General features: G+C 63.6%; 54 protein-coding genes (2 of these 54 running past the window's edge). 32 read left to right on the forward strand and 22 right to left on the reverse strand.

Features of this window, described 5'->3' with window-relative positions:
• Positions 1-917, forward strand: the 3' portion of a protein-coding gene (locus tag ACYG9R_RS04175; protein ID WP_023684378.1) for a PA0069 family radical SAM protein. 238 nt of this gene lie to the left of the window's left edge; the window shows 917 of its 1,155 coding nt (coding positions 239-1,155); its start codon lies off the left edge, out of view; its stop codon occupies positions 915-917.
• A 154-nt stretch (positions 918-1,071) separates the two neighbouring features.
• Positions 1,072-1,767, forward strand: coding sequence for a ribonuclease HII (locus ACYG9R_RS04180; protein ID WP_023823458.1), 696 nt, complete (start codon positions 1,072-1,074; stop codon positions 1,765-1,767).
• 250 nt (positions 1,768-2,017) lie between these two features.
• Here ACYG9R_RS04180 and ACYG9R_RS04185 read toward each other — a convergent pair whose 3' ends face one another.
• The 7 genes from ACYG9R_RS04185 to ACYG9R_RS04215 form a co-directional block, all read right to left on the reverse strand.
• Positions 2,018-2,509: a F0F1 ATP synthase subunit B gene (locus ACYG9R_RS04185; protein WP_023668483.1), complete on the reverse strand. Its 492-nt coding sequence runs from the start codon at positions 2,507-2,509 to the stop codon at positions 2,018-2,020.
• A gap of 10 nt (positions 2,510-2,519) precedes the next feature.
• Positions 2,520-3,119 carry a F0F1 ATP synthase subunit B gene (locus ACYG9R_RS04190; RefSeq protein ID WP_023668484.1) on the reverse strand — a complete coding sequence of 200 codons (600 nt, stop codon included), beginning with the start codon at positions 3,117-3,119 and terminating at the stop codon, positions 2,520-2,522.
• Positions 3,120-3,211: 92 nt separating this feature from the next.
• Positions 3,212-3,436 (reverse strand): F0F1 ATP synthase subunit C, encoded by a 225-nt coding sequence (locus ACYG9R_RS04195; RefSeq protein WP_006206606.1) that lies wholly within the window; start codon positions 3,434-3,436, stop codon positions 3,212-3,214.
• 66 nt (positions 3,437-3,502) lie between these two features.
• On the reverse strand, positions 3,503-4,261 hold the full coding sequence (locus ACYG9R_RS04200; protein ID WP_023668485.1) for a F0F1 ATP synthase subunit A: 759 nt from the start codon (positions 4,259-4,261) through the stop codon (positions 3,503-3,505).
• Positions 4,262-4,324: 63 nt separating this feature from the next.
• Positions 4,325-4,717: an AtpZ/AtpI family protein gene (locus ACYG9R_RS04205; protein ID WP_023668486.1), complete on the reverse strand. Its 393-nt coding sequence runs from the start codon at positions 4,715-4,717 to the stop codon at positions 4,325-4,327.
• A gap of 266 nt (positions 4,718-4,983) precedes the next feature.
• Positions 4,984-6,168, reverse strand: a complete 1,185-nt coding sequence (locus ACYG9R_RS04210) for a cell wall hydrolase (RefSeq protein ID WP_023668487.1) — start codon at positions 6,166-6,168, stop codon at positions 4,984-4,986.
• A gap of 137 nt (positions 6,169-6,305) precedes the next feature.
• Positions 6,306-7,601 (reverse strand): MFS transporter, encoded by a 1,296-nt coding sequence (locus tag ACYG9R_RS04215; RefSeq protein WP_023823459.1) that lies wholly within the window; start codon positions 7,599-7,601, stop codon positions 6,306-6,308.
• Between the two features lie 117 nt (positions 7,602-7,718).
• Between ACYG9R_RS04215 and ACYG9R_RS04220 the strand changes: the two genes are divergently transcribed.
• Positions 7,719-8,627: a LysR substrate-binding domain-containing protein gene (locus tag ACYG9R_RS04220; protein WP_023823460.1), complete on the forward strand. Its 909-nt coding sequence runs from the start codon at positions 7,719-7,721 to the stop codon at positions 8,625-8,627.
• Positions 8,628-8,849: 222 nt separating this feature from the next.
• On the opposite strand, the gene der is transcribed toward ACYG9R_RS04220, so the two are convergent.
• A complete protein-coding gene (gene der, locus ACYG9R_RS04225) occupies positions 8,850-10,280 on the reverse strand; it encodes a ribosome biogenesis GTPase Der (protein ID WP_023823461.1) in 1,431 nt (476 codons plus the stop codon).
• Between the two features lie 76 nt (positions 10,281-10,356).
• Positions 10,357-11,019, reverse strand: a complete 663-nt coding sequence (locus ACYG9R_RS04230; protein ID WP_023823462.1) for a tetratricopeptide repeat protein — start codon at positions 11,017-11,019, stop codon at positions 10,357-10,359.
• A 192-nt stretch (positions 11,020-11,211) separates the two neighbouring features.
• Here ACYG9R_RS04230 and ACYG9R_RS04235 point away from each other — a divergent pair, with 192 nt between their 5' ends.
• A complete protein-coding gene (locus tag ACYG9R_RS04235; protein WP_023823463.1) occupies positions 11,212-12,216 on the forward strand; it encodes a polysaccharide deacetylase family protein in 1,005 nt (334 codons plus the stop codon).
• Positions 12,217-12,249: 33 nt separating this feature from the next.
• Here the strand turns inward: ACYG9R_RS04235 and sbmA are convergent, their stop codons facing one another.
• From sbmA to ACYG9R_RS04250, 3 genes are all read right to left on the reverse strand, one after another.
• On the reverse strand, positions 12,250-13,509 hold the full coding sequence (gene sbmA / locus ACYG9R_RS04240; protein WP_023684385.1) for a peptide antibiotic transporter SbmA: 1,260 nt from the start codon (positions 13,507-13,509) through the stop codon (positions 12,250-12,252).
• Between the two features lie 120 nt (positions 13,510-13,629).
• Positions 13,630-14,787, reverse strand: coding sequence for a YbfB/YjiJ family MFS transporter (locus ACYG9R_RS04245; RefSeq protein WP_023823464.1), 1,158 nt, complete (start codon positions 14,785-14,787; stop codon positions 13,630-13,632).
• A gap of 334 nt (positions 14,788-15,121) precedes the next feature.
• Positions 15,122-15,325 carry a hypothetical protein gene (locus ACYG9R_RS04250; protein WP_023687097.1) on the reverse strand — a complete coding sequence of 68 codons (204 nt, stop codon included), beginning with the start codon at positions 15,323-15,325 and terminating at the stop codon, positions 15,122-15,124.
• A 95-nt stretch (positions 15,326-15,420) separates the two neighbouring features.
• Here ACYG9R_RS04250 and ACYG9R_RS04255 point away from each other — a divergent pair, with 95 nt between their 5' ends.
• From ACYG9R_RS04255 to ACYG9R_RS04265, 3 genes are all read left to right on the forward strand, one after another.
• Positions 15,421-16,335, forward strand: a complete 915-nt coding sequence (locus ACYG9R_RS04255; protein WP_023823465.1) for a LysR substrate-binding domain-containing protein — start codon at positions 15,421-15,423, stop codon at positions 16,333-16,335.
• Positions 16,336-16,421: 86 nt separating this feature from the next.
• On the forward strand, positions 16,422-17,678 hold the full coding sequence (locus tag ACYG9R_RS04260) for an aminopeptidase (protein WP_023823466.1): 1,257 nt from the start codon (positions 16,422-16,424) through the stop codon (positions 17,676-17,678).
• 15 nt (positions 17,679-17,693) lie between these two features.
• Positions 17,694-18,050 (forward strand): DUF488 domain-containing protein, encoded by a 357-nt coding sequence (locus ACYG9R_RS04265; protein WP_023823467.1) that lies wholly within the window; start codon positions 17,694-17,696, stop codon positions 18,048-18,050.
• Positions 18,051-18,188: 138 nt separating this feature from the next.
• Here the strand turns inward: ACYG9R_RS04265 and ACYG9R_RS04270 are convergent, their stop codons facing one another.
• Positions 18,189-18,536, reverse strand: a complete 348-nt coding sequence (locus ACYG9R_RS04270) for an ArsC family reductase (RefSeq protein ID WP_023709906.1) — start codon at positions 18,534-18,536, stop codon at positions 18,189-18,191.
• 162 nt (positions 18,537-18,698) lie between these two features.
• Here ACYG9R_RS04270 and ACYG9R_RS04275 point away from each other — a divergent pair, with 162 nt between their 5' ends.
• Together ACYG9R_RS04275 and ACYG9R_RS04280 are read left to right on the forward strand one after the other, a co-directional pair.
• On the forward strand, positions 18,699-19,055 hold the full coding sequence (locus ACYG9R_RS04275; RefSeq protein WP_050590509.1) for an ArsR/SmtB family transcription factor: 357 nt from the start codon (positions 18,699-18,701) through the stop codon (positions 19,053-19,055).
• Positions 19,052-19,531, forward strand: coding sequence for an SRPBCC family protein (locus ACYG9R_RS04280; protein ID WP_023726386.1), 480 nt, complete (start codon positions 19,052-19,054; stop codon positions 19,529-19,531). The genes ACYG9R_RS04275 and ACYG9R_RS04280 overlap by 4 nt, the downstream gene beginning before the upstream one ends.
• Before the next feature lie 89 nt (positions 19,532-19,620).
• Here the strand turns inward: ACYG9R_RS04280 and ACYG9R_RS04285 are convergent, their stop codons facing one another.
• Positions 19,621-19,974, reverse strand: coding sequence for a nuclear transport factor 2 family protein (locus ACYG9R_RS04285; protein ID WP_023684393.1), 354 nt, complete (start codon positions 19,972-19,974; stop codon positions 19,621-19,623).
• Positions 19,975-20,160: 186 nt separating this feature from the next.
• Here ACYG9R_RS04285 and ACYG9R_RS04290 point away from each other — a divergent pair, with 186 nt between their 5' ends.
• Positions 20,161-20,865, forward strand: coding sequence for an SOS response-associated peptidase (locus tag ACYG9R_RS04290; protein ID WP_023684394.1), 705 nt, complete (start codon positions 20,161-20,163; stop codon positions 20,863-20,865).
• Positions 20,866-21,305: 440 nt separating this feature from the next.
• Here ACYG9R_RS04290 and ACYG9R_RS04295 read toward each other — a convergent pair whose 3' ends face one another.
• The 6 genes from ACYG9R_RS04295 to ACYG9R_RS04320 form a co-directional block, all read right to left on the reverse strand.
• Entirely contained in the window at positions 21,306-22,391 is a 1,086-nt protein-coding gene (locus ACYG9R_RS04295) for an ABC transporter ATP-binding protein (protein WP_023696595.1), read from the reverse strand.
• Positions 22,381-22,989 (reverse strand): helix-turn-helix domain-containing protein, encoded by a 609-nt coding sequence (locus tag ACYG9R_RS04300; RefSeq protein ID WP_023823469.1) that lies wholly within the window; start codon positions 22,987-22,989, stop codon positions 22,381-22,383. The genes ACYG9R_RS04295 and ACYG9R_RS04300 overlap by 11 nt, the downstream gene beginning before the upstream one ends.
• 212 nt (positions 22,990-23,201) lie before the next feature.
• A complete protein-coding gene (locus tag ACYG9R_RS04305) occupies positions 23,202-24,308 on the reverse strand; it encodes an ABC transporter substrate-binding protein (protein ID WP_023668506.1) in 1,107 nt (368 codons plus the stop codon).
• 25 nt (positions 24,309-24,333) lie between these two features.
• Entirely contained in the window at positions 24,334-25,161 is an 828-nt protein-coding gene (locus ACYG9R_RS04310) for an ABC transporter permease (protein ID WP_023709184.1), read from the reverse strand.
• Positions 25,158-26,039 carry an ABC transporter permease gene (locus ACYG9R_RS04315; protein ID WP_023668508.1) on the reverse strand — a complete coding sequence of 294 codons (882 nt, stop codon included), beginning with the start codon at positions 26,037-26,039 and terminating at the stop codon, positions 25,158-25,160. Before ACYG9R_RS04315 ends, ACYG9R_RS04310 begins: the two co-directional genes overlap by 4 nt.
• Before the next feature lie 96 nt (positions 26,040-26,135).
• The gene (locus ACYG9R_RS04320) at positions 26,136-27,413 is read right to left on the reverse strand and encodes an NAD(P)/FAD-dependent oxidoreductase (RefSeq protein WP_023823470.1); all 1,278 of its coding nucleotides are present in this window, start codon (positions 27,411-27,413) and stop codon (positions 26,136-26,138) included.
• Between the two features lie 176 nt (positions 27,414-27,589).
• Between ACYG9R_RS04320 and ACYG9R_RS04325 the strand changes: the two genes are divergently transcribed.
• The 7 genes from ACYG9R_RS04325 to ACYG9R_RS04355 all read left to right on the forward strand — a co-directional run bounded on the left by ACYG9R_RS04325 (position 27,590) and on the right by ACYG9R_RS04355 (position 35,735).
• On the forward strand, positions 27,590-28,747 hold the full coding sequence (locus ACYG9R_RS04325) for a fumarylacetoacetate hydrolase family protein (RefSeq protein WP_023823471.1): 1,158 nt from the start codon (positions 27,590-27,592) through the stop codon (positions 28,745-28,747).
• A gap of 137 nt (positions 28,748-28,884) precedes the next feature.
• Entirely contained in the window at positions 28,885-30,429 is a 1,545-nt protein-coding gene (locus ACYG9R_RS04330) for a sugar ABC transporter ATP-binding protein (RefSeq protein ID WP_050590510.1), read from the forward strand.
• On the forward strand, positions 30,426-31,454 hold the full coding sequence (locus tag ACYG9R_RS04335) for an ABC transporter permease (RefSeq protein WP_196813574.1): 1,029 nt from the start codon (positions 30,426-30,428) through the stop codon (positions 31,452-31,454). The genes ACYG9R_RS04330 and ACYG9R_RS04335 overlap by 4 nt, the downstream gene beginning before the upstream one ends.
• A 295-nt stretch (positions 31,455-31,749) precedes the next feature.
• Complete coding sequence (locus ACYG9R_RS04340) at positions 31,750-32,682, forward strand: substrate-binding domain-containing protein (protein ID WP_023687083.1); 933 nt, start codon at positions 31,750-31,752, stop codon at positions 32,680-32,682.
• A gap of 108 nt (positions 32,683-32,790) precedes the next feature.
• The gene (locus tag ACYG9R_RS04345; RefSeq protein ID WP_023823474.1) at positions 32,791-33,777 is read left to right on the forward strand and encodes an ABC transporter permease; all 987 of its coding nucleotides are present in this window, start codon (positions 32,791-32,793) and stop codon (positions 33,775-33,777) included.
• 4 nt (positions 33,778-33,781) lie between these two features.
• On the forward strand, positions 33,782-34,576 hold the full coding sequence (locus ACYG9R_RS04350; protein ID WP_023668515.1) for an ATP-binding cassette domain-containing protein: 795 nt from the start codon (positions 33,782-33,784) through the stop codon (positions 34,574-34,576).
• A gap of 136 nt (positions 34,577-34,712) precedes the next feature.
• On the forward strand, positions 34,713-35,735 hold the full coding sequence (locus ACYG9R_RS04355; RefSeq protein WP_023668516.1) for a LacI family DNA-binding transcriptional regulator: 1,023 nt from the start codon (positions 34,713-34,715) through the stop codon (positions 35,733-35,735).
• Between the two features lie 440 nt (positions 35,736-36,175).
• Here ACYG9R_RS04355 and ACYG9R_RS04360 read toward each other — a convergent pair whose 3' ends face one another.
• The gene (locus tag ACYG9R_RS04360; protein ID WP_023668517.1) at positions 36,176-36,757 is read right to left on the reverse strand and encodes a TetR/AcrR family transcriptional regulator; all 582 of its coding nucleotides are present in this window, start codon (positions 36,755-36,757) and stop codon (positions 36,176-36,178) included.
• A 243-nt stretch (positions 36,758-37,000) separates the two neighbouring features.
• Here ACYG9R_RS04360 and ACYG9R_RS04365 point away from each other — a divergent pair, with 243 nt between their 5' ends.
• From ACYG9R_RS04365 to ACYG9R_RS04400, 8 genes are all read left to right on the forward strand, one after another.
• Positions 37,001-37,261, forward strand: a complete 261-nt coding sequence (locus tag ACYG9R_RS04365; protein WP_023668519.1) for a hypothetical protein — start codon at positions 37,001-37,003, stop codon at positions 37,259-37,261.
• Positions 37,255-40,443 (forward strand): efflux RND transporter permease subunit, encoded by a 3,189-nt coding sequence (locus ACYG9R_RS04370; protein ID WP_023823475.1) that lies wholly within the window; start codon positions 37,255-37,257, stop codon positions 40,441-40,443. The genes ACYG9R_RS04365 and ACYG9R_RS04370 overlap by 7 nt, the downstream gene beginning before the upstream one ends.
• 14 nt (positions 40,444-40,457) lie before the next feature.
• Entirely contained in the window at positions 40,458-41,612 is a 1,155-nt protein-coding gene (locus tag ACYG9R_RS04375) for an efflux RND transporter periplasmic adaptor subunit (RefSeq protein ID WP_023823476.1), read from the forward strand.
• A 180-nt stretch (positions 41,613-41,792) separates the two neighbouring features.
• Complete coding sequence (locus tag ACYG9R_RS04380; protein WP_023823477.1) at positions 41,793-42,482, forward strand: GntR family transcriptional regulator; 690 nt, start codon at positions 41,793-41,795, stop codon at positions 42,480-42,482.
• A 34-nt stretch (positions 42,483-42,516) separates the two neighbouring features.
• On the forward strand, positions 42,517-43,620 hold the full coding sequence (locus ACYG9R_RS04385; RefSeq protein ID WP_023823478.1) for a mandelate racemase/muconate lactonizing enzyme family protein: 1,104 nt from the start codon (positions 42,517-42,519) through the stop codon (positions 43,618-43,620).
• A gap of 161 nt (positions 43,621-43,781) precedes the next feature.
• Positions 43,782-45,104, forward strand: a complete 1,323-nt coding sequence (locus ACYG9R_RS04390; RefSeq protein ID WP_023668524.1) for an NAD(P)H-dependent oxidoreductase — start codon at positions 43,782-43,784, stop codon at positions 45,102-45,104.
• Between the two features lie 20 nt (positions 45,105-45,124).
• Positions 45,125-46,612, forward strand: coding sequence for a xylulokinase (locus tag ACYG9R_RS04395; RefSeq protein WP_023823479.1), 1,488 nt, complete (start codon positions 45,125-45,127; stop codon positions 46,610-46,612).
• A 97-nt stretch (positions 46,613-46,709) separates the two neighbouring features.
• Positions 46,710-47,303 carry a hypothetical protein gene (locus ACYG9R_RS04400; protein ID WP_155923221.1) on the forward strand — a complete coding sequence of 198 codons (594 nt, stop codon included), beginning with the start codon at positions 46,710-46,712 and terminating at the stop codon, positions 47,301-47,303.
• A 16-nt stretch (positions 47,304-47,319) separates the two neighbouring features.
• Here ACYG9R_RS04400 and ACYG9R_RS04405 read toward each other — a convergent pair whose 3' ends face one another.
• A complete protein-coding gene (locus tag ACYG9R_RS04405; RefSeq protein WP_023823481.1) occupies positions 47,320-48,282 on the reverse strand; it encodes a sugar-binding transcriptional regulator in 963 nt (320 codons plus the stop codon).
• Between the two features lie 284 nt (positions 48,283-48,566).
• Between ACYG9R_RS04405 and ACYG9R_RS04410 the strand changes: the two genes are divergently transcribed.
• From ACYG9R_RS04410 to ACYG9R_RS04440, 7 genes are all read left to right on the forward strand, one after another.
• Positions 48,567-49,550: an ABC transporter permease gene (locus ACYG9R_RS04410; protein WP_050588086.1), complete on the forward strand. Its 984-nt coding sequence runs from the start codon at positions 48,567-48,569 to the stop codon at positions 49,548-49,550.
• Between the two features lie 129 nt (positions 49,551-49,679).
• Positions 49,680-50,618, forward strand: coding sequence for a sugar ABC transporter substrate-binding protein (locus ACYG9R_RS04415; protein WP_023823482.1), 939 nt, complete (start codon positions 49,680-49,682; stop codon positions 50,616-50,618).
• Between the two features lie 29 nt (positions 50,619-50,647).
• Positions 50,648-52,156: a sugar ABC transporter ATP-binding protein gene (locus ACYG9R_RS04420; protein ID WP_023823483.1), complete on the forward strand. Its 1,509-nt coding sequence runs from the start codon at positions 50,648-50,650 to the stop codon at positions 52,154-52,156.
• A 106-nt stretch (positions 52,157-52,262) separates the two neighbouring features.
• The gene (locus ACYG9R_RS04425; protein ID WP_023823484.1) at positions 52,263-53,027 is read left to right on the forward strand and encodes an SDR family oxidoreductase; all 765 of its coding nucleotides are present in this window, start codon (positions 52,263-52,265) and stop codon (positions 53,025-53,027) included.
• Positions 53,028-53,036: 9 nt separating this feature from the next.
• Complete coding sequence (locus tag ACYG9R_RS04430; RefSeq protein WP_023709923.1) at positions 53,037-53,822, forward strand: glucose 1-dehydrogenase; 786 nt, start codon at positions 53,037-53,039, stop codon at positions 53,820-53,822.
• Positions 53,823-54,247: 425 nt separating this feature from the next.
• Positions 54,248-55,222 (forward strand): ABC transporter substrate-binding protein, encoded by a 975-nt coding sequence (locus tag ACYG9R_RS04435; protein WP_023823485.1) that lies wholly within the window; start codon positions 54,248-54,250, stop codon positions 55,220-55,222.
• Positions 55,223-55,291: 69 nt separating this feature from the next.
• Positions 55,292-56,167, forward strand: the 5' portion of a protein-coding gene (locus tag ACYG9R_RS04440) for a quaternary amine ABC transporter ATP-binding protein (protein ID WP_023823486.1). 204 nt of this gene lie beyond the right edge of the window; 876 of the gene's 1,080 nt are visible here — the first part of the coding sequence; the start codon lies at positions 55,292-55,294; its stop codon lies beyond the right edge, outside the window.

Consider the following 56,167-nt stretch of genomic DNA (forward strand, 5'->3'; position numbering starts at 1 on the left):
GCACCATCATCACCCGCAACGAATCGCCCGACATTTCCTTCGACCGCTCGATCAACCCCTATCGCGGCTGCGAGCATGGCTGCGTCTATTGTTTCGCCCGGCCGACGCATTCCTTCATGGGCCTGTCGCCGGGGCTGGATTTCGAAGCGAAGCTGTTTGCCAAGCCGGATGCGGCGCGGCTGCTCGACAAGGAACTGTCGAAGGATGGCTATCAGCCGCGCACCATCGCCATCGGCACCAACACCGATCCCTACCAGCCGATCGAGAAACAATACCGGATTATGCGCGAGATCCTCGAAGTGCTGGAGGCGCGCGGCCATCCGGTCGGCATCGTCACCAAATCCCATCTGGTGACGCGCGACATCGACATCTTGTCGCGCATGGCCGAACGCGGGCTGGCCAAGGTGGCGCTGTCGGTGACGACGATGGACCGCATGCTGGCGCGCACCATGGAGCCACGCGCGTCGACGCCGACCAAGCGCCTCGAGGCGATCCGGCAGCTTTCCGATGCCGGCATCCCGGCCTCTGTCATGGTGGCGCCGATCATCCCCGGCCTGACCGACCAGGAGATGGAGCGTATCCTCGATTCGGCACGCGCCGCAGGCGCCCGCGAGGCCGGCTATGTGATCCTGCGCCTGCCGCTCGAGGTGGCGCCGATCTTCAAGGACTGGCTGCTGCGCCATTATCCCGACCGCTACCGGCACGTGATGTCGCTGATCCGTTCGATGCGCGACGGCAAGGACTATGATTCGGAATGGGGCAAGCGGATGAAAGGCGCCGGCCCCTATGCCTGGCAGATCGGCCGGCGCTTCGAGATCACGGCCAAGCGGCTCGGCCTCAACGCCGAGCGGCGCACGCTCCGAACCGACCAGTTTGTAGCCGCCGCCAAGGCGACCGAGCAGCTGATGCTGCTCTGAAAGTAGCGCCTGCCCTGCCCTCGTGGTTGGCAGGCGACCCAAGAATCCCGTCCGGCCTGTCCCCCGGCCTGCAGACGGTGCCCTCCCGGTCTTGCCCCACTCGACCCTGGAGGGACTTGCGGAGAATCGGAGCCGATGCGAACCTCGCCGCAACATGGCTCGCGCGCGTTCCGATTCTCCGCTTCTTTTAGAAATCGTCGAAAAGCCCGACTTCTCCTTCGAGACGAAGGCGATGGCTGAAGGCCTTTGGCCGGTGGCAGGCATGGACGAGGCCGGCCGCGGTCCGCTGGCGGGGCCGGTGGTGGCGGCGGCGGTGATCCTCGATCCCGCCAACATTCCCGACGGGCTAGACGATTCCAAACGGCTCAACCATTTGCAGCGCGAGGCGCTGTTCCTGAAAATCCTGGGGTCAGCGCTCGGCGTGTCGATGGCCTCGGTCAGCGCCGAAGGCATTGACGGCAGCAATATCCTCAAGGCCAGCCTGGAAGCCATGCGCCGCGCCCTTGCCGGCCTGCCGATCCAGGCAAAGCTGGCGCTGGCCGATGGCCGCGATGTGCCGCCGGGTCTCCTCTGCGAAGGCCGCGCGCTGATCAAGGGCGACCAGCGCTCGCAATCGATCGCCGCCGCCTCGATCGTCGCCAAGGTGATGCGCGACCGCATGATGTGCGGCTGCGGCAGCCATCACGAGCGCTACGGGTTCGAGGTCCATATGGGCTACGCCACCGTGCGGCACCGCACCGCGATCGAAGCGCATGGGCCGGTGGCAAGGCTGCACCGGGCATCATTCGCGCCGTTCAGGCTGGGTGGAGTTGAGGTGGTTGAGGAAGAGAGCTTCGCCGGGTTGGAGTAATGGTAATCTCCCCCCTTGAGGGGGAGATGGCCGGCAGGCCAGAGGGGGTCGCCGCGCGTGAAGCGCTAGCCCTTCTTCGCAGCAGAATGCGTCGCGCCCGGTCGAACGGACCCCCTCTGTCGCCTTTGGCGACATCTCCCCCTCGAGGGGGGAGATCAGGCGCACCACCGCCTTCGCCAATCTCCGTCGCCGCTCAACAAAAAAGCCGCCAGGTTGCCCGGGCGGCTTGATGTCAGCGAGTTAACCCCGCTCAGTTCAGCCTGGCCTTCACGTCCTGCAGCGCGGACTTGAAAAGATCCGCGCCGGCCTTGGCGTCGATCTTGCCGGCGAGCAGCGTGCGGGCCGCCTCGACGGCGATGTCGACGGCGCTGGCGCGCACTTCGGCGACGGCTTCGCGCTCTGCCTGGCCGATCTTCTGCTCGGCAAGCGCAGTGCGACGGGTGACATAGTCTTCGGTCTTCTTGTGCGCCTCGGCGGCAAGCATGTCGGCCTCGCGCTTGGCGGCAGCGACGATGGCTGCGGCCTCCTGCTCGGCTTCCTTGCGCTTCTTCTGGTATTGGCCGAGCAGTTGCTGGGCCTCTTCGCGCAACCGGCGGGCTTCCGCAAGCTCGTCGCTGATCTTGGTCGCACGGGCGTCGAGCGACTTGGCGATCAGGCCTGGCACCTTGATGTAAACGGCAACGCCGAGGAAAATGACGAGGGCAACTGTTGCCCAAAGCGTTGCGAGAGATGTGGCGTCCATGATGTGCTCCTCACCGGGCCACGGATTTGACCGCAGCCGAGATCTCGGCCTTGCTCGTCTTGCCGCCGACAAGCGCATCGACGATGGCTGAAGCGGTGTCCTCGGCAATCGTGCCGACTTCCTTCATGGCGTTGGCCTTGATGGAAGCAATGCTGGCCTCGGCCTCGCCGAGCTTCTTGTCGAGGGCGGCCTCGACCTTCTTGCGGGCAGCCTCGGCTTCAGCCTTGGCAGCGTCGTTGGCCTGCTGGCCTATCGCGTTGGCCTTGGCCTTGGCTTCCGCAAGTTCCTGCTCGTAAGCGGCAACGGCGGCGTCGGCCTCGCCCTTCAGCCTGGCGGCCTGGTCGAGGTCCTGCGTGATGCGATCGCTGCGGACGTCGATGATGCCGCCAAGGCGCGGCATCACCACCTTCTTCAGGAACAGATAGAACAGCCCGAACGTGATCGCCAGCCACAGAAGCTGGGACGGAAACGTCGCCGGATCGAATGGCGGGAACGTGCCGTGCGCCTCGGCAGGCACGCCGGCGCCGGAATGCGTGCCGCCTTCCGTACCGGTATGGGCGCCTTCAGCGGCGGGTGCGGACTCTTGCGCAAACGCAGATGTCACGAACATGGACTATCCCCTGATATCAGGCATGGCCGCAGGAATGCGGCCAGCCAATTCTTCCCAATGCTCGTCCGACCAATAATTGGCCGAACAGGGGCTCAGCCGAACAGGGCGAGAAGCGCGATGAGAAGCGAGAAAATGCCCAGAGCTTCGGTCACGGCGAAGCCGAAAATGAGGCGGCCGAACTGGCCATCGGCGGCCGACGGATTGCGCAGGGCGCCCGCCAGGTAGCTGCCGAAGATGTTGCCGAGGCCAATGCCCGCGCCGCCCATGCCCAGGCAAGCGATACCGGCGCCGATGTACTTTGCTGCTTCTGCGTCCATTTTAAACTCCTTTGGATCTGTAATTCGTTGCAATTCCATCCGGCGAAAGATGCCGGAAATTCTAGGTCAGTGCCCGGGATGCAGGGCGTCGTTCAGATACATGCAGGTCAGCACCGCAAAGACGTAGGCCTGCAGGAAAGCGACCAGCAATTCCAGCGCGGTCAGCGCGACTGCCATGGCCAGCGGCAACACCGAACCGGCAACGCCGACGGCGCCGAGCGCGCTCAGGCTGACGACGAAGCCCGAAAACACCTTCAGTGTGATGTGGCCGGCCAGCATGTTGGCGAACAGACGAACCGAGAGGCTGACCGGGCGCGACACGAAGGAGATCACTTCGATCAGCACCACCAGTGGCAGCAGGAACACCGGAACGCCATGCGGCACGAAGAGCTTGAGGAAACCCAGACCGTGCTTCGTGAAGCCGTAGACAACGACGGTTCCGATCACCAGGGCTGCGAGGCCGAAGGTGACGATGATGTGGCTGGTGACGGTGAAGAAGTACGGGAAAAGGCCAAGCAGGTTGGCGACCAGTACGAACATGAACAACGAGAACACGAAGGGGAAGAACTTCATGCCCTGCGTTCCGGCGGCGTCGCGCAGCATGTTGGAGACGAACTCGTAGCCCATTTCCGAAACCGACTGCAGGCGCCCGGGAACAAGGCTGCGGCTCGAGGTCGAGAGGTACAGAAACGCCGATGCGACGAGCACGGTCGCGACCATGAACAGGGACGAATTGGTGAAGGACAGGTCATAGCCTCCGATGTTGATCGGAATCAGCTTGACGATATGGAACTGGTGGATCGGATCGACCTTGTCAGCAGCCATTTACATCCCCGTCAAAGCCGCGAACGGCCTTAAGTGTCCTTGTGCGCCGTTGGCGGCGCCATTTCATTCTTTCGGATCGTGCGACTTCTCGCTTTTTCCGAATTCCGCCACAACACCTGACGAACGCAGGACATTGAGCACGCCGGCGCCAAAGCCCAGCAACAAGCCGACGACCAGACCCCATGGCGAGGTTCCCGCCACGCGATCCAGAAACCAGCCAAGGCCCACACCCACCACTATCCCGGCGATGAACTCGCTGGACAGCTTGAGCGCCTGGCCATATCCGGCCGTCGCTTTCGCGCCGTCATTCCCCTCGAGCTGATCCGGCCGTCTTGTCGCAAGCGATGCTCCAAGCTCACGCCGGCGGCGTTCGAGATCTTCGTCGCGGATGTCGGCCTCGTGCTTGCTGCCGCGGCCGGTTTCTCCGGTTCCGTCTGGCCCGTTCTTGTCGGCCATCGTAACCCCCCTGCCCGGTCAGACCGTCACCGTCCGTCCGCTTCTAAAGTCGCCGGCAACATAGTTAGAGGGTTTGCGCCCGTCAAGCCACGGGCGGGACTTCAAAGCCATGTATTTTTTCTATTGGAATCAATCACTTGGCGAGGTGCGACATCGTGCCCGCCACTATCGGGTCGGCACATGCCCCGAATCCGTCCGGCGACCGCTGTCCGATTTCGGGTTCCGGGACCTTTTGCGGTCCGTTTGGGACAGGCAAGCCGAAGGACTCAGCTCCAGCCGCCGCCATAGGTGCGGTAGAAGATATGCAGGCCGATCTTGGTCATCTTCTGCATCGTGCGCGCCCAGCCCGGATGGACGTAGTTGGCGTAGTAGTGGGTCGATGAGCCGACTTCGGGAATGAAGATCTTGCCGGCGGTGACCGCCATCGCGACGTCCTGCGCGGTCTTGTAGTGGGCGGGGCTCTCGATGCGCTTCTTGCGGCCGTCGCAGGCGAAGGAGAACTGGCAGCGGTTCAGCCAGTTGTCGTTCTGGTAGACGACGCCGCAAATCGAGTTCGGATAGGCCGGATTGCGGACGCGGTTGAGAATGACCTGCGCGACGGCGGCCTGGCCGCGCACGGATTCGCCGCGCGCCTCGAAATAGATGCCGTTGGCGAGGCAGGCCTGCTCCTTCGTGGAGAAGACGCTGGCCGGCAGCGGGTTCTGGATCCACGAGTGGTCACCCTTGGCCATCGGCGGAATGAAGCGCCCGCTGCTCGGCTCCTCGTCCTGCAGCAGCGCTTCGAAGGGTGAGGCCTTGGCGTAATCGGGTTCGGCCTGGGCATAGGCGGTGGCCAGCACGTCCGGTCTGTCATTGTTGACCAACGCGGCAAGCATGGCCGGCACGCCGGGATCGGGCTTCTTGTCCACGTTGGTGTGGAAGGCCTGGGCGATCTGGATTTCCTTGCCCTTGATGCCGGGCTTGGCGAAGGCGAGCTTCAGGCCGCTGTCCATGCTCGGCCGCAGCAGCGAGGACGTGCGCTGAAAGATCGAGCCGGCATTGAAGTTCTTCGGCGGCGCCACCGGCGAGACCTGGATGATGCGGCCCTTCTTGTCGGCGCGCATGATGCGGTCCTCGTCGGGCGTGATGCCGGCGACATTGCCCTTGCCGCGAAACGAGACCTTGCCGACGCCGGGCAGGCGCACGCCCGAGCCCGAGAGCGAACCGGTGGTGACGGAATCGATGAAAGGCATTTCGGCGGCATGAACCGAGCCGGCGACGGAGCGCTCGACATAAGAGTTCCAGCGGGTGCCCGAGGCTTCGAGGCCGGAAATCAAGCTGCCCATGTCCTGGTAGGCGACGACAGTTGGAAAGCCGATCCAGATGCCGAGCCCGATGACCAATGGCGATACGAAGGAACGTTTTTTCTCACCGGCGGCGGCGGCCAGCCGCTTCAGGACACGTCGATGCACGGGGAACTCTCCAGAAACGCCACTGAGCCACTGGAGAGCCAAAGTGAAGCATTAACCTTGATGCGGGGTTAACGCGGTTGATCGTGTTTTTCCGAAGCGGCCCGAAATGGGACGCCGCTTGCAGGCCGGCCAACCCGTCAGTTCGGCCGCAGGAAAATTGGCCATGCAATCATGGCGCAGAGCGCGCCCACCAGCCAGACGCCAGGCCACGACCAGATGAGCAGCAAAGCCGGAATGGCGGTCGGCACCACGAAGAAGGCGATGAAGACGAAGCTGTTGGCAAGACCGAGCGCGGTTCCGGCGCGGCTGGCGCCGGCAAGCGTGGCGAGTTCGGTGTAGGCGACGCCATGCCAGGCGGAGACCGAAATGCCGGCAACGACCAGCAGCACGTCGATCGCGGGGATCAACGCGGCATGGGCGTCTGGCGTGGCTCCTGCCGCCAGGACCAGCAGGCCGACGGCCGCGAAGCCAAGCGCGCTCGTCATGCTGCAGAGGCGCAGCAACCAGCGGCGGTTGCCATGGCGGTCGGTGAAGCGGCCGCTCCAGACGCGCATCACCATCGCGCCGGTCTGCACCGCGGCAAGGCTGGCGCTGATCGTGAGCGTGGCCATGCCGGCGAAATCGTGCAGGAAGACGGAGGCGAAGGTGAGCACCGCCACTTGCGGAAAGCAGAGCAGGCCGATGGCGGTGGCGATGCGCCAGACCTCGACATTGCGCAGCGGCGCCGGACCGCCCGACTTTGCCATGGCCATGCTGCCGGCATTGTCCAGTTCCGGCGGCTGGTGCAGCCATCGCCAGGCAAACAGCGCAGAGACGGCGTTCATGGCGGCCAGCAGCCCGAAGACCGCCGCGAAACCGTGCACCGATGCCAGCGACGGCAGGACCAGCGCGCCGAGCCCGCCGCCGAGCGGCACCGCGGTCTGCCTGATGCTCATGGCAAAGCCACGTTCGCCTTCGTGGAACCAGGCCATGATGGCGCGGCCGCTGGAACCGTTGACGCTGCCGCCGAGCAGGCCGGTGACCAGAAGGCATGCGGCCAGCATTGCGACGCCAGGCACATAGGTCACTGAGGGCACGATGAACAACGCCATCAGGGCGAGCCACGCCGCGGTCGCACCAAGGCCGGTCAATAGCACGCCGCGATCGCCCCAGCGGTCGGTGAGCAGACCCCAGGGCAGTTCGCTCAAGGCAACGCCCAGTCCGAGAAGACCGAGGACCAGGCCGAGATTGCCATTGCTCAAGTGATAGCCCGACCGCAGAAACACCGCCGCCGCCGGTATGCCGGCGAAGGTGGCGGAGAAACTGGCATTGGCGGCAACGCCGATGCCAAGCACCTTCCAGCGATGATTGGCGCGAAATCGTTCAGCCTTCGACGTGACGGCGGCGGCTCGGCCAACCCGGCCTGGCTCACAATTTGCGTCGGCAATCGACATGGCGGGACTCCTGTTGATGCCCTTTCGGGACCTTGACGCCTCGTCTTTACCGCCATAACTTCATCCCGAATATCGGGAAGTTTTTGACAATTGTTCCCGAAAAACAGGATCGTTGTGATGCGCCGCGTAACCTTCGACCTCGATGTCCTCCGAAGCTTCGTCACCGGCATGGAACTCGGCAGCTTCGCCAAGGCCGCCGACCGGCTTGGACGCTCGACCTCGGCGGTGAGCGCGCAACTGAAGAAGTTGGAGGACCAGGCGGCGACGCCGATCTTCCGCAAGTCGGGCCGCGGACTGGCGTTGACCGAAGCCGGCGAAACCATGCTCGGCTATGCCAGGCGGCTGCTCGAGTTGAACGACGAGGCGGCCTCGGCCATCCACGACGTGGAACTGGAAGGCTGGGTCAGGCTCGGCCTGCAGGAGGATTTCGGCGAGGCGGTGCTGCCGGAGGTGCTCGGACGCTTCGCCCGCGCGCACCCCAAGGTCAAGATCGAGGCGCGGATCGGGCGCAGCTATGAACTCGCCGAGCGGATCACATCAGGCAATCTCGACATTGCGCTGGCCTGGGACAGCGGCCAGGCGCTGCCTTACAGCCGGCATGTCGGCGACGCGCAATTGCGCTGGATCGGGCCGGCAAAGCTGATCGAGACCAGGCTACGCGAGGGCGAGGCACTGCCGCTGGTGGCGCTGGAAGCGCCATGCCTGCTGCGCACAGTGACGACGGAAACGCTCGACCGCGCCGGCCTGCCATGGCGGATGGCCTTCTCCAGCCCCAGCCTTGGCGGCATCTGGGCGGCGGTCGCCGTCGGCCTCGGCCTGACCATCCGCACGGATATCGGCCTGCCGGCCAATGTCAGGACGATGGCACCGCAAACGTTGGGCTTACCCGCGCTGCCAACCATGGCGCTGGTGCTGCACCAGAAAGACGCCGAACTGGACCCGGTGGCGGCGCGGCTGGCGGATATATTGTGGCACGCGGCGGTGGCGGCGCTGCCGCAGGACGAGCGGTTGAGAGAGGTCGCTTAGACGGAAGCGGCTGTCCAGCGTAGCGTTCCGTCACACCCCCCCTCTGTCCTGCCGGACATCTCCCCCGCAAGGGGGGAGATTGGATCTCGCGAATGCTTTCGCCAATTTTCAACGTTGCAAGAGAGGCTCCAAAGACGAAACGACTGATCTCCCCCCTTGCGGGGGAGATGCCCGGCAGGGCAGAGGGGGGTGCTGTCCCGCCAGCCTGAAGCTTATTTGCGCTCACTTGCGCTTGTTCGCTCTCCCCGCGAACGGGTTGTCCGAAGTCCGCAGCGCTATCCTGATCGGCACGCCGGGCATGTCGAAGGCTTCGCGCAGGCTGTTGGAGAGGTAGCGGACATAGGATTGCGGCATCGCGTCGGGCCGCGAGCATTGGACGACGAAACCCGGCGGCCGGGTCTTGGCCTGGGTGACATATTTGACCTTGAGCCGGCGGCCGGCGACAGCGGGCGGCGGGTGATGCGCCAGAATGCTTTCCAGCCAGCGGTTGAGCTTGCCGGTGGAAACGCGGCTGTTCCACACCTTGTGCGTCTTGATGACGGCATCCATCAGCTTGTCGAGGCTGCGGCCGGTCTCGGCCGAAACCGTCACCGCCTGGATGCCGCGCACCTGCGGCAAAAGCCGTGTGGTCTTTTCGCGCAACTCGGCCAGCAGTTCCTGCGGATTGTCGATCAGGTCCCATTTGTTGAAGGCGATGACCGGCGCCCTGCCTTCGCGGATGATCAGGTCGGCGATCTGCAGATCCTGCTTCTCGAACGGGATGGTGGCGTCGAGCACGATGATGACGATCTCGGCAAAGCGGATGGCGCGCAAGCCGTCCTGCACCGACATCACTTCCAGCTTCTCGTGGATCCTGGCCTTGCGGCGCATGCCGGCGGTGTCGAACAGTTTCATCCGGCGGCCATGCCAGTCCCAGTCGACCGAGATGGAATCGCGGGTGATGCCGGCTTCCGGGCCGGTCAACAGCCGCTCCTCGCCGATCAGCGCGTTGATCAGCGTCGACTTGCCGGCATTGGGCCGGCCGACGACGGCGATGCGCATCGGCTTGGTGTCGTCATAGGCGGGTTCGGCGTCGGGATCGGTGATGTCCTCGCCGATCAGCACCTCGCTGGCGGCGACGTCCTCGGCCTCGTCTTCTTCCTCGCCGAAGGCGCGGTCTTTGCCTAGCGCCTCGATCACCGCGTCGCGCAGATCGGGCATGCCCTGGCCGTGCTCGGCCGAGACCGGGATCGGCTCGCCCAAGCCCAGTTCCCAGGCTTCCAGCATGCCGCCCTGGGCGCCCTTGGCCTCGGCCTTGTTGGCGACCAGCACGACCGGCTTGCCGGACTTGCGCACGATCTCGGCAAAGGTGCGGTCGTCGGGCAAAAGCCCGGACTTGGCGTCGATGGTGAAGAAGATCAGGTCGGCTTCGCGGATGGCGATCTCGGTCTGCGCGCGCATGCGGCCGGGCAGCGTCGAGGCGGCGGCGTCTTCGAAACCGGCGGTGTCGATGACATCGAAATGCAGATCGTAGAGTTTGGCCGCGTGGACGCGACGGTCGCGGGTGACGCCCGGCGTGTCGTCGACAAGCGCCAGCTTCCGTCCCACCAATCGGTTGAAAAGCGTCGATTTGCCGACATTGGGCCGGCCGATAATGGCGACTTTGAAGCTCATCCGGCTATCCATATCATCGCCCAAACCGCAGCGCGCCCTTGGGTCAGGCCCGAGGGCAGGCTTTGGGCGATGCGTATCATGACGCGCCCGAGCCGCGGATCAATTCCGACATCAGCGTCGCCCGCTGGCGCGCGTTGCGCGGGGCGCCGTCATCGGCGGCGATCTGGTCGAACAGTTTCAGCGCATCCTGGGTCTTGCCTTCCTTCCAGGCGGCAAGGCCGAGCGCTTCGCGCGCTGTGTGGCGCAGCGTGTTGTTGTCGGCGGTCAGCGCCTCGACGCGGCTGGAGACGTCGGCGAAGGAGCCGTGATCGACGAGCAGCAGGGCGGCCCGCAGGCGCGCCATGTCGCGAATGCCCTGGGGAATGGCGTTGTCGGCGGCGACGCCATCGAAATCGGCGACGGCGGCGGCAAAGTCGCCCTTGTCGGCCTTGACGGTTGCCGCGCGCATGCGGGCGAGCAGCGGATAGGCGCCGTAGCCGTCCTTTTCCAGCTGTTCGAGGGCGGTCAGCGCCTCGTCGCTCTTGCCGTCATTGGCAAGCTTCAGCGCCTGCGAGAAGGCATCGCCGGAGCGGTTGGCGCGGGTCTCGTCCCAATAGCGGTAGCCGACGAAGGCGGCGGTGCCGAGAACCACCAGGATGGCGAGGCCAAAGATCGCCGGACCGAAACGATCCCAAAGCACCTGCGCCTTTTCGCGACGGATCTCGTCGTTGACTTCGCGGATAAAACTGTCGTCGGACATCAATCAAAACCATTGCTGCCCCAACAGGGGCGCTTCTTGAGCCCGCGTTTTAGCGAAATTTCGCGGGCATGGAAGGGGCTCGGCAGGAAAATCGGCTAATCGCCGGGCGCATAGCTGCCGACATTGATCGCACCCACGCCACATTTTGCCGATAGCCGGCTTGGACTGCCTCCGATCAAGCCCAGATTGCCGATGCCTCGTTTGTCCCGCGTTGTCGCATTTTCCACCGCTGTGCTTGCCACGGCGGGCGTTGCTTACGCCGACCCGCCGGCGGCGCCATCCCCGGCAAAGCCGAAGCAGATCGTCATCATCTCGTTCGACAGCGCCCGGGAGATATCGCAATGGCAGCGCAGCCGGGCGCTAGCCAAGCGCACCGGCGCGCATTTCACCTACTTCCTTTCCTGCGTGTTCCTGCTGTCGCAGCAGACACGCGCCGAATACACCGCGCCGGCCAGGTCCGCGGGCAAATCCAACATCGGCTTTGCCGTCTCGAAGCAGGAAGTCGCGGACCGACTCGACCAGATCGGGCTTGCCGCTGCGGAGGGCCATGACATTGCCAGCCATGGCTGCGGCCATTTCGACGGCAAGGACTGGAGCAAGGCCGACTGGCTGAAGGAATTCGCCTCGTTCGAGCGCATTCTGGAAAACGCCTATGCGATCAACGGTATTGAACCCGAGCCCAAGGGATGGCGCGCTATCGCCCATGCGGTTGTCGGCTTTCGCGCACCCTACCTCTCGACCGGCAAAGGGCTCTACGAGGCCCTGGCTGAAGCCGGCTACCACTATGACGCCAGCGGCGCTTCGAATGGCCCGGTCGAGCCGCCGACCGGCGGCGGCCTGACCCGCTTTTCGCTGCCACAGATCCCGGAAGGCCCGAATTCAAGGCCGGTGATCGCCATGGACTACAATCTCTATGTCCGGCATTCCGGCGGCTTCGAGCGGCCGAGCCAGGCAGCCGAGTTCAGCGATCGGACCTACCAGGCCTTCCGCGCCGCCTTCGACAAGCAATATCAGGGCAAGCGCATCCCGCTGGTGCTGAGCTTCCACTTCACCCTGATGAATGACGGCGCCTATTGGAATGCGCTTGAGCGCTTTGCCGACGAGACCTGCGTCAAAGCCAATGTCGAGTGCATCAGCTTCCGCGATTATGTGCAGAGGCAGCGTGGCGGCGACAGACAGGCGGCGGTGGGCGGCTGAGCCGCCCACTTCGTTCAATCGTCAAAGCTCGGTTTACGCCGGATCTTCGGCGCTCTGCCGCTCAAGGTAACGTTGATCGATGGGCGGCAGCGGCTCGCCTTGCAGTGTCGCTTCGAAGGCGCGCAAGCGTTTGTGAACCGACTGGAGTTCAACGATGGTCGACCAGGAATTGATCAAAAACTGGAGCGATCCCGTCACTCGCCCGAAGGCGTTGGATATCTGGCTGAGCGATCCAAAGGTTATCTTGTGCGCGATAAAGGACGGGGCGAGAATAATGAAGGAGAATATATTATCTGCCTGAAGAAAGGTGTAACGCACGACGTTGAAGTAGATGTAATGAAAATATAGGCGGAAATAGTTCTTCCGCACATTATCGAACAGTTCCGTCGTTGTTTCCGGCTGAGCACGGTCCTCGTGATCCTCGCCATAGACGAGTTCCTTGCGATAGGCTGCCTCGACGCGCTGGTTGCGAAATTGCAAGCCCGGGAGTTTGACGCCGGCAAGCATTACGGCGAGCGTCCCAAAAAGGCACCAGCCGATCGCCGCTACGACAAGCGGCTGGGGTACAGCGCCGATGATTGGCAATTCGGTAATATGCTGTTGCAGAGCGACCATGACCGGCAGGAAGGCGATGAGCGTCATGATGGACTGGACGAAGGTAGCTCCTAGATCTTCCATGATCTGGGAGAAACGCATCGTATCTTCCTGGATACGCTGTGACGCGCCCTCGATGTGGCGAAGCCGTCCCCAATTGGCCATGAAATGGCCGTTCATCGCCATGCGCCAACGGAAGACCCAGTGGCTGACAATGAAGGCATTGACGACCGATACATTCATGCCGATCAACGCCAGCCAGACAAAGCTGGATTGTCCAGCATAAAATTCGCCGACAGTGGATTCAATCTTTCCTGACATCAGCCCTTGGACGTAGTCGAAGAATGGCCCGTACCAGGCGTTGACCGCGACGCTGATCTGCACATTGAAATAGATGAGGAACAGGATGATCGCGGTGACCAGGATCGACCAATTTTGCCATGGATGCGGCGAATACCAAGCCCAGAACGCGTAGAAGGCGGCCACGAAAAACGCGAAATAGACATAAAACCACAGAAATGGGAGCGACCAGAACACAGAGATGTCGCCGATGGCCGGCGCGTCGGCCGCCGCAGGCGGCAAGCCGATGTTTGCGCCCAGCTGCTGGCCGCCGAAGAACCAAAACAGGATGCCGAAAAGGCTCCAGACGGCGGCCGAGGTGAAAAACAGCTTCGGCTGCGGGAAGAAGGATACGAACACTGTGGCGAATTCCTCGGTCGGTGCGCAAATCAGCGGGGTTGCTGGTTAGGGGCATAAAGTCACACATTAGGTGGAAAGCAAATGCCCGTGCCCGATGCCCGGCATCGAGCAAGACCACAATCATGGCGATTTTGGCGCGGCCGACCAGGTGATGCCTGCCGAGACCAGCAAGACCGCAGCAGCGACGATCGAAGCGAGGAAGAAGTTGCCCGAGGCTTGCGCCAGCAGGCCGGCGACGACAGGGCCGACGATCTGGCCGATGCCGAAGGAAGCGGTCATCAGCGCAAAAATCCGGCGCGGCGCCTGCGGGACAAGCAGCCTTGCCGTCTGCAGGCCGAGTGCTGTTATGGCGATGAAGGTGCCGCCGAGCAGGACTCCCGCGAGCAATGGCCCGGCGGTGCCGCCGATGGCGACGCTGGCGGTGACGCCGACGACCTCGACCAGGCAGCCCAAGGCATAGGCGGTATAAAGCCCGATCCGTGCCGCTATCTTTTGCCACAGCCAGACCGAGGGAAAGCCGGCAAGGCCGGTGACCATCCAGACGCTTGCCTCGAAGACGCGGCCGCCGCCGCCCTGGCGCACTATGGCGACCAGGAAGGTCGCCGTCACCACATAGCCGAAGCCGAACAGGCCGTAGGCAAGGATGACTTTTGCCAACGACCGGTCCCTCGGCAGTGCCGGTTCGCGGTCGGCCACGCCGCTGGCAGGTGCGGTGCCGCCGGCGAGCAAGGCGACGAGCGCAAGGCCGCCGGCGGAAATCGCTGCCGACCACAGCCAGCCCGAAGCCCAGCCGGCATGTTCGGTGACCAGAACCGCCATCAGCGCCGAGGATGCCGCGATGCCGAGGCCGACGCCGCCGAAATGCAGCGCCTGCAGGTCGCTTCTGCTGGCGGCTGCCAGGTGACCGAAGACGATGGAGGCCATGAACACCATGACGAAGGCGCTGGCGAGACCGGCAAGGAAACGGATGAGGATGAAGGCCGTCATCGTTTCGGTCAGTCCCATCAGGGCGGCGAGCGCAGCACTGGCGGCAAGGCCGCCAAACATCAGCAGCCGCTCGCGCCCATGCGCCCAGCCGCCGGCCGCCGCAAGCGCGCCGACGAGGTAGCCGAGGTAGTTGGCCGACGCGATCCAGCCGGCATCGGCCGGCGACAGATGCAGTTCTTCCATCATTCCGGGCAGGATCGGCGTGTAGACGAAACGGCCAATGCCCATGGCGACGGCCATGGCGATCATGCCAGCGAGAGCAAGGCGCAACGGTGATGGAGCGGCGTTCATTGCAGCGCACAATAAGGGTGCTGCCCGGTCAGACCAATCCACTTGCGTTGGGCCAGACTTGGCGGCGGCGACAGTGGCCGTTGGCGTGAATGTGCCGAGCGCGAGGGCCACTTGGCGTCGCGCCGCCCCGCCTGCCGGCACCTTCTCCCCGTATAGTGACGGGGAGAAGGGGGTTAACCGTGTGCCTCGGCGCCCTTGCCTGCAGGGCTGGCAATTGGCGAAACCTTCGGCGCCGGCGACCTTTCTCCCCGTACGGGGAGAAATGCCCGGCAGGGCAATGAGGGGCAGCGCTGGCGCCGACAGTATCGCCTTCCCAGTTACCGCGTCCGCGATTTCAGCGGCAGCCTGCTTGCGCCGTCTCGTATGCAGTGCGGCGCGCCGTCAGGCGAAACGGCATGTCGCCGAGTTCGCGCTCCGACATGGTGTCGAGCACGGGATGCGACAGCGGATCGGTCACCCAATTGAGGACATCCCCGTCAGGGCGCCGCCGCGTGCAGCCGGCGGCAAAGACTTTGAGCAATGATACGATCGTCACCATCCTCGCCTCCTCGGTCTGGTTGTCTTCGCTAGAATCTGCCCTGTCTCGCCGTCTTTCAATTGAGATTTCGGCCGCGCCGGTTTAGAAAAACTGGAATGGCCATGCTGAACCGCGTCCATCTCAACGGCTTGCGCGCCGTCGAAACCGTCGCCCGCCTCGGCTCGCTGGCGGCGGCTGCCGGCGAGCTCAACGTCTCCGTCAGCGCCGTCAGCCAGCAGATCAACCGCACCGAAAAGCAGCTCGGACAAGCGGTGTTCGAACGAACGGCGAGCGGGCTGGTGCTGACCGAGTTCGGCACGGTTTTTTCCGCCCGGCTGGGCGCCGGTTTTCGCGAACTGGCGCAGGCGGTGGCGCTGGCCGACGAGGCAAGCCAATGCACGCTGGTGGTTTCGGTGGCGCCGGCCTTCGCTTCGAAATGGCTGCTGCCGCGATTGTCGCGGCATTTCGACCGGCATCCCAATGTGCTGCTGCGCATCGACGCCTCGGTGCGGCTGGCCGATCTCGAACGTTCCGACATCGACATCGCCATCCGGCTTGGCGACGGCAAATGGCCGGGCGGCCGGGCCGAACTTTTGTTGGCGCAGGAAGTCTTTCCGGTCTGCGCGCCGGTGATCGCCAAGAAACTGAAGTCGATCGAAGACCTGGCGCAGACCTGCGCCATCACCGACGAGCGGGCGATGATCAACTGGGAGAGCTGGTTCAAGGCTGCCGGGGCCGAGCCGGTCACTTTTCGCAAGGGCGCGCGCTTCACCGACCCGATGTTGTGCCTGGAATCGGCGATCGCCGGCCATGGCGTCATGCTCGGCTGGCAATTGCTGGCCGCCGATGCGCTGGCCGACGGCCGCCTCGTCGCGCCTTTCGGCGTGCGGGCGCAGAGCGGCCTCGGCTACTGGCTGGTGACCTCGGCGACCAAGACCGAAAGCCGCAAGGTGCGCGATTTCAAGATCTGGATCCGCGAGGAAATCGCGGCGACCGTGGCGCAGTTCAGCGCGCTGGAAAGCGCTGCCTAGGGCTGTCCGTCGCGACAGTGCTGGAAAGCACAGCTGCGCCGACCTATGTTGGAAGCTTCACCCCCAAGACCAAGACAGGCAGGATCATGACCACACATTCGCGCGGCGTTTCCGCAACGATCGACCCGGTGAAGCTCGACAGGCTGGCGGAAGTCGCCATCAAGGTCGGGCTGCAATTGCAGCCGGGGCAGGATCTGGTGCTGACCTCGTCGATCGCAGCCCTGCCGCTGACCAGGCGCATCGTCGAGCACGCCTACAAGGCCGGCGCCGGGCTGGTAACGCCGATCTTCAACGATGACGAGATCACGCTGGCGCGCTTCCGCTACGGGGCGGATGCCGGCTTCGACCGCGCCGCCGGCTGGATGTATGAAGGCATGGCGAAGGCCTTTTCCAACAATGCGGCGCGGCTTGCCGTGCGCGGCGAGGACCCGTCGCTGTTGTCGGCGCAGGACCCGGCGAAAGTGGCGCGCGCCAACAAGGCGAACTCGATGGCCTACCAGCCGGCGCTGGAAAAGATCACCGGCTTCGACATCAACTGGAACATCGTCGCCTACCCGGATCTCGCCTGGGCAAAACAGGTCTTCCCCGGCGATGCCGACGATGTCGCCGTGGTGAAGCTCGCCGATGCGATCTTTTCGGCATCACGGGTCGATGTGGAAGACCCGATCGCAAACTGGACGGCGCACAATGCAGCGCTGCGCGGCCGCACAAAGTGGCTTAACGAGCACAATTTCCATGATCTGCATTTCAGCGGCCCGGGCACCGACCTCACCGTCGGGCTGGCCGATGGCCATGAATGGATGGGCGGCGCCTCGACCGCCAAGAACGGCGTCACCTGCAATCCGAACATCCCGACCGAGGAGGTCTTCACCACGCCGCATGCACGGCGCGTCTCCGGCCATGTCTCCTCGACCAAGCCGCTGTCCTACCAGGGCACGCTGATCGATGATATCTCGGTGCGTTTCGAAGAGGGTAGGATCGTCGAGGCCAAGGCTTCGAAGGGCGAGGACGTGCTGAAGAAAGTGCTCGACACCGACGAGGGTTCGCGCCGGCTCGGCGAGGTGGCGCTGGTGCCGCATTCCTCGCCGATCTCGGCCAGCGGCCTGCTGTTCTTCAACACGCTGTTCGACGAGAACGCCGCCTGCCACATCGCGCTCGGGCAGTGCTATTCAAAATGCTTCGTCGACGGCGCCTCGCTCACCCAGGACGAAATCGCCCAGCGCGGCGGCAACAAGAGTTTTATCCACATCGACTGGATGATCGGCTCGGACAAGATCGACATAGACGGCGTGCACAAGGATGGCCGCAAGGTGCCGGTGATGCGCAAGGGTGAGTGGGCGTAAGCTCGCGGAGGGCGGATGGCCTTCGACCTGACGGTCAAGCGAATTTACGAAGCACCCGCGCCCGATGACGGGCAGCGGGTGCTGGTCGATCGCATCTGGCCGCGCGGCATCAGCAAGGAGGATGCCGCGCTGACGCTGTGGCTGAAGGAGATCGCGCCGAGCGATGAATTGCGGAGGTGGTTCGGACATGAGCCGGCGCGATGGGCGGAGTTTCAGGTGCGGTATTCGGTCGAGCTGGATGGGAATAGAGAAGCGGTGGCGAAACTGCGTGGCTTGCTCGGCAAGGCCAAGGTGACGCTGCTTTATGGCGCGCATGACGAGGCGCATAACAATGCGGTGGCGTTGGCGGGGTATTTGCGCGGGACGGGTTGAGAGACAGCGAACCGCTGCATACGCCGCAAGCGAAAGCCTTCACAATTAGCGATCGCCCTCCACGCGTTCGTCATCCTCGGGTCTGCGCTGCGTCGCTTCGCTCCTTGCTACGCCATAGGCTGACGAGGCAAGGCTACGCTACTTCACCACCCCTTCATAAGCCTCCGGCTTGAACCCCACCAAAATCTCATCCCCGACCTCGAGCACCGGGCGCTTGATCATCGTCGGGTTGGCCAGCATCAGCTTCCTGGCCTTCTTCTCGTCGAGCCCTTGCTTGTCCTTGTCCGGCAGTTCGCGAAATGTGGTGCTGCCCTTGTTGAGCAGCTTTTCCCAGCCAACCTTGCCGACCCACCCGTCCAGTCTGCCCGCCTCTATCCCCTCGGCCCGGTAGTCGTGAAAGCGGTAGGGCACAGCATGGCCCTCCAGCCAGGTGCGCGCCTTGCGGATCGTGTCGCAGGTGGTGATGCCGTACATTGTGATCGTCAAAACGCGCTTCCCTTGACTGGTGGTCGAATCCGCCGGACAGCCTAAAACCGTCCTTCCCGCTTTGCCAGCACCCCGGTCACATCAGCCCATTTTTAGGGCTTGCAAACTAAGGAATTTTCCTAAGTATATTTCTATACCCGTCGACGGACCTCAGGATCGCCCATGCCAAGCCTCCACCCCCCAACTACAAGTCTCCCGCCGATCGACGGCATCTTCCGCGCGCTGGCTGACCCGACGCGGCGGCGCGTGGTCGAGCGGTTGAACCGCAGTCCCGCCTCGGTCAGCGAGTTGGCGCAGCCTTTCGAGATGGCGCTGCCTTCCTTCATCGAGCATCTGAAAGTGCTGGAAGGCTGCGGACTGGTGCGATCGGAAAAAATCGGCCGCACCAGGACCTATCAGCTGGCGCCCGAACCGCTGCAGCTCGCCGAAAACTGGCTGGCCGAACAGCGCACGCTGTGGGAGCGCCGACTCGATCAATTTGACGCCTATGTGATGAGCCTCAAGGAGCAAGAAAAGTGAGCTATCCCTTCAAGCCCGACCCCAGACTGGACCTTGTGCTGGAGCGCAAGCTCGACGCGCCGCGCGAACTCTTGTGGAGCGCGATGACGGTGCCGGAGCATGTCAAGCAATGGTTCACGCCCAAGCCCTGGCTGATCACCGATTGCGAGATCGACCTTCGTCCGGGCGGACTGTTCCGGACGCGCATGCAATCGCCCGACGGCAAGGAGGTCAACGACCGCCATTGCTGCTATCTCGAGATCGTGCCGAACGAGCGGCTGGTGTGGACCGATGCGCTGCTGCCGGGCTATCGGCCCTCGGGCGAGCCCTTCATCACCGCAGTCATTTCGCTTCAGTCGGATGACAAGGGCACGCGCTACACGGCAACGGCCATCCATCGCGACCAGGCTACCCGCAACAATCATGAAGAGATGGGGTTCTTCGACGGCTGGGGCACGGTGGCCGATCAGTTGGCGCAGTATGTGAAGACCATTTGAGCTTTTCCCACTGCGGCCAGGACTTTGTCCCGGCCGCCTGGTTTTTGGGTCGTGCAGCGAAGTGCGCCGGAACCCTACGGCACCCGGGCTCAGTAGTAGAAGCGCTCTTCGGTGATCTTGCCGTTCTTGACGGTGTACAGGCCAACCTCGTCCATGGTGACCCGTTCGCCGGTGGCCTTGGGCGTTATGTCGAACTTGAAGCGCACCGCGAACTGGTCGCCGTTGACATAGGGGCCTTCGACAGAGCCGCCATGGACTTCGTGGTTCTCTTGCCACCATTCGCCCTTTTGCCTGAGAGCCTCCTTGCCACGGGCGATGGCCATCGGCCCCTCCATGGCTTCGAGGCTGACGATATCATCGGCATTGTACTTTTCACCAGCACCCAGGTGATCCCCCTGCTGGAGCATTTCAGTGAAATCCTTGGCAACATCCGCGATGGTCATGTGTGTTCCTCCTGTTCAGACTGGTTTGAAGTAGGGAAGCGCTTGCCGGCCCGCCACCTTTACCCGCACGACAGCTGACAAGGTGTGTCAGGACGATGATATAGCGCGGCTGTGTGACGACGATTGCGGCGGCGTCGGACAGCGACTTCGGTTGCAGACAAAAGCCAATTCCGCAATGCTGGGTGCATGTGCAACCTCTACAACATCACGACGACGCAAGAGGCGGTCCGCCAATGGACCCGCACATTGCGCGATATCAGCGGCAACCTCGAACCTTCGCTTGATGTCTATCCCAATCAACCTGGGCTTGTCGTTCGCAACAGGACGGATGGGGAGCGTGAACTGGCGAAACTGCTTTGGGGTTTGCCAACGCCGCCCGAGCGCATGAAAGGTAAGGCCGACTACGGCACCACCAACGTTCGCAATCCGCAATATTCGCACTGGCAGCAATATGTGGGGGTCGAGCACAGATGTGTCGTGCCGGTGACCAGCTTTGCCGAGCCCAGCCCTGCGGCGAACGATAAAGACCCGGAAACAGGAATCCAGCGAAATTACTGGTTTGCCCGTGGCGAGAGCCGGCCGTTGTTCTTCTTCGCTGGTTTCTGGACGTCTTGGCAGGGCGTGCGAAAGGTCAAGGACGGTCCCGGCGACTTCGAGCTATACGCCTTCATGACCACCAAGCCTAATGCTCTCATTGCGCCGATCCATGAGAAGGCTATGCCCGTGATCCTCACCACGCCGGAGGAAACCGAGGCTTGGCTGACGGCGCCATGGTCGGAAGCACGGCGTTTGCAGCGGACGGCGCCCAACGACGCGTTGGTGATCGTTGAGAAGCCAGCCACACAGATCAAGTTCCCACCACAGGCCCCGGCCCAAGGGTCTCTGTTTTAGCCCGAAATCGGCTCTCCTCAATCGTCGTCTCGCCAGATTACCCGGCGAACCATGCGGATTTCGACAAGACGTCTGACGCGAATTTTAAGGCGTTCAGCAGCGCTTGGCAGAATGATGCCTGCATCGAGCTCACGACCTTTGCAGCGCTCGCACCGCATGTGCCGCTCCACATCCCAAAAGGGGATATCACCAACCAGCTTTGCGAGATCGCCAGGCAGATAGTGTCGAGTGATGTTGCAGTTCCGACATCGAACACGAATTAGCTGCCCGACTTCATGCGCCAAGCAGAGGGTTTGCACATTTCGGCGCGGTCGGGTGCTTAGTTCGGGCATCCCGCAAAGTAGGAATATGTTCCTTTGCGAGTCAATTCACACTTAATTCCACCTTGGCGATCTTCACAGCAGGTTAAATCCAACCGTCGATGAAGGGATTGGGTTGGATCAGCTTGGCAGCATAGGGCAGTTGGCACCACGGCGCAGGCTGATATGCGCCACGTCGCCGACGCTGAATTGAAAGCCCTCGGCCTGGCGCGGCGCATCGATCACCACCGGCAATCCCTGCCCCAGCTCAGCATGCAGCCGCAGCGTGCGGCCGTGGAAGACGATGGAGTTGACGCGCGCCGGCGCGGTGCCGGCGGCGGCATCGGTGGTGGCCAGCAAGTCCTCGGGGCGAACGCCGAGGGTGCGCTCAGTGCCTTCGCCGGGTGTGTCGCCGGTTTCAGATGTTGCTTCCAGCGAAAGCCCGCCAGCGGCGAAGCGCAGGCGGTCGCCGTCGCGGCCGATGAAGCGCGATTGCAAGAGGTTCATGGTGCCGATGAAGCTTGCGACGAATTTCGTCGCCGGCCGGTCGTAAAGCGTAGCCGGCGGCGCGATCTGCTCGATGCGGCCCTTGTTCATGACGACGATGCGGTCGGAGATCGACAGCGCTTCGGTCTGGTCGTGGGTGACCATGACGAAGGTGGTGCCGAGCCGCGACTGCAGCCGCTTCAGTTCGACCTGCATCTGTTCGCGCAGATGCGCATCGAGCGCCGACAGCGGTTCATCGAGCAACAGAACGCGCGGCTCGCAGACTATGGCGCGGGCGAGCGCGACGCGCTGGCGCTGGCCACCCGACAGTTCGGAAACGCGGGCGCCGAGCTTGTCGGCGAGGCCGACCATGTCGAGGGCTTCGCGGACGCGCTTTGCCTGCTCGGCGCCGGACAGTTTGCGCAGCGACAGGCCGAAGCCGACATTCTCGGCGACCTTCATATGCGGGAACAGCGCATAATCCTGGAACACGGTGTTGACGGGACGGTCGAACGGCCTGAGCGCGGTGATGTCGCGACCATCGAGCAGCACCTTGCCGCTCGACGGGCTCTCGAAACCGGCAATGACGCGCAGGCTGGTGGTCTTGCCGCAGCCCGAGGGCCCGAGCAGGGTGATGAACTCACCGCTGATAATATCGAGATCGACGGCGTCGAGCCCAACAATGCCGCCGGGGAAAACCTTCGAGACCTTGTCCAGCCGCACCAGTGCGTCAGGCGCCATCGCGAACCTCGGACGGCTTGGTGGTGTTGACCCAGAGGATCTGGCAAGGCTCGGTGCCGGGATTGCGGAAGGCGTGCAGAAGCGTGCTCTTGAAGGCAAAGGAGTCGCCGCTCTTCAGCACGTATTTTGTCGAGTCCACCACCAGTTCGACCTCGCCCGACAGGACATAGCCGAACTCGTGACCGATATGCGCATAGGCTTCCGCCGTGCCGCCATCGGCTTCCACGGTCACCAAGAGGCCGGTCAGCGCCGCGCCCGGCGGCGACAGCAGCGCCTTGGCGATGCCTTCCGACTTGACCGGGAGCTGCCGCCTTTTGTCGGCGCGCACGCAATAGAGATCGTTGGCGGCTTCGTTGCCGTCGGTGATCAGCGCCAAAGGCTCGATGTCGAGCGCGGCCGCAAGCGGCCAGATCACCTTGACGCGCAGCGAAGACAGGCCGCGCTCGATCTGGCTCAGCGCACCAATGGAGACGCCGGCTTTTGCTGCCAGCTCGGCCAACGACAAATTGCGCTCCAGCCGCAGCGCCCGCACGCGCCGGCCGACGCGAATGTCGGCGTCGGCCTTGGGCTTCTCGGTTGCGTCGTCAAGCATGTCCATGCGTGGGTCCTCGTCTCTTTATTGGCGCGGCGCGGGGTTGATAGGCTCCCCCTTCTCCCCTTGTGGGAGAAGGTGTCGCCGAAGGCGACGGATGAGGGGTGTTCCAGCGGAGTGAGACGTTGGCGTTCCTTGGAACACCCCTCATCCGTCTCGGCGCTGTGCGCCGATCCACCTTCTCCCACAAGGGGAGAAGGGGACACCCCAGCCTCAGCTCACCCCCCAGCCTTCACCTTCTCGAACATCTTCGCCACATCGTCATTCTGCTTCATCGGTCCGGTGAAGATGGTGGTCTTCAGCATCACCTCCGGGTCCGCCGGCAATTGCAGCTTGTCCAGTTCGTCCTTCGCCACGCCGGCGAAGGCGGTGCTCAGCGAGCTGCCATAGCCGTAGGCCTGGATCAGGTACTTACCCGAGTCGGCGTCGAGCCGGCTGTTGATGAAGTCATAGGCGAGGTCGACGTTTTTGGCGTCCTTGAGCATGACGAAGCCGCAGGCCCAGGTCAGCATGCCCTCCTTCGGCTTCATGAACTCGACCGGCACGCCCTGCTTCTTCAGCGAAGTTGCCGACGCGTTCCAGGTCATGGCGGCGACCAGCTGGCCGCTGGCCAGCGCCTGTTCGACCGAGGTCATGTCGGTGGTGTAGTTGGAGAGCAGCGGACGCTGCTCGCGCAATTTTTCCGCCACCTTGTCCATCTGCTCCGGCGTCATATCGAAGGGGTTTACGCCGGCCAGAAGTGCTGCAACGATCGGCGTGTCATGCACGGCATCGATGGTCGCCATGCGGCCGGCATATTGCTTGTCCCACAGAAGGTTCCAGCTCGCTTCCGGGTTCTTCACCAGATCGGTGCGGTAGAGGATCGAGGTGTTGCCCCAGTCCCACGGCACCATCCAGACCTTGCCGTCGCCGGCCTGGATGTCGGGCAGGTTCTTGAACACCGGGAAGATCGAATCCCAGTTCTTGATGCGCTTGGTATCGATCGGCTGCAGCAGGCCTTCCTTGTTCCAGCGCGCCACCTTGTCGTAGCAGGGATGGGCGATATCGGGGCGGAAGCCGGCCTTGACCTTGGTGAAGGCATCGTCGTCGTCGCCGAAGATCGAGGCCTCGACGCCATCCGGATGGGCCGTCAGGAAGCTCTTGTTGAAGTCGGGCAGTTCATAGCCGGACCAGGTGAAATATTGCAGCTTGTCGGCGGCGAAGGCGACAGTCGACGACAGGACGATTGCAAGCGCGGCAAGCCCGGTGCGGGCTGTCTTTGCAGTGATCGATTTCGGGCCAGTGATCGATTTCAGCCCAGTAATTGATTTCGGGTCGAATGCCATTTCGGTTCTCCTCTTTTGTTATGGTTCAGGCTGGACTGGTGGGCGCCGTCCGACGGGCTGTGCTCAGCCCGCGATGGCGCAGGATTTCGGCGATGCCGGCGATGATGACTGACACAGCAAGGATAGCTGTCCCCAGCGCCATCACGGTCGGCAGCGAGCGAGGAAAACGCAGTTGGCTCCAGATGTAGAGCGGCAGCGTCGGCTCGGTGCCGGCGAGGAAGAAGACGACGATGAACTCGTCGAAGGAAATCAGAAAGGCCAGCATGAAGGCCGAGACGATGGCCGGCAGCGAGAGCGGCAACATCACCCGCCGGAAGGTCGTCCAGTCGGAAGCGCCGAGATCGAGTGCGGCCTCGCGAATGGTTTTCGGAATTGCGGCAAACCGGCTGCGCATGATCACCACGGTGGTCGGCAGCGCCACCAGTATGTGGCCGAGAACGATGGCGATGCGCGACGGGCCGAGGCCGATGAGATTGACGAGGATCAGCAACGATATGCCGACGATGACGCCGGGGATCAGGATCGGCAGCCTGGAGATGGCGCTGATGGTGGCGGCGAGCGGCGAACGACCGTAGAGGTCCATATAGGAGACGGTGATGCCGCAGAGCGTGGCGCCGGCGGCGGCCACGACGCCAATGACGAGACTGTTCAAAAGCGCGCCGGACAGCGCCGGATTGCCATAGAGCGTGGCATACCATTCGAGCGTGAAGCCCTGCAGCGGAAACGCGGCCTGGATGGAGTTGTTGAAGGAAAACAGCGGGATCAACAGCACCGGCAGATAGAGGAAGACGAGATAGGCAAGCACATAGACGCCGAGCCAGCCGCGGCCATCATCTCTCCGCGCGGCGCTCATGTGCGGCTGCCGAATCTGCGGTCGGCGCCGCGTGCGACCAGCACCACGCAGAGGATGACCAGCATCACGCAGACTGAAAGTGCCGCGCCGAACGGCCAGTCATTGGCCTTGCCGAACTGCGACTGGATCAATGTGCCGATCATGGTGCTGGCGGGACCGCCGACCATGGCCGGGGTGACATAGTCGCCGACCGTCGGCACAAAGACGACGAGGGCGGCCGCCAGAACGCCCGGCATCGAATTGGGCAAGACGACGCGGCGAAACGCCGTGAACGGTCTGGCGCCGAGATCGGAGGCGGCTTCGAGCAGTGATTTCGGGATGGTGTCCAGCGCCACATAGATCGGCAGGATGGCGAAGGGCGCATAGGCATGCGCCAGCGTGACGACCACCGCCGCCGGCGTGTTGAGGAAGGCCAGCGTCGGCTCCGACCAGATGCCGCTTTCGATCAGCGCCGAGTTCAAGACGCCGTTGTAGGCGAGCACGATCTTCCAGGCGAAGACGCGCAGGAGATAGCTGGTCCAGAATGGCAGGGTCACCAGAAACAAAAGCAGGCTGCGGCGGCGGCCGGCATGGAAGGCGAGATAGTAGGCGACGGGATAGGCGGTGACGACGGTTGCCAGCGTCACCAGGCCAGCGATCACCAGCGAGCGCAGCGTCACCGTCCAGTAGAGCGGATCGGAGACCACGGTGATGAAGTTGCCTGCGGTGAAGCCGGCGCCGAGCAGCGAACCGTCATTGCCGCGAAGTGAGAGGAAGAGCACAAGGCCAAGGGCAAACAGGATCAGGAACAAGGTGACCAGCCCGCCCGGCAGCAACATGGCGAAGCGGAAGCCTCGGGACGACCCTGCCGGCGCTTCTGTTGCAACGATGCTCGACATCGGACTGCTCAACGGAAATATGAAATCGGCTTAGCTTTTTTCATATTTGTGAAACTGTCAAGCTGAATCCACGAGGCCTAGGCGACCGGCGCCCAATCAGCGCTCGAAGGCGTCGAGCATCCGGTACCAGGCGATGGTCGCGGCGACGCCGACCTGGCGGAAGGCGTGGAACGGAATCGGCCGGATCGGCGACAGCGGGAACGGCAATTGCGCTGCCTCACCGTTTGCCAAATAGCCCGCCATGCGTTTTCCCAGCGCGGTCATCAGGCCGACGCCCCTGCCCTGGCAACCGACCACGGCGAGCAGGCCCTTTTCAGGTTCGTGGATGTGCGGCAGATGATCCGGCGTCATCGCCACGCGACCGAACCAGCGTTTCTCGATGGCGACATCGGAGAGCGCGGGATAAAGCCGCACCAGCGCGCGCTGCAGATGCGCCCAGTCGGCCTCGCTCCTGGGAAGCGCCATGCGGCCACGGCCGCCAAGCACCAGCCGGCCGTCGACGGTCTTGCGGTAATAGACGAGGATGCGGCGCGAGTCCGATACGGCTTGTCCCTCGGGCAGGATCGTTGCCGCAAGGTTGGATGACAGCGGCGCGGTGGCGACCTGGAAGGAATGCAGCGGCACGATCGTTTCGGCGAGGCCCGGAAGCAGTCCATCGGTATAGGCGTTCGTCGCCAGGACAACCGCTTTCGCCCGCACCTCGGCGCCGTTTTCGGTTGAAACGCGCCAAAGGCCAGCTTGCTTGCGGAGTTTCACCACCTTCTGCCGCTCGGCAATGCTGGCGCCGGCGGCGGCAGCGATGCGCGCCAGTTCCACTGTATAGGCGAGCGGATCGATGATGCCGGCGCGGCGGTCGAGCCAGCCGCCGAGATAGCCTTGCGCGCCGGTCATATCGGCGATCTCGCTTTCATTCAGAAGCCGGACATCGGCGCCACGCGCCCGCCATTGACGATCCCTGTTCGCCGCCGCTTTCAATGCGGTTTCGGTATGCGCGGCCTGGATCCAGCCCTTGCGGGTGAGCGGCACCGCCAGCTTTTCGTCGCGGATGAGATCGAACACCGTATCCGCCGCCGAGGCGGCGAAATCGACTAACGCCTGGCCACGCTCGGGGCCGAAATGCTCGAGCAGCCATTCGGGATCATATTTCAGGCCGGGAATGACCTGGCCGCCATTGAGGCCCGAGGCACCCTGGCCGATCTCGCCGGCCTCCAGCACCTGTACACCGAGACCGAGCCGGGCTGCGTGCAAGGCGGTCGACAGGCCCATGAAGCCGCCGCCGACGATGGCAACGTCGACCGGCGCAGTGACGAGCGACTGGAAGGCGGATGCGGTCTGCGGCTTCTGCCAGATCGGAACGGAAAACGGTGCGGGCAAGGCTTCACCTGGAGTATGCGGAAAATGAAAATTCTAGTGCCAGTTTCATTTTTTTGAAAGAGCGGGCCTCATGTCAGAACCGACAATTGCCTGCGCCACGGGATAGACCTTTGGCGTGAATCCGGTGAAAGTGCAGCGGCCCAGCTGCCATCTCGATCATCAAAGGACCGTAAGCCATGACGAACCCAACGCAGCTTCCCGCCGACGGGCTCTTCATCGGCCGAGCCAGGGCAAGCTATGCCTCGCATCCGCTGGTGGTCACCGTGCGCGACGGCATCGTTTTCGACGTCACCTCGACCACCGCACCCACAGTGCGCGACATCTGCGAGATGGCCGATCCGGCCGGACACGTGCGCTCTGCCAAGGGCGAACCGATCGGCTCGCTCGACGCGATCGCCGCCAACAGTTTTCAGGCCACCCGCGACCCGGCAAAACCCTATCTGGTCTCGCCTGTCGACCTGCAGGCGGTGAAGGCGTCGGGCGTGACCTTCGTGGTCAGCCTGCTCGAACGCGTCATCGAGGAGCAGGCGCGCGGCTCGGCGGAAAAGGCCGACGCCATCCGCGCCGACATTGCCGGGCTGATCGGCCACGATCTGTCGAAGCTGAAGCCCGGCTCGCCTGAGGCGATGGAGATCAAGGCCAAGCTCATCCAGCGCGGCGCCTGGTCGCAATATCTGGAAGTCGGCATCGGCCCCGACGCCGAGATCTTTACCAAATGCCAGCCGATGGCGTCCGTCGGCTTCGGCGCCGATGTCGGGCTGCATCCTGTCTCGACCTGGAACAACCCCGAGCCGGAGATCGCCATGATCGCCACCAGCACCGGCAGGATCGTCGGCGCCACCATCGGCAACGACGTCAATCTGCGCGACGTCGAGGGACGCTCGGCGCTGCTGCTCGGCAAGGCCAAGGACAACAATGCCTCGGCCTCGCTTGGGCCCTTCATCCGGTTGTTCGACGCAACATTTTCGATCGACGACGTGAAGCGCGCCACGGTGCGGCTGCAGGTCGAGGGCGAGGACGGGTTTTCGCTGGAGGGCGCGAGCTCGATGGCCGAGATCAGCCGCTCGCCCGAAGAGCTGGTCGCGGCCGCCATGGGGCCGCACCACCAGTATCCCGACGGCTTGGCGCTTTATCTCGGCACCATGTTCGTGCCGTCGAAGGATCGCGGCGAGAAGGGCAAGGGATTCACCCACAAGATCGGCGACATCGTCACCATCTCGTCGGAGAAATTCGGCGCGCTGGTGAACCGCGTGCTTCTGTCGCCCGATTGCCCGCACTGGACCTACGGCGCCAGCCATCTCATGCGGGACCTCGCCAAGGCCGACCTGATCTGATTTCGGAGCAGCGGGACGAACGGATAGCCGATAAACGTTCGTATCCGGTCCCTGTAAGCCGTTTGTTAGCGGAATCCGGGTGACTGTATCGGAAATTCGCTCCAGGATCGGGGCGCGGTCTGTGGGGGCCGAATCGCATGCTCGGTTTGCCGATGATATCGGTGCGCAATCTCGCCATGCGTTATGGCGGCGTTGTCGCGCTCAGGGATATGAACCTGTCTGTCGGACAGGGGACCATCCATGCTGTCGTCGGTGAAAGCGGCGCCGGAAAGTCGACGCTGGTGAAGGTGCTTGCCGGCGTGCTCCGGCCCAACAGCGGCACCATCCGCGTCGGCGACCAGATCGTCACCGTCGACAGCCCGATCGCTGCACGCAAGCACAGCTTCGGCGTCGTCCACCAGGGGCTCGGCCTGTTTGCCGACCGCTCGGTGCTGGCCAATCTGTTCGTCAATCGCGAGCCGTTGCGCAATGGCTTCGTCTCCAGGCGCGAGATGGAGGCACGCAGCCGCACCTTGCTTCGGCAACTCAAGCTCGACGTCGATGTCCACGCTCCTGTGGGACAACTCGGCATGGGCGAACGGCAATATGTCGAACTCGGCCGCGCAATTCTGGAAGGCCCGAGGCTGCTGATCCTCGATGAACCGAATTCTGCGCTCGACCGGCGCCAAACCGAGCACCTGTTCACCGTACTAAGTGACCTCAAGGCCAAGGGCACGAGCGTGCTCTATGTCTCGCACCGGCTGGAGGATGTGTTTGCGATCGCAGACCAGGTCACCGTGATGCGCAACGGCCGTGACGTGCTGACAAGTGAGCGCTCGGCGTTGAGCGAAGCCGATGTGATCGACGCCATGATCGGCCAGCAGCGCGGCAGCCTGTTCCCGCCTGCACTGCCGGCCAATGCCAGCACGATAAGGCCGCGGATCACGGTGGAGGGTCTGAGCGGCGGCCGGATTTCCGGCGTCAGCTTCACCGCCCGCTCCGGCGAGATCCTCGGCTTGGCCGGGCTTGAGGGGTCAGGCGTTGAACACCTGTTCGAGATGCTGTTTGGCCTGCGCAAGGCGCAAAGCGGCAGGGTGCGGCTCCCCGACGGCTACGGCTTGCCTGGAAATCCGACCGAAGCGGCGCGACGCGGCATCGGCCTGGTGCCGGCCAACCGCCTGTGCAACGGCCTGATGCCCGACCGGTCGCTGGCCTTCAACATAGGCAACATCGCTACCGGCGCCCGCAACTGGGGGTCGCGCCGCTACTCGCCCAAGGCCGCGATCGCCGCCGCCGCAAGGCAGATCGATGCGCTGCGCATCAAGGGCCTGCCGGACGCGCCGGTGAATTCGCTGCTGGCCGGCGATCAGCAGAAGATCGTAATCGCCAAATGGCTGGAGACGGCGCCGCAAGTGCTGCTCCTAGACAATCCGGCTGGCGGTATCGAGGCGGCTGCCAAGCGCAAGATCTATGCGCTGATCCGGCAGATGGCAGCCAATGGCTGTATCGTTTTGCTGCGTTCGGTCGAGCCGTCCGAACTGACCAACCTCAGCAACCGCGTCCTTGTCTTCCACCGCGGCCGGGTCGCCGGCGAGCTGTCCGGCGCCGAGATGAAGCGAAGGACAGTGCTGCAACTGACCACCACCGGCGAGATGCCGGAGGCGGAGCGGCCGAAAAAGAAACTCGTGGGAGCCATGGCATGACACGATTGGATCCCACGCTGCAGCTTGCCGGTTCGGCTGCCCACCCGAAGCGCAGCCTTCGCCTGCCCGTCGAACTCAGGCCGCTCATCGGGCTCGTTGTCCTGGTGGCGATTACAGGCTTTGCCCGGCCGGATTTCCTCGATGAGGCCAATGTGCTGTCGTTGCTGGAAACCGCTGCGTATCCCGGCATGCTGGCGATCGGCATGGTGTTCGTGCTCGCACTCCGAGAGATCGACCTTTCCGTCGGCTGGATATTCCATCTCGCGGCCCTTCTCACCGCATTCCTTCTGGCCGCCGGCATCGACCCGTGGCTTGCCGCCCTTGCCGGCGTGCTGCTCGGCGCCGGGCTCGGCCTCGTCAACGGCCTGCTGGTGGTGGCGCTGCGACTGCCGGCCATCGTCGTTACGCTGGGCACCTTTGCAATGTTCCGGGGCCTGGCGGCGGTGGCCGTCAAGATGCAAGCGACAGCTCCGGCCAGCCCAGGCGGCGACTTCTTTGAGATCGTTCACGGCAAGCTGTTCGGCCTTGTGCCGACGGCTGTCTTTGTCTTCGTCGCAATGGCGGTGGTGATGCACCTCGTGCTTCACCGCAGCCGCTTCGGCTACCGGATCCAGGCCGTCGGCAGCAATCCGCAGGCGGCGCTCTATGCCGGCATCCCGACAGGTGCTGTGCGGCTGCAGACGCTGGTGCTGATGGGCATCGTCTCGGGGCTGGCGGGCGCGCTGTGGCTTGGCTCTCCCGTTACCGACGTCGACCAAGGCGGCGGTTTCGTGCTGATGGCGATTGCCGCGGCGATCATCGGCGGCACCTCGCTTTCCGGCGGGCGCGGCACCGTCTTCGGTGCGGTGATCGGCATGCTGATCGTCCAGGTCATCTTGAGCGGCGTTACCCTGTTCGGCATCGACGCCGCATGGAGCCCCTTCGTGATCGGCGCGGTGATGGTGCTGGCGCTCGCGCTCGACCGGCTGGCCAAGGTGCTGCGCAACCGCCAGGCCGAGCGCTTTCAGGAAAATCCGCGCGCCTGAGTTTAAGCCCCGCCTGCTTGCCGGGAAATATCTCTATCTCTTGGTTGACGCAATTCCGGACGGAAAACCGTTTCACACTTTTCCTGGAATTGCCCTCTAACTGATGCGATCTGATGGGATCGATGATGGCGCGTTGCATCGCGCCACCATCCATTGGGCGGATAGAGGCTTGCCATCGGCCGCAAAAGAAGATGCTCTGCGCATCCGGGTCGGCGCTGGCAGGAGGAGAGGATCAAGGGCATGGCCCGGATCATCGCCGGACGTGGAGGTCGTTTTCAACATGGGAGGAAAGCAAATGCTGACGAGGCTACGATTACTCGTGCTTGGCTTGATTGTGGCGCTGGCCGTTCCGGCGGCGGCACAGGCCAAGACGTTCTACTGGATTTCGCATGGCGGCCCGGCCGACCCGGTATGGACCTACTTCCTGGCCGGCGCCAAGCAATGGGCGAAGGACACCGGCAACACCGTCAACACCTCGTTCCACAATGGCGACGTTGCCTCGCAGCAGGAGGCCGTGCGCGCCGCGATCTCGGCAAAGGCCGACGGCATCGTCACCACCAGCCCCGATCCGGGCAGCCTGATCGAAATCGCCAAGGAAGCCAACACGGCCAAGATCCCGATCATCAACTTCAACACGCCCGATCCCAAGGCAAGCTTCGACGCCTATGTCGGCGGCGACAACGTCACCTTCGGCAAGCACTGGGCGCAATATCTGGTCGACAAGGGCCTGGTGAAGAAGGGCGACTTCGTCTGGATGCCGGTCGAAATCCCCGGCGCCACCTACGGCGTCCAGGAAGAGGAAGGCATCAAGAGCGTCTTCGAACCGCTGGGGATCACCTATGAGATCACCGAAGCGACCCTCGACCAGGCCGAAGCCATCAACCGCATGGTCGACTATCTCACCGCCAACAAGGCCAAGGTCAAGGCAATCATCGGCCTCGGCGATCTGGTCACCGGCTCGATCAAGCGGGTGTTCGACCAGGCCGGCATCAAGCCGGGCGAAATCCCGGTCGTCGGCTGGGGCAACTCGCTCGACACCACCCAGGAAGTGCTGACCGGCTACGTCAATGCCGGCCAGTGGCAGGACCCGCAGGCGACCAGCTACGTCGCGCTGTCGCTGGCCAACATGGCGGCGTCAGGCATTCCTCCGGGCTTCAACGTCATCACCGGCGCGCTCTATGAAAAGGACACCGCGCAGGTCTACGACGACATCCTGTCCGGCAAATAACCCAGACCTTCAACAGTCGCGGCCGCAGCCGCGGTCGCGACTGTCTTTCGCCGAGCCCTTCGCGTTGCGCGCGGGGCTCAGCCTTCCCCTTCCTGTCGCAGGTTATCAGTGGAAAACCGTTCGCTCATCCAACGCCTGATCGCGAGGCCGGAATTCGGGCCCTTCGTTCTGCTCATCGTCGAAATCGCGGTGTTCTGGAGCATCAACCACGATTTCCTGTCGCCGCAGAACATCTCCAACACGCTGGCCTTCACCGTCGAGCTCGGGCTGATCGCGCTGGCGATGACGCTGTTGATGACGTCGGGTGAATTCGATCTTTCGGTCGGCTCGCTGTTCGGCTTTTCGCCGGTGCTGATGTGGACGCTGTTCAACAGCGGCCTGACCTCGCTGGAGGTCGGCTTCCTCGCCGCGCTGCTGATCGCAGCCTTCATCGGCCTGGTCAATGGCTGGTTCGTCACGCAGCTGAAAATCCCATCCTTCCTGGTGACGCTCGGCATGCTGCTGGTGGTGCGCGGCACCGCGCTGTTCGTCACTGACGGCTTTCCGCAGCGGACGTGGAGCGCCGAAGGCAGCTGGCTGGCCGAAGCGCTGGTCGGTGATTTCTTCATCAGCCCGTTCCGCATCTACATGTCGCTCTTCTGGTTCATCGCGGCGGCCATCGCGCTGGGCTACGTGCTGACGCAAAGCCGGACCGGCAACTGGATCCAGGCAGCCGGCGGCAATCCAGGCGCCGCAAGGGCGCGCGGCGTCAACGTCAGCGGCGTCAAGATCGGCCTGTTCGTGCTGTCGTCGGTGATGGCTTCGCTTGCCGGCGTCATCTCGTCGCTGCGCACGTCGGCCGCCAACCCCAACAGCGGCACCGGCTACGAGCTCGAAGTCATCGCCATGGTGGTGATCGGCGGCACGGCGCTGACCGGTGGGCGCGGCACCATCATCGGCACCGTGCTCGGCATCCTCATCCTGCGCGTCATGCGCAACGGCATCGTGCTGATCGGCGTGCCCGGGCTGGCCTACAACATCTTCATCGGCGCCATCATCCTCGGCATGATGGCGCTGCACTCATGGCTGGAACGCCGGCATCAGGCAGGGACCTAGAACCATGGCTGAACCGCTCATCCGCATGTCCAACATCAAAAAGTCCTACGGGCGCGTGCAGGCGCTCGAAGACGCCAATTTTCATGTCAACGAAAGGGAGATCGTCGGCCTGCTCGGCGACAATGGCGCCGGCAAATCGACGCTGATCAAGGTGTTGTCGGGGGCGGTGCCGCTGACCAGCGGCGACATTTTCATCCGCGGCAAGAAGGTCAATCTGCGCAGCACCAGCGACGCCATCGCGCACGGCATCGAGACGATCTACCAGGATTCGGCACTGGTGACGCAGCTGTCGATCGCGCGCAACCTGTTCCTCGGCCGCGAGCCGATCAAACCGCCGCGCTTTTTGAACCGCATGGACCAGGAGGCGATGAACAATGTCGCCCGCGACCTGTTGAAACAGGTCGGCATCTCCAAGAACATCCCGCCGACGACGCCGATCGGCTCCCTGTCCGGCGGCGAGCGGCAGGCCGTCGCCATCGCGCGCGCCATGCACTTCGACAGCGACCTGATCATCCTCGACGAGCCGACCAACAATCTCGGCGTCGCCGAGACGCAAGGCGTGCTGAGCTTCGTGCGCAACGCGCGCGATTCCGGGCATTCCTGCATCTTCATCGCCCACAACATCCACCATGTCTTCCAGGTGGTTGACCGCATCGTCGTCATGCGCCGGGGCAAGGTGGTGGCCGACGACATCGACCCGAAGAAGACCAGCGTGGCCGAGGTCGAACGCATCATCACCGGGATGTCGGACAAGGAGATCCGCGACGCCATCATCGAAGGCGGGCCATCGCACGGCTGAACCGTCTTCGCGCCGTCTGGCACGGAAACGCATCCGCTCTAACTCGTTGTAGAGCATGACCTTTTGACAAAACGGTTCCCGTTTGTCCGAGAAAACCGGTTCCCACTTTTCGGGATCATGCTCTATGACTACAGCCATGAAAGCCACCGTTGCCGACATAGCCAGGAGCTGCGGCCTGTCGACCGCGACCGTCGACCGGGTTCTGAACAACCGGGCCGGCGCGAGCGCCGCCAACCGCCAACGGGTGATGGAGGCGGCCAAGCAGCTCGGCTATTTGCCGGTGGTCGATCAGGTGACGCTGCCGTCGCGGCCGGCGCATCTTGAATTCTTCCTGCCGATCGGCGCCAACGGTTTCATGATCGACCTCGCCGGGCACATCGAGGACTATGCGGGGCGCCTGCCGCTGGTCGCCTCGTGCCGGATCCACAATCTCGGCGGCATCTCGCCGGCAGCGCTGCAGGCGGCGGTTGAAAATCTGTCGCTGAAGGCCAATGGCGTCGGCGTCATTGCCGTCGATCATCCGCGAACGCGCAACATATTGCGCGATGTGGTCGAGGCAGGCATCCGCCTTGTCACGCTGGTCTCCGACGTTCCAGCCGCCCCGCGTTCGGCCTATGTCGGCATCGACAACCGGGTTGCCGGACGCACGGCGGCGCTGTTGATGGGGCGCTTCCTCAACGGCCGCCAGGGTCATCTGGCGATGGTCGTCGGCTCGCGTTCCTATCGCGGGCACGAGGAGCGCGAAATGGGTTTTCGGTCGGTACTGACAGAGGAATTCCCCAATCTCACCGTCTCGAGTGCGGTCGAGATCAATGACGAACCCGAAGGCAGCTACACAGCAACGATGCAGGCGCTGCACAACGAGCCGGAACTGCTCGGCATCTATTGCGTCGGGGCCGGGCGCTCAGGTGTGGCGAGAGCGCTGCTCGAGGCCAAGCCAAAGAAGAAGCCGGTCTTCATCTGCCACGACCTGACCAAGGAAACGCGCGGCTATCTCGTCGACGACCTCGCCGATGTCGTCATCGACCAGAATGCGCGGCTGATCGCGGAGCAATCTGTGATCCGCCTGCTCGGCTCGATCGCGTCCGCCGCGCCCTACCTGACGAAGAAGTTCATCGAGCCACGGCTGATCTTCAAGGAAAACGTGCCGGTGCAGTGAAGTCGCGCCGTGGCGGTTTCTCCGATTTGTACGACAAGTCGGGGTAGATGCCGCAAATCTGCACAGCAGCCATGCAACTTTCATTGTTGCCGAATCATTGGGCAACCCGTACTCATCTGGGTGTCGGCCATCTACTCCTCCCAGATGCGATGCCGACGCTGAGCGCGGTGCACCTCCTCCCGCATCTCGTTCGAAATCGAGCCCGCTGCCACCTCCTCCCGGCAGCGGGCTTTTTTCATTCTCAAATGAAACTTGGCATATCCAAAGCCCCTCACCCGGATTGCCGAGACCGAGTTGCAAAGAGCAATTCGCTGCAATCCGACCTCTCGCCAAAGCCAAAGGAGATCATCAGCGCCGGCGCCAGCCTCTACTCCCCTCGGGGAGGAGCTAGCCGCGAAGCGGCCGGATGAGGGGGCCTTGCAAACTCGGTGAGCTGGAATTCAGCGCGCCCTGAAAGAGCTGATCAGGCCTTCAGCCATGCGCACGAACTGCGTGCTGGGGCCCTGGCAGCCCATGGTCTGCACGCTGACGCGCGCCCCTTCGAACAGCAGCGACAGCGTATCGGCCAGAAGCTCGGCCTGACCGATGCCCGCATCCCGGCACAGCGCAACGAGGCGATCGCGCTGAGCGCTCTTGAGCTCCTTGATCACGCTCCTGGCGGGATGGTCCGGCTCGGTCAATTCGGCGGCGGCATTGGCCATGTCGCAGCCGCGACCGTCAGCCGCCAGGCAAGCAGCGGCCATGCGAATCCAGGCATGCAACTGGGCGAGCTTGTCGCCGGGATGCTCAGCCTCGAATTGGTCCCACATCGCGGCGCCTTTAGCCGCCGACGCGCGCAGGCATTGGACGATCAGTTCGTCCTTCGACTCAAAATGACGGTAGAGCGTCATCTTGTTGGTGCCGGCGGCTTCCGTGATGGCGTCGACACCGACGCCCTTGATGCCATGCTTGTGAAACATGTCCTGCGCCGTCTCCAGGATTCGGTCCCGGGGGCGCACGCGATCGGTAATGCCGTCTGCCATCGCAGTCTCCTTTGTCTCCCTAAAAATTCGGTTCACCTCTTGACTAGGGTGTTACCGGTCTGTAACTATCCGAATGTTACTTACTGGTAACACCTATGTGGCCTTCCGTCAATAACAAGGCCGTGAACTGGTCCTGCCAGATCACAAAGGGTGAAAATTGCAGGTCATGCGGCTCCGGCCGGTGAAGAGATGAAAACCGGTTCGCGATCGTCCGATGCGAATCGCTGGAATGGAGACGCTCCAATGTCGCAGCGCAAGGATTTGACCATCGATGAAGCCATCCGGGATCCGATGATCCGGCTGGTGATGAAAGCGGACCGCGTCAACCCGCGCGCCTTCGAAGCGATGCTGAGGACCGTGGCCGATGAGCAGGGCCTCAGCGGCGCGGCGCCGTCTTCGTATTTTTTGCAGGACCCGGGCTCAGTGCGCAGCAGGCGGCTGTCCCGGTCTGCCCATTCTTTTAAAGAGGCTGGTTCTTCTAAAGAGGTTTGCGTGTCGTGGTAAATTATTTCATCCATCGTCCGATCTTCGCCTCGGCCATCGCCATCATCATGGTGCTCGCCGGGACGATTTGTTATTTCCTTTTGCCGGTTTCGCAGTTTCCCGACATCACGCCGCCGCAGGTCGTAGTCAGCGCCCATTATCCGGGCGCCAGCGCGCAAGTGGTCGCCGATACGGTGACGACGCCGCTTGAGCAGCAGATCAACGGCGTCGAAGGCATGACCTACATGTCGTCGTCGAGTTCCAATGACGGCTCCTCGACCATCACCATCACCTTCGATGTCGGCTATTCCTTGAGCACCGCGGCCGTCGACGTCCAGAACCGCGTTTCTCAAGCCGCCTCGTCGCTGCCGGCGATCGTCAACCAGGGTGGCGTGACGATCAAGAAGCAGAACCCGAATTTCGTCCTCATCGTCAACCTGACCTCGCCCGACAGTTCGGTCGATCCGGTGGCGCTGAGCAACCTCGCCTATCTGCAGGTCGTCGATCCGCTGAAGCGACTGCCCGGCGTCGGCGATGTGCAGATTTTCGGCGAGCGTCGCTATTCGATGCGCGTCTGGCTTGATCCCGACAAGCTCGCCAATCTTGGCATCACCGCCGTCGACGTCCAGAATGCCATCTCGGAACAGAACGTCCAGGTGGCGGCCGGCAAGATCGGCCAGTCGCCGGCGCCCGCCGGCACCGCCTTCGAGATGCAGGTCAACGCCGTCGGCCGCCTGAGCGACCCCAAGGAGTTCGGCGACATCGTCGTGCGCGCCAACACCGGCACCGGCTCGCTGGTGCGACTGCGCGACGTCGCCCGCATCGAGCTCGGCGCGCTGCAATATTCGTCGTCGGCCTTCTTCGGCAAGGACCCGACGGTGGTGCTCGCCGTTTACCAGATGCCCGGTTCCAACGCGCTCGATCTGCAGCAGCACGTCAAGGACAAGATGCAGGAACTGTCGGCCCGTTTCCCCAAGGGCGTCAGCTACGCCATGCACTACGACACGACGCGCTTCGTGTCGGCATCGATGCATGACGTGCTGATCACGCTTGGCGAAGCGCTGGTGCTGGTCGTGGCCGTGGTGTTCATCTTCCTGCAGAGCTGGCGCACGACGATCATCCCGACCATCGCCATTCCGGTGTCGCTGGTGGCGACGATGGTCGTCATGGAAATGATGGGCTTCTCGCTCAACATGCTCTCCCTGCTCGGCATGGTGCTGGCCATCGGCCTCGTCGTCGACGACGCCATCGTGGTGGTGGAAAATGTCGAGCGTCAATTGGAGGCGGGCCTCAAACCGCTGGCGGCGACCAAGGCCGCGATGGCCGAGGTCACCGGACCGATCATCGCCACCACCGCGGTGCTGATGGCCGTCTTCGTGCCCGTCGCCTTCATTCCTGGCGTCTCCGGCAAGCTCTACAATCAGTTCGCGCTGACGGTGGCGATTTCGGTCGGCATATCCGCCTTCAACTCGCTGACGCTCAGCCCGGCGCTGAGTGCCGCCTTCCTGCGCCATCGCGGGGAGACGCAGTTCGCCCCGTTCCGCTGGTTCAACACGGGTTTCGACAGGCTGTCGCATGCCTATGCCCATGGCGTAGGCATCCTCATCCGGCTGCGCTGGATCATGCTCGGTCTGTTCGCGGCCGGCCTGGTCGCCACCTACTTCGTCTGGCAGAAGCTGCCCTCGACCTTCCTTCCGGTCGAGGACCAGGGTTACTTCTTCGTCGTCATCCAGCTGCCTGACGGCGCCTCGCTGGAACGCACCGATGCGGTGGCGCAGAAAGCGCGCGACATATTGCAGGCAACACCCGGCGTAGAAATTGTCGGCTCAATCAGCGGCCTGAACTTCCTGACCAGTGCCGCGCAGTCGAACTCGGCTGTCGAGTTCGCCATCCTGAAGCCGTGGGAAGAGCGCGGCCCCGACCAGAGCGCGTCGAAGCTCGTCGCCGACGTGCGCGGCAAGCTGATGCAGATTCCGGAAGCCTTCGCGCTGTCCTTCGATCCGCCTTCGATCCCGGGTATCGGCACCACGGGCGGCTTCGAATTCGTCGTCGAGGATCTCACCGGGCGCGGCAGTTCAGCCCTCAACGACGCGACGCAAGCCGTGATCGCCGAGGCGCGCAAGCAGCCGGAAATCAACCCGCAGCAGCTGTTCTCGCCGTTCTCGACCTCGACGCCGCAGTTCAACTACGACCTCGACCGCAGCAAGGCCAAACTGCTCGGCCTCAACCTGCCCGACGTCTTCAACACGCTGCAGATCTATCTCGGCTCGCTCTACGTCAACGACTTCAACCTGTTCGGCCGCACCTTCCGGGTGACCATCCAGGCCGACAAGGATGCACGTGCCGACGCAGGCGACCTTTCGCGGCTCTATGTGCGCAACGCCTCCGGCGGCATGGTGCCGCTGAGCACACTGGGCAAACTGGTACCGTTCGTCGGCCCGGAAACCGTGCCGCACTACAACAACAACGCCTCGGCCACGATCAATGGCGGCGCAGCCCCCGGCTTCTCGTCGGGCCAGGCGGTTGCCGCGATGGAACGGGCCGCCGCCACCGCTTTGCCCAGGGATTTCGGTTTCGAATGGACCGGCATCACCTTCCAGGAGCTCAAGGCAGGATCGATAGCGTCGGTCGTCTTCGGCCTCGCCATCGTCTTCGTCTTCCTGATCCTGGCGATGCAGTATGAGAGCTGGGCGATGCCGTTCATGGTGCTGCTGGCGGTGCCACTGGCCCTGTTCGGCGCCTTCGCAGCCCTGTTCTTGCGCGGCATGCAGATCGACGTCTACTCGCAGATCGGCTTCGTCATGCTGATCGGCCTCGCCGCCAAGAACGCGATCCTGATCGTCGAGTTTGCAAGGCGGCGGCGCGAGGAGGGACTGAGCATTGTCGACGCGGCAATGGAAGCCGCGCGGCTGAGGCTGCGGCCGATCCTGATGACGGCCTTCGCCTTCATCCTCGGCGTGCTGCCGCTGATGTTTGCGACGGGTGCGGGTGCGGCAAGCCGGCAGTCGATCGGCACCACCGTGTTTGGCGGCATGGTCGCGGCGACCATCCTGTCGCTGGTCTTCGTGCCGGTCTTCTACGCGGTCATCGAACAGCTGCGCGAACGCCGCGTGCGCAGCGAACGCAACGCTGCTCATGACCAGGACAATAATGAACCGACTGCCGAACCAGCGCCGATGCGCCTGGCCGAAGCAGCCGAATAGAATTGGAGACCAAAATGCGTAAATGGAAAATAGCTTTGGGAACGGCCGTCGCCCTGGGAGCGATCTCGGTGGCAAGCGTCCACTTCCTCGACATGGGCAATCTCAGCCTCAATGCCGGCACGGCGGCAGCGACGGCAGCACCTGCGGCATTCGTTATGCCGGTGCCGGTGACGAGCGTGGTCAAGAAGACGATCCCGATCTATCTCGACTACGCCGCCCGCATCGAGGCGATCCGCAGCGTCACCTTGCAGGCCCGCGTGCCCGGCTATCTGCAGGAGCAGACGGCTGAGGACGGCGCCGATGTGCGCCAGGGTGATCTGCTCTACAAGATCTCGCCCGACGACTTCAAGGCGGCTCTCGACCAGGCCAAGGCCGAAGTGCAGCGCGACCAGGCGAGCCTCGACTATGCACGCTCCAATCTCGGCCGCGGCTCCGAACTCGCCAAGAGCGGTTATCTCGCCAAGGACGGGTTCGACCAGCGCACGAGCACCTTGCGCCAGGCCGAAGCGTCGCTTGCCGTCAACCAGGCGGCGGTGCGGACGGCCGAGCTCAATTTGAGCTACGCCGAAATCCACGCTCCGTTTGCCGGCCGCGTCGGCCGCAACCAGGCTTCGGTCGGCACGCTGGTCAGCGTCGCCGGCACGGTGCTGAACACGTTGGTGCAGCTCGACCCGATCTACGTCACCTTCAATCCGAGCGAGACGGACCTGGCCGAAATCGAATGGGCCCGGGCCGCCGGCCCGATCGAGGTCGAGGTGCTGCTGCCCGGCGAGACCGAAGCCAGCCAGAAGGGCGAACTCACCTTCATCGACAACACGGTCGACCACTCGACCGGCACGATTACGGCGCGCGCCACCATCGGCAATGCGAAGTTCTCGCTGCTGCCGGGCCAATATGTCCGCGTGCGGCTGCACATCAAGCAGCTGCCCGACGCGCTGATGGTGCCGCAGGTGGCGCTGGGTTCGAGCCAGCTCGGCAAATATGTCTATGTCGTCGGCAAGGGCAACACGGTCGACCAGCGCATCGTCTCGCTTGGCGCGACCAGCGGCGACCTTGTGGCGGTCCTCAGCGGCGTTGCCGAAGGCGACCAGGTGATAACGGGCAATCTGCAGAAGATCGGACCAGGAATGCCGATCTCGCCGTTGCCCCAGGAGAAACCGGCCAGCTGATAACCCCCATCAGCCCCGGTCATGCGGCGCCTTCGGCTTCCACGCCGAGGGCGCCGTTTTTTTATGGAGCGCCGCACGTCGTTTTTGGAGTAACCGCAAGGCACAAGAATCCGGAATAGACACATTGTAGGATTGTCGACAATCTGCTTGTCTGTTTCCGGCTCTCACTGGAGTGACGGAATGGCCAAGCTGGACTTCAATCCGATCGCGGATACGACACGCCGAGCCGAGATCGTTGCGCTGTTGCGGCGGGCGATCCTGATCGGCCAGCTGGAACCCGGCCAAAAGCTGAGCGAGCTGAGGATCGCTGAGCAGATGCGGGTCAGCCGCGCGCCTTTGCGCGAAGCTATGCGCGAGCTGGTGCAGGAAGGCATCCTAACCAGCATTCCCTATGCCGGCACCTTCGTCATCGATGTCACCGCCAAGGACATTGACGACGCCTACTCGCTGAACAAGGTGCTCGATGAATTCGCCATCGAGCGGACATGGAAGCTGCGCGACCAGCGCTTCTTCGATGAACTCGACCGCCGCCACGAAGCGGTGAAGCAGGCAACGCGCGCGCGCGACACCACCCGCCAGATCGAAGCCGCGCTGCAATTGCACGGGCTGATCTATGAATGGGCCGACAATTCGGTGCTGCTGGAAACCTGGCAGCGGCTGACCAGCCGGCTGCAAATGTATTTTGCCCTGCACCAGCGGGCCCGCAACGAGCCGGTGCCGGCCGAAGATCTCCACGAAACCTATGTGCGGCTCTTGAAGGGCGCCGACATGCGCGCCGCCCAGCGCCATGCGCGTGAACATATCGACCTCGATTTCGAAGAGCTGCTTGCCTATGCGCGTGGCCTCGAACAGCGGACATCGAAGGGCTGACCCTCCTCAACACCTAGAGACAACGGACAGACAAGTGCAGATCAAAACCATCAAGGCCTATCGCGTCGTGCAGCCCTTCGTGGACGGGCCCTACCGCATGTCCAAGGGGCGGGTTGCAGACTGCTTCGATGCGGTGATCGTCGCCATCACCTCCGACAGCGGCGTAACCGGCTGGGGCGAGATGGCGCCGCTCGGCAATTTCTATTCGGCCGCGTTTCCGGCGGGAACGCGCGCGGGCGTGGTCGAGATCGCGCCGCACCTGATCGGCCAGGACCCGCGTGGCCTCGCCGGTATCGGCCGGCTGATGGATACGGTGTTCAAGGGCCATCCCTACATCAAGTCGGCGCTCGACATGGCCTGCTGGGATCTGGCCGCCCGCGCCGCCGACGTGCCGCTGGTGACCATGCTTGGCGGCCGCGAGAGCGGCATGGCGGAGACCTACCGCGTCGTCACCCACGGCACGCTCGACCAGATGGCGGCACTGGCCAAAAGGATCATCGCGGAAGGCTGCCGCCGGCTGCAGGTCAAGGTCGGCGGCAATGTGCATGAAGACATCGAGCGGGTGAGCGCAGTCGCTTCGGCCGTGCCGAAAGGCACGGTGATTTTCTGCGACGCCAATGCCGGCTGGACACCCTACCAGGCGCGGCAGTTCGCCGATGCAACGCGCGGCATCGACTACACGTTCGAGCAGCCCTGCACGACGATCGAGGAGAACATGTCGGTGCGCCGCATGCTCGACAAGCCGATGGTGCTGGACGAGAGCGTCATCTCGCTCGAGGCGATGCTGGAAATCCATCGCCTGGGCGCCGCCGACGGGCTGACGCTGAAGATTTCGCGGCTTGGCGGCGTAACCAGGACGAGGCAAATCCGCGACGTCGCCGTCGATCTCGGTTTCATGATCACCGTCGAGGATACGGGCGGCGCCGAGATCGACACGGCGGCGATGGCGCATCTGTCGCTGTCGACGCCGGAAGAACGCCGGCTGCACGCCATCGCCTTCCATGAGTGGGTGACGGTGCGCACGGCCTCCAACGCGCCACCGGTCACCGGCAGCCACATGGGCATTCCCGACGGGCCCGGCCTCGGCGTCGATGTCGTGCCCGACCTGCTCGGCAAGCCTTTCCTTGAGATCGGCTGAGATCAAGCCCAGCATGAAGCTGTCACCCCACGAATCCTCCATGGGAGATTTGGCCCTGCAGCCATTCTCCGATTTGCGGGTTGAAATATTTTTCAAATGGAAATAGGAATGTTCAAAATGATGATTTGACGCTGCGGCGCGTCATGACTGGAGGAAGCGATATGGCCCATCCGCAATTTGCAGCGGAACTTCTGCAGCGCGCTGAAGCCCAAGGGCCTATCACCATCGGACTCGCCGGCGCCGGGCAGATGGGCACCGACATCGTCGTCCAGGTGGCGCTGATGCCGGGCATGCGGATCGGTGCCATTTCCGAGGTGCGGCCGCAAGCGGCGATCGATGCCGCACTGCTCGCCGGCCATGACCGCTCCGACATCGTCCAGGCTGCGAACGCCTCTGCCATCGACCGCGCCATCGAGGCCGGCAAGATCGCTGTCACCGAAGATCTGCATGCGCTGGCCGCGGCCGGCCGCATTGATGTCATCATCGACGCGACAGGCAATCCCAACATCGGCACGCTGTTTGCGCTCGAAGTGATGAAGAACGGCAAGCACATCGTCATGCTCAATGTCGAGGCGGACATTACGATCGGCCGCTTCCTCAAGGAGGAAGCGCGCAAGGCCGGCGTGGTCTACACCGGTGCGGCCGGCGACGAACCCGCCTGCACGCTGGAGATCATCGGCTTCGCCAAGAGCCTCGGCTTCAACATCATCGCCGCCGGCAAGGGCAAGAACAACCCGCTCAAGATCGACGCCATGCCCGCCGACTACGAGAAGGAAGCGGCCGAGCGCAATATGAATGCGCGCATGCTGGTCGAGTTCGTCGACGGTTCCAAGACGGCGATCGAGATGGTGGCTATCGCCAACGCCACCGGGCTGGTGCCCGACGTGCCGGGCATGCACGGCCCGACGGCGACGCTGGAGGAACTGGCCAGCGTGCTTTGCCCGCGCGAGGATGGCGGCGTGCTGCACCGCAAGGGCGTGGTCGACTATTCCATCGGCAAGGGCGTGGCGCCCGGCGTGTTCTGCATCATCGAAACGAGGCATCCGCGCGTGCTGGAGCGCATGGTCGACCTCAAGGTCGGCAAGGGCCCCTATTTCACGATCTACCGTCCCTATCACCTGACAAGCCTTGAAGTGCCACTGTCGGCGGCGCGCGCCGTTGTCTACAAACGCGCCGACATGGAGCCCCTCGATCATCCGGTCGCCGAAGCGGTGGCGGTGGCCAAGAGCGATCTCGGCGCGGGCCAATCGCTCGGCATGATCGGCGAGAACGACTATCGCGGCTTCGCCATGACCTGGGAGGACGCCCGCGCCAAGGGCGCGCTGCCGCTCGGGATTGCCGAACGCGCCAAGGTGGTCAAGCCGGTCAAGACCGGCGACTTCCTTACCTATGAAAATTGTGTACCCGACGATTCGATGGTGATAACGCAGATCCGCCGCCGTCTCGACCAGTCGGACGGACAGTTTGTGACCAACGCCGCCTGAACCTTCGGGATCTCCCTGTGATGGACGATGTCGTTATCGGGATCGATGCCTCGACGACGGCGGTGAAGGCAATCGCCTTCACCCGCGACGGCGCGGAGCTGTTCCAGGCGCGCGAGGCCTATCCGCTGGCCAATCCGAAGCCCGGCCATTTCGAGCAGGATGCCGAACATTGGTGGGCAGCCCTCATCAGTGCGCTGAAGCAGGTTGCCGACAAGGTCGGCGCCGCGCGCGTGGCGGCAATTGCCATAGCCCATCAGCGCGAGACCTTCACCCTGATCGATCAGGCCGGCACGCCGCTCATCCCGGCGATCCTGTGGCTTGACGAGCGCGCCCGGCCTCAAGTCGCCAAGCTGTCGGCCGAGCTTGGCCGCGAGACGATCCGCGACTGGAGCGGCAAGCCGCCGGATCCGACGCCGGCGCTCTATGCCATCGCCTGGCTGGCGGAACACCAGCCGCAGGTGCTGGCCAACGCCGCCGCCCTGGTCGATGTTCATGGCTTCTTCGTTCACCGGCTGACCGCACGGCTGGTAACCAGCACGGCAAGTGCCGACCCGCTCGGCTTGCTCGATGTCGCGACAGGCGAATGGCACCCTGAGCTTGTCGCGGCTGCAGGGCTGCAGCCACGACAGTTGCCGGCGCTGATCGGCCCAGGCGAAATCTGCGGCGGCCTTGCCGAAAGCATTGCCCAGCTGACTGGCCTCAAAGCGGGCACGCCAATTGTCGCCGGCGCCGGCGATGGCCAGGCCATGGGTCTCGGCATGGGCGTCTATGGTGCCGGCAGGAGCTATCTCTCGCTCGGCTCCGGCGTCGTCAGCGGCTGCTATTCCGGCACGGTCACCACATCGGACGCGTTTCGCACGCTGGTCTCGCCGACCGGCTCCGGCTTCATGCTGGAAACCGTGCTGCGCTCGGGCATGCAACTGGTCGACTGGATCGTGCGCACCACCGGCGCGTCTTCCGCGGCAGAACTGGAGAAGGGTGCGGTCGATGTTGCGGCCGGCGGCGACGGTCTTTTGGTCATGCCCTATTGGGCCGGCGTCATGAGCCCCTATTGGGATGGCGCGGCGCGCGGCGCCGTTGTTGGCCTGTCGCTCGACCATGAGCCCAGGCATCTCTTCCGCGCCACGCTGGAAGGCATCGCTTTGGAGCAAGCCATCGCCAGCGAGGCGATGGAGGCCGAAAGCGGCGGCAAGCCGGGAGAGATGATTGCCGCCGGCGGCGGCACCAATTCGGCGCTGCTGATGAAGATCATGGCCAGCGTGCTGGAGCGGCCGCTGTTCGTGTCGCCGGTCAACGAGGCGGCGGCCCTTGGCGCGGCCATGCTGGCGGCTTCGGCGATCGGCTGGTTTGCCTCGCCGGAAGACGCCGCCAAGGCGATGGCGGCGGCGCCGGCCAGGCGTGTCGATCCGGATATGACGCTGCTGCCGGCTTACCAGGCGCGCAAGGCGATCTACCGCGACCTCTATCACGCGACACGCGACATCCACGCGCGGCTCGGTGCGATCTGAGTTCAAGCGCAGCTTGCCTGCGTGAGGCTCCCATGCCCAACCTGCCCAGCTTGCCGATTTTGCCTCCTGCCCGGCCAATGCTAGACTCATCGGGCTCATGAAAGCAGTATTTCACCTTGCCGCCCTGCCCTGGATTGTCGCGCTTGCGGCAGTTCCAATGACGGCGCGTGCGCAGGACGAGCCGCCCTTCGAGGTCACGCTCGACATGGACAATGACGGCAGGATGGATCGGGCCGCGATCGCGGCGGATTCCGACAGCGGGCTGGCGGATCTCTCGATCTATCTGGCTGCCGGCGAAGGAAAGCTCGATCCTTCGCGCAAGCCTGACTTCGTCAAGAAGGCGCTGACGCAGGACCGTATTCTCGGGCTCGAAAGCAAGGGCAAGGGATCGCTTGTCGTCACCTCGTGCTTCGGCTGCGGCGCCAACAAATCATGGGATACAACGCTGACCATCGTCTGGCGCGGCGGTAAATTCCTTGTCGCCGGCTACAGTCGCGACTGGGACTGGAATGTGCAGAAAGCCGACGGCTCGGTCGAGACGACGCTGGGCGGCTGCGACATCAATTTTCTCACCGGCAAAGGCACCGCTTCAAAGGACCTGGACGACGGCAAACCGGTCGCGGGAAAATTCGTGCCGATCGCACTGGCCGACTGGTCGGACGACAGTCGTCCGGAGCCCTGCGAATTCTGACCGACGCCGACAGCGCTCAACGGTTGAGCAGGCCCTTGGCCGCATCCTCATCTGTAATGAGCACCGAAATCCTGGTGTTGGCGAGCGCGGCGCGCATGACGGCGACCTTCTCCTGACCGCCTGACACCAGGATGATGCTCGGAATATCGGACAGATCCTGCAGCGGATAGGCGCAGACGCGGCGGTTGACCTCATGGTCGACAGAGTGGCCCTCGGCGTCGATGAAATGGCACAAGAGGTCGCCGACCGCGCCGGCCGCCTGCAATTCCTCTAGTTCGCTCGGTTTGATGAAGCCGTAATTGGCGATCGGGCTGTCCTTGGAAAACGAGCCGACGCTGAGCACGGCGATGTTGGCGCGGCGCGCGCGGAAGACGACATCCTGAACGCTGCGCTGGCTCATGAAGGCATCGCGCTGTTCCGGCTTGTCGGCATAGACCGGCACCGGCAGCAGGAAACATTCAGCGCCGATCTTTTCGGCGAACTCCCAGGCGCTTTCGGTCGGGTTGAGCGGCTGCGCGTGGGTGAGGCCGCCGAGCATCGAGACGACCGTCGTCCTGGCAATCGGCCGCCTCGGCAATTCGTTGATGGCGAATTTCAGCGTCCGGCCCCAGCCCAGCGCAATGACGTCGCCGGCATTGACGTTGTCGGCGAGATAAGCGGCAGCCGCGTGGCCGATCATCAGCGGCGCGTTGCTGCGGTCGGCGGCCGACGGCACCACGACCGCCTGGCTTAGCCCAAAGCGCTGCTTCAGGCTATCCTCGAGCTGCACACATTCGACGACACTGTCGCGAATGCGGAACTGCACGATGCCTTCCTCGCGGGCAGCCGACAGGATCCGGTGCACCTTGATGCGGCCGACGCCAAGAATCTCGGAGATGCGCTCCTGCGTCAGGCCCTCGACATAGTAATGCCAGGCAGCGCGGGCCTTCAGCTCGGCATCGGGGAAGCGCGAGGCCTTCTCATTTTCGACGGTCGCCATGCTCGTGCTCTCCCGCGGCAGACTTCGGAAATCCTTTTCCGCAAAGCGCCGCCCCCTGGCTTCCCTAGGACAAACCGCCCGGTGGCGCAAACCACCGCCGAATGGCGCAACGGCTCTTGACAATTTTCTAATGAACAGTTTAGCTGAACAAAATTGCATATCAAAGATAAATTGTTCACAAGGTGCCTGGTGAACAAGAGCGGACGGCAGGCCATCGCCGTTTCGCTGACGGAGGAGACGAAGTGGCCGTGAGTAATGATGCAAGCGAGTCGAAGGCTGGCGAGTTGAAAGCCGCGCCCGGCACTCAAGGTGCGACGGCCGCGAAGCTTTCGGCACTGTTTGCCGGAACCATGGGACCGCTGATCGGACTGCTGCTGCTCTGCCTGGCGCTGACACTGACCACCGACACGTTCCTCACCGTGCGCAACATACTCAACGTGCTCGACCAGATCACCGTGCTCGGCATCATGGCAATCGGCATGACGCTGGTGATCCTGATCGGCGGCATCGATCTCTCGGTCGGCTCGGTGCTGGCGCTGGCCGCCATGGTGATGGGCTTTGTCTCCCATCCCGACTATCTCAATCTCGGCCTTGCGGCCGGCGTCGTTGCAGCACTGGTCGTCGCCGGCCTTTGCGGACTGGTGTCCGGCCTGCTGGTGACCGTCACCCGGCTGCCGCCGTTCATCGCGACGCTGGCGATGATGTCGGTGGCGCGCGGCCTTGCCAACATGATCACCGACGGCTCGCAGATCGTCGGCTTTCCCGACTGGTTCACCAGCCTGTCGATCATCCGCCATTTCGGCTTCCTGTCGGTCACAGTCGGGGTGATGATGGTGCTGGCGATCGTCTTCGCCATCTTCCTCAACTACCGCGCCACCGGCCGCAGCCTTTACGCCATCGGCGGCAGCGCCGAGGTGGCGCGGCTCTCCGGCATTCCGGTGAAGTCGCTGACCAACTGGGTCTATGCCATCTGCGGCGTGCTTGCGGGTCTTGCAGGCATTGTGCTTGCCGCGCGGCTGGATTCGGTGCAGCCGAGTTCCGGCCTCGGCTATGAGCTCGACACCATCGCGGCGGTGGTGATCGGCGGCGCCAGCCTCTCGGGCGGCGTCGGTTCGATCGGCGGCACAGCGGTCGGCGTGCTCATCATCGGCGTGCTGCGCAACGGCCTCAATCTGCTCGGCGTCTCGCCCTTCATCCAGCAGGTGGTGATCGGCGTGGTGATCGCGCTGGCCGTCGCCAGCGACACCTGGCGGCGCAGGGCGCGATAGAGAGCGGGGCACAATTGAGAATTCGCCCGGAACGTCCGGGCGATAGACGGATCGGTCGATCCGAAACTGGGATGTTCCAAGGGGCGCGATGCGCTGGCGGGACAGTTTGACTATCAACGGAGGAAACACATGCTCACCAAACGTTCACTGCTGCTCGCCGCTGCCGCAATCATTCCCCTGCTCGGCCTGACCGACATGGCCTCGGCCAAGGAGGCCAAGAAACTCGGCCTCGCGGTGGCCAATTTGCAGGCCGACTTCTTCAACCAGATCAAGCAGTCGGTCGAAGCCTACGGCAAGGAGAAGGGCATCGAGATCGTCACCGTCGACGCCAAGGGCGATTCGGCAACGCAGGTCAGCCAGGTGCAGGATCTGATCACGCAGAACATCGACGCGCTGATCTACATTCCGGCCGGCGCCACCGCCGCCACCGTGCCGACCAAAACCGCCAAGGCTGCCGGCATCCCGGTCGTCAATGTCGACCGCAACGCCGACGGCGCGCCCGGCGACACCTTCATCGCCACCAACAGCGTCGCCTCGGCGCAGGCGGTGTGCGACTACATCGCCAAGCAGGCCGGCCGCAAAGGCGAACTGATCATCATCCACGGCCAGAAGGGCACCACGCCGGAAGTGGATCGCTCGAAGGGCTGCGGCGAAGCGCTCAAGGCCTATCCCGATATCAAGGTGGTCGGCGAATTGTGGAGCGAAGGCTGGCACCAGGACGAAGGCTTCAAGCTGACGCAGGACCTGCTGCAGTCGCATCCCGATGTCTCCATCGTCATCGGCCAGGCCGATGCGCTGGCGCTGGGTGCGGCACAGGCGGTCAAGGTCGCCAATCCCGGCCACAAGGTCTGGGTTGCCGGCTTCGATGGCGACGTGGCCGCGCTCAAGGCGCTGAAGGACGGCGTGTTCGACGTCACCGCGACGCAGCAGACGCAAGGCATGGGCCGGCTCGCCGTCGATGCGGCGATCAAGCTGGTGGCGGGCGAGAGTGTTCCGGCCGAACAGCTGCAGGATGCGACGCTGACTACCAAGGACAATGTCGAGCAGTTCATCGCCAAGCATCCGTAACGACCGGCACCGCTTAAGAGAGCGCCACGATGTCTCCTGATCCTCGCCACAGCGAAAGCCCGCACAACGGGCTCTTCGTCAACGGCCTTTGCAAGAGCTACGGACCGGTCCAGGTCCTGGCCGATGCAAGCTTTGAGGTGCGGCCGGGCGAGGTTGTGGCGCTGCTCGGCGAAAACGGCGCCGGCAAGTCGACGGTGTCCAATATCATCGCCGGCTCGACCCGGCCCGACGCGGGCACCATCATCTGGCGGGGGAAGCCCTATTCCCCCGCCTCGCCCGCCGCCGCCATCGATGCCGGTGTGGGCATGATCCATCAGGAACTGAAGCTGCTGCCGGATCTGTCGGTGGCGGAGAACGTCTATGTCGGGCGCCTGCCGATGCGCGGCGGCCGCATCGACCGCGCAGCGATGAACGCCAAGGCCTCGGCGCAGTTGAAGCGGCTTGGCCTCGACGTCTCGCCCGAGCGCAAGGTGGGCACGCTGCGCATCGCCGCCCAGCAACAGGTCGAGATCGCCAAGGCGTTGACGCTCAATGCCGAATTGCTGATCTTCGACGAACCGACCGCAGCGCTTGGCGGCGAGGAAACGGAGCTTTTGTTCCAGCAGATCCGCAAGCTCAAGGCGGAGGGCATGTCCTTCATCTACATCAGCCATCGTCTCGACGAGATCGCGCAGATTGCCGACCGCGTGGTTGTGATGCGCGACGGACGCATCGTCGCCCGCCACGAGCGCGCCGATATTCCCGTGCGCACAGTGGTCGAGCAGATGGTCGGCCGCTCGGTCGAGCGGATGTTCCCGCATCTGACGCCGCCGCGCGAGGAAACACTGCTCGAGGTCGAGAACCTGTCTTCGCCGGAGAAGAGTTTCAACAACGTCTCCTTCTCGGTCAAAGCAGGCGAGATTCTCGGCATTGCCGGGTTGATCGGCGCCGGCCGCACCGAACTGGTGCGGGCGATCGCCGGCGCCGATCCGATCTCGTCGGGCTCGGTGCGCGTTGCCGGCAAATCGGTGCATCTCAGCGGGCCGGCGGCAGCGATCAAGGCCGGCGTCGTGCTGGTGCCGGAAGACCGTAAGGCGCAAGGCGTGGTGCTCGACCAGACCATCGGCGAGAATCTGGCGTTCGGCAATTTCGACCATGTCGCGCCGAAGGGCTGGGTGTTTCCGAAAGCGGTGCAGAAATTCGCCGAAGCCGGCATCGCAAGGCTCGGGGTCAAGGGCAAACCTGGCCAGGCGGTCAGCAAGCTTTCCGGCGGCAACCAGCAGAAGGTGATCATTGCCAAATGGGTGTCGCGACCGCCAAAAGTGTTCATCCTCGATGAACCGACGCGCGGCATCGATGTCGGCGCGCGTGCGGCTATCTACGACGTGATCGCCGACCTCGCCCGCTCCGGCATGGCGGTGGTGGTGGTCAGCTCCGACCTCGAGGAGGTGCTGGGGCTGTCGCACCGGGTGCTGGTGCTGAGCCGCGGCCGCCAGCGCGGCATTCTCGACCGCAGCGAGGCGAGCAATGTCGCGGTGATGGAACTCGCCACGAGCTGAGGACAGGAGTCGGAACAAAGCACAGCAGGTGGTATCCTCCCAAGGACCGGACCGCGCGGGGCGCCAGCAAAGACTGGCGCCCCTTCATTTCAGGAGGGGGAACAACATGAAACTATTCGATCTCAGCGGCGACGTAGCGCTGGTAACAGGCGCCGGCAGCGGCATTGGCCAGGCCATTGCCATCGGGCTCGCCGAAGCCGGCGCCCACATAGCCTGTTTCGGCCACTCCTCCAAGGGCGGGCTGGACGAGACGGCGCACAAGATTTCGGCACTTGGCCGCAAGGCGCTGGTGCTGACCGGAACGGTGACGTCGGAGGCCGATCTCGCGTCAGCGATCGAGCGCACCGAGAACGAACTCGGCGCGTTGACCATCGCCGTCAACAATGCCGGCATCGCCGGGGCCGAGCCGGCCGAGACGCTGCCGCTGGAAAAATGGCAGAGTATCTACGACGTGAATGTCAGCGGCGTGTTCCTGTCCTGCCAGGCCGAGGCGCGCGCCATGCTGACGCGGCGCAAGGGCTCGATCATCAACATCGCCTCGATGTCGGGCTCGATCGTCAATCGCGGCCTGACCCAGGCGCATTACAATTCGTCGAAGGCGGCCGTCATCCACATGTCGAAGAGCCTCGCCATGGAATGGGCCGATCGCGGCCTGCGCGTCAATGTGGTGAGCCCCGGCTACACGCTGACGCCGATGAACAAACGGCCTGAGGTCGCGGAACAGATCAAGATATTCGAGCGCGACACACCAATGGGCCGCATGGCGACGCCGGAAGAGATGGTCGGCCCGACCGTGTTCCTGGCCAGCCGCGCCGCGAGTTACGTCACCGGCATCGACCTGATCGTCGATGGCGGTTTTGTCTGCTGGTAAGGAGAAAAGATGCAGAAGCGTTTTGAAGGCAAGACTGCGGTCATCACCGGCGCGAGCGGTGGCATCGGCGCGGCGATGGCGAAGCGCTTCGCCGAGGAAGGTGCCGCGGTCGTGGTCAGCGCGATCGATGCCCGCGTCGAAGAGGTCGCCGCCGGCCTCAAAGCGGCTGGCGCCCAGGTCGCGTCGATGCGCATGGACGTGACCAACAAGGACGAGGTCACCGCGCTGTACGACCTCGCCGAGAAGGAATTCGGCCGCGTCGACATTTCGGTGCAGAATGCCGGCGTCATCACCATCGCCCGGATCGAGGCAATGACCGAAGCCGAGTGGGACAAGGTGTTGGCAGTGAACACCAAGGGCGTGTTCCTGTGCTGCCAGGAAGCGATCGCGCGCATCCGCAAGCATGGCGATGGCGGCCGGCTGATCAACACGGCATCGGGCCAGGCGCGGCAGGGTTTCATCTACACGCCGCACTATGCGGCGTCGAAGTTCGGCGTCGTCGGCATCACCCAGAGCCTGGCCAAGGAAGTAGCCAAGGAAAAGATCACCGTCAACGCGATTTGCCCCGGCATTATCGACACTGACATGTGGGCTTACAACGACGCCGCCTGGGGCAAGCTGATGGGTGACTACAAGCCCGGCGAGCTGATGGCCGAATGGGTGAAGAACATCCCGATGGGACGCGCCGGCAGCGGCGAGGACGTGTCCGGCCTGGTCAGCTTTCTCGCCAGCGACGACGCCACCTACATCACCGGCCAAACCATCAATGTCGATGGCGGCCTGATCATGTCGTGAACGTCAGCTCTGGCGGTTGGCAATCGACCAGTCTGAAATTCCGCAGTGCACAGGGCATCAGCCGTTGCGCCGCATGAACGTTGGTATATATAATTTCATCTCATGAAACGGCCTTGGCGGGGATGGGGCTCGCCGGCCGAGACCATGGGACCTTGATGGCTCGCACGTCTGAGAGCGCCGCTGGAGCGGCGATCGATCTGTTGACGATTGCTCACGCAGCAATCCATCCGATGCCATGACGCGGGCCCGCCCGGCATCACATAAACGCCAAGTCGAGCAACCATTTCGCCTGCGCAAGTTGCGGCTGCGGCACTGGCTTGGTGCGAACGAGCTTGCGTAACGACCCGCCTTTCCAACACAATCAAGAAAAGACGCAAGAAGGGAACGATCAAGAAATTTCCACATGGTTTGACAGGAGAACAAGCATGTCATTTCGCAGTGTGATTTCGAACCTATCAATGGGAGCCTTTGCGCTTGCCACCGCAAGTTCGCTTACATCGCCGGTCCAGGCAGCAGCACCCGAATCCAACGACCCGATCAAGATCGCGCTGTTCGACTGGACCAGCGTCAATCTCAACGCCAAGATCCTTGGCGGTATCCTCGAAAAGCTCGGCTATACCGTCGAATATCCGACAGCCGACTACCTCTCCAGCCTGACCACCGGTCTCACCAATGGCGACCTCGATGTCGGCCTGGAGTTCTGGGACACGACGGCCGGCGAGGCGATGAAGGCCTCCGACGCCACCGGCCAGACCGAGCGGCTGGGCAAGCTCGGGCCGAAGGCCAAGGAAGAGTGGTGGTTTCCCGAATATATGAAGGAGAAATGCCCGGGCCTGCCCAATTGGGAGGCGCTGAAGGACCCGAAATGCGCCGAGGCGTTCTCGACGGCGGAGACGGCGCCGAAGGGCCGCTATCTCGGCGGCCCGGTAACCTGGGAAGGCTTTGACGACGAGCGCGTCGAGGCGCTGAAGCTGCCCTTCACCGTCATCCATGCCGGCACCGACGCGGCGATGTTCGCCGAGTTGGACTCGGCCTATCAGCGCAAGGCGCCGATCATGCTGTGGATCTATTCGCCGCACTGGGCGCCGGCCAAGTACAAGGGCGAGTGGGTCGAATTCCCGGAGTATACGCCCGAGTGCTACACCGATCCGAAATGGGGCACCAACCCGGATGCCAAATATGATTGCGGCAAGCCGCATGGCGAGATCTGGAAATACTCCTGGTCCGGCATGAAGGACAAATGGCCGGTCGCCTACAGGGTGACCAAGGCCTACACGATCGACACCGATGAGCTCAACAAGATGAGCGGCGAGATCGATCTTGGCGGCAAGACGCCGGAAGACGTCGCCGCCGCCTGGATCGCTGCCCACGAAGCCGACTGGAAAGCCTGGGCGCAGTGATCGCCTGACTGGAAGCCGGACCCGGCCTAGCGGCCGGGTCTTATCTCCATTTTCCAGAAGGACCATTGGATGACGGAAGCGACTGAACCGCAGGCAGTTGGCACGCCAAAGGATGCGCGGCCGATAAAGCTTGCTTGCCGCAATGTCTGGAAACTGTTCGGATCGAACGCGGCCAGCTTCATCCGCGAGCGTGACGGCAAGGCCAGCATGGCCGATGTCGCTGCCGCAGGACTGGTGGGTGCGGTGCGCGCCGTCGATCTCGAAATACGCCAGGGCGAGATCTTCATCATCATGGGGCTATCCGGCTCCGGCAAGTCGACGCTGGTGCGCTGCATGTCGCGGCTGGTCGAGCCGACCCACGGCAAGGTCGAATTCGAAGGCAACGACCTGCTCAAGATTTCCGATGCGGCGCTGATCGAACTGCGGCGTCATCGCATGGGTATGGTGTTCCAGAATTTCGCGCTGCTGCCGCATCTGAACGTGCTGGAGAACATTGCCTTCCCGCTGAGTATCCAGGGCCAGGACCGGCCGACGCGCGAAGCGAGAGCGCGGGAGGTGATCGATCTCGTGGGCTTACGCGGCCGCGAGCATTTCTATCCGCGCGAACTCTCCGGCGGCCAGCAGCAGCGCGTCGGCATTGCCCGCAGCCTCGCGACCAAGCCGGAGATCTGGTTCCTCGACGAGCCGTTCTCGGCGCTCGACCCGCTGATCCGCCGCGAGATGCAGGACGAACTGATGCGGCTGCAGACCATGCTGCACAAGACCATCGTCTTCATCACCCATGATTTCGACGAGGCGATAAGGCTTGCCGACCGCATCGCCATCATGAAGGATGGAGAGGTCATCCAGACCGGCACGCCGGAACAGCTGGTTGTCAACCCGGCGACCGACTATGTCGCCGAATTCACCCGCGATGTCGACCGCGCCAAGGTGATTTCGGCGCGC

This window comes from Mesorhizobium sp. RSR565B (assembly GCF_054719465.1).

Excerpts from the sequence above, each read along its gene's own strand:
- ACYG9R_RS04180 (WP_023823458.1), top strand. The coding sequence starts at position 1,072 with ATGGCTCGCGCGCGTTCCGATTCTCCGCTTCTTTTAGAAATCGTCGAA.
- ACYG9R_RS04185 (WP_023668483.1), bottom strand. The coding sequence starts at position 2,509 with ATGGACGCCACATCTCTCGCAACGCTTTGGGCAACAGTTGCCCTCGTC.
- ACYG9R_RS04190 (WP_023668484.1), bottom strand. The coding sequence starts at position 3,119 with ATGTTCGTGACATCTGCGTTTGCGCAAGAGTCCGCACCCGCCGCTGAA.
- ACYG9R_RS04195 (WP_006206606.1), bottom strand. The coding sequence starts at position 3,436 with ATGGACGCAGAAGCAGCAAAGTACATCGGCGCCGGTATCGCTTGCCTG.
- ACYG9R_RS04200 (WP_023668485.1), bottom strand. The coding sequence starts at position 4,261 with ATGGCTGCTGACAAGGTCGATCCGATCCACCAGTTCCATATCGTCAAG.
- ACYG9R_RS04205 (WP_023668486.1), bottom strand. The coding sequence starts at position 4,717 with ATGGCCGACAAGAACGGGCCAGACGGAACCGGAGAAACCGGCCGCGGC.
- ACYG9R_RS04215 (WP_023823459.1), bottom strand. The coding sequence starts at position 7,601 with ATGTCGATTGCCGACGCAAATTGTGAGCCAGGCCGGGTTGGCCGAGCC.
- ACYG9R_RS04220 (WP_023823460.1), top strand. The coding sequence starts at position 7,719 with ATGCGCCGCGTAACCTTCGACCTCGATGTCCTCCGAAGCTTCGTCACC.
- der (WP_023823461.1), bottom strand. The coding sequence starts at position 10,280 with ATGAGCTTCAAAGTCGCCATTATCGGCCGGCCCAATGTCGGCAAATCG.
- ACYG9R_RS04230 (WP_023823462.1), bottom strand. The coding sequence starts at position 11,019 with ATGTCCGACGACAGTTTTATCCGCGAAGTCAACGACGAGATCCGTCGC.
- ACYG9R_RS04235 (WP_023823463.1), top strand. The coding sequence starts at position 11,212 with ATGCCTCGTTTGTCCCGCGTTGTCGCATTTTCCACCGCTGTGCTTGCC.
- ACYG9R_RS04245 (WP_023823464.1), bottom strand. The coding sequence starts at position 14,787 with ATGAACGCCGCTCCATCACCGTTGCGCCTTGCTCTCGCTGGCATGATC.
- ACYG9R_RS04250 (WP_023687097.1), bottom strand. The coding sequence starts at position 15,325 with ATGGTGACGATCGTATCATTGCTCAAAGTCTTTGCCGCCGGCTGCACG.
- ACYG9R_RS04255 (WP_023823465.1), top strand. The coding sequence starts at position 15,421 with ATGGCCATGCTGAACCGCGTCCATCTCAACGGCTTGCGCGCCGTCGAA.
- ACYG9R_RS04260 (WP_023823466.1), top strand. The coding sequence starts at position 16,422 with ATGACCACACATTCGCGCGGCGTTTCCGCAACGATCGACCCGGTGAAG.
- ACYG9R_RS04265 (WP_023823467.1), top strand. The coding sequence starts at position 17,694 with ATGGCCTTCGACCTGACGGTCAAGCGAATTTACGAAGCACCCGCGCCC.
- ACYG9R_RS04275 (WP_050590509.1), top strand. The coding sequence starts at position 18,699 with ATGCCAAGCCTCCACCCCCCAACTACAAGTCTCCCGCCGATCGACGGC.
- ACYG9R_RS04285 (WP_023684393.1), bottom strand. The coding sequence starts at position 19,974 with ATGACCATCGCGGATGTTGCCAAGGATTTCACTGAAATGCTCCAGCAG.
- ACYG9R_RS04290 (WP_023684394.1), top strand. The coding sequence starts at position 20,161 with ATGTGCAACCTCTACAACATCACGACGACGCAAGAGGCGGTCCGCCAA.
- ACYG9R_RS04295 (WP_023696595.1), bottom strand. The coding sequence starts at position 22,391 with ATGGCGCCTGACGCACTGGTGCGGCTGGACAAGGTCTCGAAGGTTTTC.
- ACYG9R_RS04300 (WP_023823469.1), bottom strand. The coding sequence starts at position 22,989 with ATGGACATGCTTGACGACGCAACCGAGAAGCCCAAGGCCGACGCCGAC.
- ACYG9R_RS04305 (WP_023668506.1), bottom strand. The coding sequence starts at position 24,308 with ATGGCATTCGACCCGAAATCAATTACTGGGCTGAAATCGATCACTGGC.
- ACYG9R_RS04310 (WP_023709184.1), bottom strand. The coding sequence starts at position 25,161 with ATGAGCGCCGCGCGGAGAGATGATGGCCGCGGCTGGCTCGGCGTCTAT.
- ACYG9R_RS04315 (WP_023668508.1), bottom strand. The coding sequence starts at position 26,039 with ATGTCGAGCATCGTTGCAACAGAAGCGCCGGCAGGGTCGTCCCGAGGC.
- ACYG9R_RS04325 (WP_023823471.1), top strand. The coding sequence starts at position 27,590 with ATGACGAACCCAACGCAGCTTCCCGCCGACGGGCTCTTCATCGGCCGA.
- ACYG9R_RS04330 (WP_050590510.1), top strand. The coding sequence starts at position 28,885 with ATGCTCGGTTTGCCGATGATATCGGTGCGCAATCTCGCCATGCGTTAT.
- ACYG9R_RS04335 (WP_196813574.1), top strand. The coding sequence starts at position 30,426 with ATGACACGATTGGATCCCACGCTGCAGCTTGCCGGTTCGGCTGCCCAC.
- ACYG9R_RS04340 (WP_023687083.1), top strand. The coding sequence starts at position 31,750 with ATGCTGACGAGGCTACGATTACTCGTGCTTGGCTTGATTGTGGCGCTG.
- ACYG9R_RS04350 (WP_023668515.1), top strand. The coding sequence starts at position 33,782 with ATGGCTGAACCGCTCATCCGCATGTCCAACATCAAAAAGTCCTACGGG.
- ACYG9R_RS04355 (WP_023668516.1), top strand. The coding sequence starts at position 34,713 with ATGAAAGCCACCGTTGCCGACATAGCCAGGAGCTGCGGCCTGTCGACC.
- ACYG9R_RS04360 (WP_023668517.1), bottom strand. The coding sequence starts at position 36,757 with ATGGCAGACGGCATTACCGATCGCGTGCGCCCCCGGGACCGAATCCTG.
- ACYG9R_RS04365 (WP_023668519.1), top strand. The coding sequence starts at position 37,001 with ATGTCGCAGCGCAAGGATTTGACCATCGATGAAGCCATCCGGGATCCG.
- ACYG9R_RS04375 (WP_023823476.1), top strand. The coding sequence starts at position 40,458 with ATGCGTAAATGGAAAATAGCTTTGGGAACGGCCGTCGCCCTGGGAGCG.
- ACYG9R_RS04380 (WP_023823477.1), top strand. The coding sequence starts at position 41,793 with ATGGCCAAGCTGGACTTCAATCCGATCGCGGATACGACACGCCGAGCC.
- ACYG9R_RS04390 (WP_023668524.1), top strand. The coding sequence starts at position 43,782 with ATGGCCCATCCGCAATTTGCAGCGGAACTTCTGCAGCGCGCTGAAGCC.
- ACYG9R_RS04395 (WP_023823479.1), top strand. The coding sequence starts at position 45,125 with ATGGACGATGTCGTTATCGGGATCGATGCCTCGACGACGGCGGTGAAG.
- ACYG9R_RS04400 (WP_155923221.1), top strand. The coding sequence starts at position 46,710 with ATGAAAGCAGTATTTCACCTTGCCGCCCTGCCCTGGATTGTCGCGCTT.
- ACYG9R_RS04405 (WP_023823481.1), bottom strand. The coding sequence starts at position 48,282 with ATGGCGACCGTCGAAAATGAGAAGGCCTCGCGCTTCCCCGATGCCGAG.
- ACYG9R_RS04415 (WP_023823482.1), top strand. The coding sequence starts at position 49,680 with ATGCTCACCAAACGTTCACTGCTGCTCGCCGCTGCCGCAATCATTCCC.
- ACYG9R_RS04420 (WP_023823483.1), top strand. The coding sequence starts at position 50,648 with ATGTCTCCTGATCCTCGCCACAGCGAAAGCCCGCACAACGGGCTCTTC.
- ACYG9R_RS04425 (WP_023823484.1), top strand. The coding sequence starts at position 52,263 with ATGAAACTATTCGATCTCAGCGGCGACGTAGCGCTGGTAACAGGCGCC.
- ACYG9R_RS04430 (WP_023709923.1), top strand. The coding sequence starts at position 53,037 with ATGCAGAAGCGTTTTGAAGGCAAGACTGCGGTCATCACCGGCGCGAGC.
- ACYG9R_RS04435 (WP_023823485.1), top strand. The coding sequence starts at position 54,248 with ATGTCATTTCGCAGTGTGATTTCGAACCTATCAATGGGAGCCTTTGCG.